57 protein-coding genes, 1 tRNA gene and 1 other RNA gene (1 of these 59 cut by a window edge) are annotated in these 54,527 nt (G+C 67.7%); 30 read left to right on the forward strand and 29 right to left on the reverse strand.

Annotated elements, in window-relative coordinates:
- Positions 1–514, reverse strand: a 514-nt coding sequence (locus RH90_RS08330; protein WP_010185070.1) for a c-type cytochrome, incomplete at its 3' end; no start/stop codon positions are given.
- A 134-nt stretch (positions 515–648) separates the two neighbouring features.
- Here RH90_RS08330 and RH90_RS08335 point away from each other — a divergent pair.
- Positions 649–1,554 carry a prephenate dehydratase gene (locus RH90_RS08335; protein ID WP_010185071.1) on the forward strand — a complete coding sequence of 302 codons (906 nt, stop codon included), beginning with the start codon at positions 649–651 and terminating at the stop codon, positions 1,552–1,554.
- 220 nt (positions 1,555–1,774) lie between these two features.
- On the opposite strand, the gene RH90_RS08340 is transcribed toward RH90_RS08335, so the two are convergent.
- The 5 genes from RH90_RS08340 to RH90_RS08360 form a co-directional block, all read right to left on the reverse strand.
- Positions 1,775–2,206, reverse strand: coding sequence for a hypothetical protein (locus RH90_RS08340; RefSeq protein ID WP_010185072.1), 432 nt, complete (start codon positions 2,204–2,206; stop codon positions 1,775–1,777).
- The gene (locus tag RH90_RS08345; RefSeq protein WP_010185073.1) at positions 2,206–2,865 is read right to left on the reverse strand and encodes a SatD family protein; all 660 of its coding nucleotides are present in this window, start codon (positions 2,863–2,865) and stop codon (positions 2,206–2,208) included. Before RH90_RS08345 ends, RH90_RS08340 begins: the two co-directional genes overlap by 1 nt.
- 121 nt (positions 2,866–2,986) lie before the next feature.
- A complete protein-coding gene (gene nudC / locus RH90_RS08350) occupies positions 2,987–3,853 on the reverse strand; it encodes an NAD(+) diphosphatase (RefSeq protein WP_010185074.1) in 867 nt (288 codons plus the stop codon).
- A gap of 13 nt (positions 3,854–3,866) precedes the next feature.
- Positions 3,867–5,225, reverse strand: coding sequence for a serine hydrolase domain-containing protein (locus RH90_RS08355; protein ID WP_010185076.1), 1,359 nt, complete (start codon positions 5,223–5,225; stop codon positions 3,867–3,869).
- Entirely contained in the window at positions 5,219–6,235 is a 1,017-nt protein-coding gene (locus RH90_RS08360) for an A/G-specific adenine glycosylase (protein WP_037493246.1), read from the reverse strand. The genes RH90_RS08355 and RH90_RS08360 overlap by 7 nt, the downstream gene beginning before the upstream one ends.
- Before the next feature lie 53 nt (positions 6,236–6,288).
- Between RH90_RS08360 and RH90_RS08365 the strand changes: the two genes are divergently transcribed.
- The 4 genes from RH90_RS08365 to RH90_RS08380 all read left to right on the forward strand — a co-directional run bounded on the left by RH90_RS08365 (position 6,289) and on the right by RH90_RS08380 (position 11,841).
- Positions 6,289–6,825 (forward strand): DUF721 domain-containing protein, encoded by a 537-nt coding sequence (locus RH90_RS08365; RefSeq protein ID WP_010185079.1) that lies wholly within the window; start codon positions 6,289–6,291, stop codon positions 6,823–6,825.
- The gene (locus tag RH90_RS08370) at positions 6,825–7,532 is read left to right on the forward strand and encodes a thioredoxin domain-containing protein (protein WP_232280331.1); all 708 of its coding nucleotides are present in this window, start codon (positions 6,825–6,827) and stop codon (positions 7,530–7,532) included. Before RH90_RS08365 ends, RH90_RS08370 begins: the two co-directional genes overlap by 1 nt.
- 23 nt (positions 7,533–7,555) lie before the next feature.
- Positions 7,556–8,302 carry a thioredoxin domain-containing protein gene (locus RH90_RS08375; protein WP_010185082.1) on the forward strand — a complete coding sequence of 249 codons (747 nt, stop codon included), beginning with the start codon at positions 7,556–7,558 and terminating at the stop codon, positions 8,300–8,302.
- Positions 8,303–8,439: 137 nt separating this feature from the next.
- The gene (locus RH90_RS08380) at positions 8,440–11,841 is read left to right on the forward strand and encodes a chromosome segregation SMC family protein (protein WP_010185083.1); all 3,402 of its coding nucleotides are present in this window, start codon (positions 8,440–8,442) and stop codon (positions 11,839–11,841) included.
- A 5-nt stretch (positions 11,842–11,846) separates the two neighbouring features.
- Here RH90_RS08380 and RH90_RS08385 read toward each other — a convergent pair whose 3' ends face one another.
- Positions 11,847–12,149 (reverse strand): hypothetical protein, encoded by a 303-nt coding sequence (locus RH90_RS08385; protein WP_010185084.1) that lies wholly within the window; start codon positions 12,147–12,149, stop codon positions 11,847–11,849.
- A gap of 146 nt (positions 12,150–12,295) precedes the next feature.
- Between RH90_RS08385 and RH90_RS08390 the strand changes: the two genes are divergently transcribed.
- From RH90_RS08390 to RH90_RS08400, 3 genes are read left to right on the forward strand one after another with little or no spacing between them, the layout of a single operon-like run.
- On the forward strand, positions 12,296–12,739 hold the full coding sequence (locus RH90_RS08390; RefSeq protein WP_157134557.1) for a hypothetical protein: 444 nt from the start codon (positions 12,296–12,298) through the stop codon (positions 12,737–12,739).
- Positions 12,740–12,755: 16 nt separating this feature from the next.
- Positions 12,756–14,006 carry a putative DNA modification/repair radical SAM protein gene (locus RH90_RS08395; protein ID WP_010185087.1) on the forward strand — a complete coding sequence of 417 codons (1,251 nt, stop codon included), beginning with the start codon at positions 12,756–12,758 and terminating at the stop codon, positions 14,004–14,006.
- A 10-nt stretch (positions 14,007–14,016) separates the two neighbouring features.
- Positions 14,017–15,411 carry a UdgX family uracil-DNA binding protein gene (locus RH90_RS08400; protein ID WP_010185089.1) on the forward strand — a complete coding sequence of 465 codons (1,395 nt, stop codon included), beginning with the start codon at positions 14,017–14,019 and terminating at the stop codon, positions 15,409–15,411.
- A gap of 9 nt (positions 15,412–15,420) precedes the next feature.
- Here the strand turns inward: RH90_RS08400 and dinB are convergent, their stop codons facing one another.
- The gene (gene dinB / locus RH90_RS08405) at positions 15,421–16,515 is read right to left on the reverse strand and encodes a DNA polymerase IV (RefSeq protein ID WP_010185090.1); all 1,095 of its coding nucleotides are present in this window, start codon (positions 16,513–16,515) and stop codon (positions 15,421–15,423) included.
- Positions 16,516–16,584: 69 nt separating this feature from the next.
- Positions 16,585–16,929: a transfer-messenger RNA gene (gene ssrA, locus RH90_RS22550) on the reverse strand.
- A gap of 94 nt (positions 16,930–17,023) precedes the next feature.
- Here ssrA and RH90_RS08410 point away from each other — a divergent pair.
- Positions 17,024–17,455: an RrF2 family transcriptional regulator gene (locus RH90_RS08410; protein WP_010185091.1), complete on the forward strand. Its 432-nt coding sequence runs from the start codon at positions 17,024–17,026 to the stop codon at positions 17,453–17,455.
- 179 nt (positions 17,456–17,634) lie between these two features.
- On the opposite strand, the gene mscL is transcribed toward RH90_RS08410, so the two are convergent.
- A complete protein-coding gene (mscL, locus tag RH90_RS08415) occupies positions 17,635–18,063 on the reverse strand; it encodes a large conductance mechanosensitive channel protein MscL (protein WP_029625153.1) in 429 nt (142 codons plus the stop codon).
- A gap of 84 nt (positions 18,064–18,147) precedes the next feature.
- Between mscL and RH90_RS08420 the strand changes: the two genes are divergently transcribed.
- From RH90_RS08420 to RH90_RS08435, 4 genes are read left to right on the forward strand one after another with little or no spacing between them, the layout of a single operon-like run.
- Positions 18,148–18,732 carry a LemA family protein gene (locus RH90_RS08420; protein WP_010185093.1) on the forward strand — a complete coding sequence of 195 codons (585 nt, stop codon included), beginning with the start codon at positions 18,148–18,150 and terminating at the stop codon, positions 18,730–18,732.
- Positions 18,733–18,766: 34 nt separating this feature from the next.
- Entirely contained in the window at positions 18,767–19,645 is an 879-nt protein-coding gene (locus RH90_RS08425) for a TPM domain-containing protein (RefSeq protein ID WP_010185094.1), read from the forward strand.
- The gene (locus tag RH90_RS08430) at positions 19,645–20,328 is read left to right on the forward strand and encodes a TPM domain-containing protein (protein ID WP_010185096.1); all 684 of its coding nucleotides are present in this window, start codon (positions 19,645–19,647) and stop codon (positions 20,326–20,328) included. Before RH90_RS08425 ends, RH90_RS08430 begins: the two co-directional genes overlap by 1 nt.
- The gene (locus tag RH90_RS08435) at positions 20,325–20,837 is read left to right on the forward strand and encodes an NUDIX hydrolase (protein ID WP_010185097.1); all 513 of its coding nucleotides are present in this window, start codon (positions 20,325–20,327) and stop codon (positions 20,835–20,837) included. The genes RH90_RS08430 and RH90_RS08435 overlap by 4 nt, the downstream gene beginning before the upstream one ends.
- Before the next feature lie 40 nt (positions 20,838–20,877).
- Here RH90_RS08435 and RH90_RS08440 read toward each other — a convergent pair whose 3' ends face one another.
- The 12 genes from RH90_RS08440 to RH90_RS08495 all read right to left on the reverse strand — a co-directional run bounded on the left by RH90_RS08440 (position 20,878) and on the right by RH90_RS08495 (position 32,975).
- Complete coding sequence (locus RH90_RS08440) at positions 20,878–23,712, reverse strand: M16 family metallopeptidase (RefSeq protein ID WP_010185098.1); 2,835 nt, start codon at positions 23,710–23,712, stop codon at positions 20,878–20,880.
- A gap of 207 nt (positions 23,713–23,919) precedes the next feature.
- Entirely contained in the window at positions 23,920–24,102 is a 183-nt protein-coding gene (locus tag RH90_RS08445; RefSeq protein WP_010185099.1) for a hypothetical protein, read from the reverse strand.
- A complete protein-coding gene (gene tgt / locus RH90_RS08450; protein WP_010185101.1) occupies positions 24,102–25,259 on the reverse strand; it encodes a tRNA guanosine(34) transglycosylase Tgt in 1,158 nt (385 codons plus the stop codon). Before tgt ends, RH90_RS08445 begins: the two co-directional genes overlap by 1 nt.
- Positions 25,260–25,371: 112 nt before the next feature.
- A complete protein-coding gene (locus RH90_RS08455; protein ID WP_029625155.1) occupies positions 25,372–26,055 on the reverse strand; it encodes a DUF1013 domain-containing protein in 684 nt (227 codons plus the stop codon).
- Between the two features lie 107 nt (positions 26,056–26,162).
- Positions 26,163–26,477, reverse strand: a complete 315-nt coding sequence (locus RH90_RS08460) for a type II toxin-antitoxin system RelE/ParE family toxin (protein ID WP_010185103.1) — start codon at positions 26,475–26,477, stop codon at positions 26,163–26,165.
- Positions 26,477–26,722 (reverse strand): type II toxin-antitoxin system ParD family antitoxin, encoded by a 246-nt coding sequence (locus RH90_RS08465; RefSeq protein WP_010185104.1) that lies wholly within the window; start codon positions 26,720–26,722, stop codon positions 26,477–26,479. The genes RH90_RS08460 and RH90_RS08465 overlap by 1 nt, the downstream gene beginning before the upstream one ends.
- A gap of 51 nt (positions 26,723–26,773) precedes the next feature.
- Positions 26,774–27,811, reverse strand: coding sequence for a glycosyltransferase family 4 protein (locus RH90_RS08470; RefSeq protein WP_010185105.1), 1,038 nt, complete (start codon positions 27,809–27,811; stop codon positions 26,774–26,776).
- A 5-nt stretch (positions 27,812–27,816) separates the two neighbouring features.
- Entirely contained in the window at positions 27,817–28,716 is a 900-nt protein-coding gene (locus RH90_RS08475) for a UDP-2,3-diacylglucosamine diphosphatase (protein WP_010185107.1), read from the reverse strand.
- A gap of 111 nt (positions 28,717–28,827) precedes the next feature.
- Positions 28,828–29,133: a GIY-YIG nuclease family protein gene (locus RH90_RS08480; protein WP_332306561.1), complete on the reverse strand. Its 306-nt coding sequence runs from the start codon at positions 29,131–29,133 to the stop codon at positions 28,828–28,830.
- A gap of 160 nt (positions 29,134–29,293) precedes the next feature.
- Positions 29,294–30,988, reverse strand: a complete 1,695-nt coding sequence (locus RH90_RS08485) for an AMP-binding protein (protein ID WP_010185109.1) — start codon at positions 30,986–30,988, stop codon at positions 29,294–29,296.
- A gap of 51 nt (positions 30,989–31,039) precedes the next feature.
- Positions 31,040–31,237, reverse strand: coding sequence for a hypothetical protein (locus RH90_RS08490; protein ID WP_010185110.1), 198 nt, complete (start codon positions 31,235–31,237; stop codon positions 31,040–31,042).
- A gap of 55 nt (positions 31,238–31,292) precedes the next feature.
- Positions 31,293–32,975 (reverse strand): GGDEF domain-containing protein, encoded by a 1,683-nt coding sequence (locus tag RH90_RS08495; protein WP_029625156.1) that lies wholly within the window; start codon positions 32,973–32,975, stop codon positions 31,293–31,295.
- A gap of 282 nt (positions 32,976–33,257) precedes the next feature.
- On the opposite strand from RH90_RS08495, the gene RH90_RS08500 reads away from it, so the two are divergent.
- Positions 33,258–33,563, forward strand: coding sequence for a UrcA family protein (locus tag RH90_RS08500; protein WP_081476904.1), 306 nt, complete (start codon positions 33,258–33,260; stop codon positions 33,561–33,563).
- Positions 33,564–33,657: 94 nt separating this feature from the next.
- Here RH90_RS08500 and clpA read toward each other — a convergent pair whose 3' ends face one another.
- The gene (gene clpA / locus RH90_RS08505; protein ID WP_010185114.1) at positions 33,658–35,988 is read right to left on the reverse strand and encodes an ATP-dependent Clp protease ATP-binding subunit ClpA; all 2,331 of its coding nucleotides are present in this window, start codon (positions 35,986–35,988) and stop codon (positions 33,658–33,660) included.
- Between the two features lie 141 nt (positions 35,989–36,129).
- Positions 36,130–36,327: a DUF1192 domain-containing protein gene (locus RH90_RS08510; RefSeq protein ID WP_010185115.1), complete on the reverse strand. Its 198-nt coding sequence runs from the start codon at positions 36,325–36,327 to the stop codon at positions 36,130–36,132.
- 68 nt (positions 36,328–36,395) lie between these two features.
- Between RH90_RS08510 and RH90_RS08515 the strand changes: the two genes are divergently transcribed.
- Positions 36,396–37,397: an NAD(P)H-quinone oxidoreductase gene (locus tag RH90_RS08515; protein ID WP_010185116.1), complete on the forward strand. Its 1,002-nt coding sequence runs from the start codon at positions 36,396–36,398 to the stop codon at positions 37,395–37,397.
- Between the two features lie 155 nt (positions 37,398–37,552).
- Here the strand turns inward: RH90_RS08515 and RH90_RS08520 are convergent, their stop codons facing one another.
- Positions 37,553–38,899 (reverse strand): NAD-dependent succinate-semialdehyde dehydrogenase, encoded by a 1,347-nt coding sequence (locus RH90_RS08520; RefSeq protein ID WP_010185118.1) that lies wholly within the window; start codon positions 38,897–38,899, stop codon positions 37,553–37,555.
- Between the two features lie 90 nt (positions 38,900–38,989).
- Between RH90_RS08520 and RH90_RS08525 the strand changes: the two genes are divergently transcribed.
- The 10 genes from RH90_RS08525 (at position 38,990) to RH90_RS08570 (ending at position 46,734) form a co-directional block, all read left to right on the forward strand.
- Positions 38,990–39,229: an exodeoxyribonuclease VII small subunit gene (locus RH90_RS08525; RefSeq protein ID WP_010185119.1), complete on the forward strand. Its 240-nt coding sequence runs from the start codon at positions 38,990–38,992 to the stop codon at positions 39,227–39,229.
- 4 nt (positions 39,230–39,233) lie between these two features.
- Positions 39,234–40,133, forward strand: coding sequence for a polyprenyl synthetase family protein (locus RH90_RS08530; protein ID WP_010185120.1), 900 nt, complete (start codon positions 39,234–39,236; stop codon positions 40,131–40,133).
- A 145-nt stretch (positions 40,134–40,278) separates the two neighbouring features.
- Entirely contained in the window at positions 40,279–40,788 is a 510-nt protein-coding gene (gene coaD, locus RH90_RS08535) for a pantetheine-phosphate adenylyltransferase (protein WP_010185121.1), read from the forward strand.
- 92 nt (positions 40,789–40,880) lie between these two features.
- Complete coding sequence (locus tag RH90_RS08540; RefSeq protein ID WP_010185122.1) at positions 40,881–41,645, forward strand: peptidylprolyl isomerase; 765 nt, start codon at positions 40,881–40,883, stop codon at positions 41,643–41,645.
- A 32-nt stretch (positions 41,646–41,677) separates the two neighbouring features.
- Positions 41,678–42,721, forward strand: a complete 1,044-nt coding sequence (gene queA / locus RH90_RS08545) for a tRNA preQ1(34) S-adenosylmethionine ribosyltransferase-isomerase QueA (protein ID WP_010185124.1) — start codon at positions 41,678–41,680, stop codon at positions 42,719–42,721.
- Entirely contained in the window at positions 42,718–43,185 is a 468-nt protein-coding gene (locus tag RH90_RS08550; protein ID WP_010185125.1) for a calcium-binding protein, read from the forward strand. Before queA ends, RH90_RS08550 begins: the two co-directional genes overlap by 4 nt.
- Before the next feature lie 9 nt (positions 43,186–43,194).
- Positions 43,195–43,851, forward strand: a complete 657-nt coding sequence (locus tag RH90_RS08555) for an HAD hydrolase-like protein (protein WP_010185126.1) — start codon at positions 43,195–43,197, stop codon at positions 43,849–43,851.
- 5 nt (positions 43,852–43,856) lie between these two features.
- Entirely contained in the window at positions 43,857–44,960 is a 1,104-nt protein-coding gene (locus RH90_RS08560) for an MBL fold metallo-hydrolase (RefSeq protein WP_010185128.1), read from the forward strand.
- A 218-nt stretch (positions 44,961–45,178) separates the two neighbouring features.
- Positions 45,179–46,051 (forward strand): dienelactone hydrolase family protein, encoded by an 873-nt coding sequence (locus tag RH90_RS08565; RefSeq protein ID WP_010185130.1) that lies wholly within the window; start codon positions 45,179–45,181, stop codon positions 46,049–46,051.
- Between the two features lie 62 nt (positions 46,052–46,113).
- On the forward strand, positions 46,114–46,734 hold the full coding sequence (locus RH90_RS08570) for a glutathione S-transferase N-terminal domain-containing protein (RefSeq protein WP_010185131.1): 621 nt from the start codon (positions 46,114–46,116) through the stop codon (positions 46,732–46,734).
- Positions 46,735–46,945: 211 nt separating this feature from the next.
- Here the strand turns inward: RH90_RS08570 and RH90_RS08575 are convergent, their stop codons facing one another.
- Both RH90_RS08575 and RH90_RS08580 read right to left on the reverse strand, forming a co-directional pair.
- On the reverse strand, positions 46,946–48,604 hold the full coding sequence (locus RH90_RS08575) for a DEAD/DEAH box helicase (protein WP_010185132.1): 1,659 nt from the start codon (positions 48,602–48,604) through the stop codon (positions 46,946–46,948).
- A gap of 99 nt (positions 48,605–48,703) precedes the next feature.
- Entirely contained in the window at positions 48,704–49,159 is a 456-nt protein-coding gene (locus RH90_RS08580; protein ID WP_029625158.1) for a hypothetical protein, read from the reverse strand.
- 80 nt (positions 49,160–49,239) lie between these two features.
- Here RH90_RS08580 and RH90_RS08585 point away from each other — a divergent pair, with 80 nt between their 5' ends.
- Genes RH90_RS08585 through RH90_RS08595 form a run of 3 tightly spaced genes read left to right on the forward strand, consistent with a single transcriptional unit; the run spans position 49,240 to position 52,108 of the window.
- A complete protein-coding gene (locus tag RH90_RS08585) occupies positions 49,240–50,703 on the forward strand; it encodes an FAD-binding oxidoreductase (RefSeq protein WP_037493254.1) in 1,464 nt (487 codons plus the stop codon).
- A 59-nt stretch (positions 50,704–50,762) separates the two neighbouring features.
- The gene (locus RH90_RS08590) at positions 50,763–51,533 is read left to right on the forward strand and encodes a SapC family protein (RefSeq protein ID WP_010185135.1); all 771 of its coding nucleotides are present in this window, start codon (positions 50,763–50,765) and stop codon (positions 51,531–51,533) included.
- Positions 51,533–52,108, forward strand: coding sequence for a cytochrome b (locus RH90_RS08595; protein WP_010185136.1), 576 nt, complete (start codon positions 51,533–51,535; stop codon positions 52,106–52,108). Before RH90_RS08590 ends, RH90_RS08595 begins: the two co-directional genes overlap by 1 nt.
- A gap of 169 nt (positions 52,109–52,277) precedes the next feature.
- On the opposite strand, the gene RH90_RS08600 is transcribed toward RH90_RS08595, so the two are convergent.
- A complete protein-coding gene (locus tag RH90_RS08600; protein WP_010185137.1) occupies positions 52,278–53,126 on the reverse strand; it encodes an N-formylglutamate amidohydrolase in 849 nt (282 codons plus the stop codon).
- 110 nt (positions 53,127–53,236) lie between these two features.
- Here RH90_RS08600 and cpdR point away from each other — a divergent pair, with 110 nt between their 5' ends.
- Both cpdR and RH90_RS08610 read left to right on the forward strand, forming a co-directional pair.
- Entirely contained in the window at positions 53,237–53,614 is a 378-nt protein-coding gene (gene cpdR, locus RH90_RS08605) for a cell cycle two-component system response regulator CpdR (RefSeq protein WP_029625161.1), read from the forward strand.
- 80 nt (positions 53,615–53,694) lie between these two features.
- A tRNA-Val gene (locus RH90_RS08610) sits at positions 53,695–53,769 on the forward strand.
- 16 nt (positions 53,770–53,785) lie between these two features.
- Here the strand turns inward: RH90_RS08610 and RH90_RS08615 are convergent.
- On the reverse strand, positions 53,786–54,527 hold the 3' portion of the coding sequence (locus RH90_RS08615; RefSeq protein ID WP_010185139.1) for an ABC transporter permease. It continues 395 nt past the right edge of the window; the window shows 742 of its 1,137 coding nt (coding positions 396–1,137); the start codon falls outside the window, past its right edge; the stop codon is at positions 53,786–53,788.

The following is a 54,527-nucleotide window of genomic DNA, read 5'->3' on the forward strand; positions in this document are numbered from 1 at the left end:
AGCCTTGCGTGTTGAGATATAGGATCACGTCGGCGCGATCCTTCGCGTCGGTCAGGCCGGCGAAGGTCATCTTCGTCCCCGCGGCATAGGCACGCGGGCTGGTCAGCCATGTGTTGAGCTGCTCGAAATCCCACTTCTTGCCAGCGCCCGCGGTCTTGAGCGCGTCGGAGAAGGCATAGCCCGCCTTGCCCTGGGCGATCGCCTCGCCGACGGTCGCGTAGAGGTTCGGACCGATGCCGTTGGCGCCGCCCTGCGCGACGGTGTGGCACGCGCCGCACTTCTTGAACACATCGGCGCCGTGCGTCGCGCTCGCGGTGGCGAGCAGCTCGGCGATCGGCTTGTCGGGCGTGGCGGGGCCGCCACCACCGGCGTCGTCGGCCGGTGCCTCGATCGGATAGCCTTCCTTCTTCGAGGTGATCGGCGCGACGATCATGTGGCCGGCAATACCGAGCGCGAGCGCAGCTCCGCAGCTGCCCAAGATCCAGCCCGCAATCGTGTTGGTCCGGTTGTCCATGCTCGTTTTTCCGCCTCTGCCGCAGGAGGGCCCCCCTGAAGGGCCACGTAGTTGGTTTGACCCATAGATTCGCGCGGGGCGCACCGCAAGCCAAGCTTGCCGCAAGGATGCAAGGCGGTTACCGCCCGGCACCCATGGAAAATTTCGCCGAACCCGCCCGCGCGCTCGTCGCCCAGATGACCCAGGCCGCCGCCGCCGCGCCCGACCGCGCGGTCGCCTTCCAGGGCGCGCCCGGCGCCAATTCGCATATCGCCGCAGTGGAGGCGTTCCCCGACGGGCTGCCCTTGCCGTGCTTCGACTTCGCCGACGCGATCGATGCCGTGCGCGACGGGCGGGCCGATTGCGCGATCATCCCGATCGAGAATTCGCTCCACGGCCGCGTCGCCGACATCCATTTCCTGCTCCCCGAATCGGGGCTGGTGATCACCGGCGAGCATTTCCTCGGCATCCGCTACGCGCTGATGGGGCAGGGGCCGCTGGCGGGCGTGCGCGAGGCGATGAGCCATCCGCAGGCGCTCGGCCAGTGCCGCCACTGGCTGCGCGAGCGTGGCATCGCGCCGGTTGCCTATCCCGACACTGCGGGCGCGGCGGCGGTGGTGGCCGAGCGCGGCGACCCGACGCTCGCGGCGCTCGCCCCGCCGGGGGCGGCGGCGCTGTACGGGCTCGCGACGCTCGCCAGCGACATCGCCGATGCCGATCACAATACGACGCGCTTCGTCGTGCTGGCGCGCGCGGGGCATCCGACGCCATGGGAAGTGAAGGGCGCCGAGGGCGCGTGGATGACGACCTTGATCTTCGAGGTGAAGAACGTCCCCGCGGCGCTCTACAAGGCGATGGGCGGCTTTGCGACCAACGGCGTCAACATGACCAAGCTCGAAAGCTATCAGCGCGGCGGGAGCTTCGCCGCGACCGAATTCTACGCCGATGTCGAGGGCCGGCCGGGCGAGCCGGGGCTCGATCATGCGCTGGCGGAACTGGGGTTCCATTCGAAATGGGTGCGCGTGCTGGGGACGTATCGGCGCGCGCGGGCGCGGGGGTGAGGGCGAAGCTGGCGCGCCGTTGAGCGACAGCGGTTGCTTGACTCGATTGACCCCTGGGCGTGGTGTTTGCAACCGCGATCGTTTCCGTTTTTGCGCTAATGCGTTCGCGCAGGTTCGACGATTTCAAAGAGCGAATTGGTACATAGCATGAACGCCCGTTGTAGGACAGAGTTGTCGCCAGTTGGCGGATACGCGATGCCTGCGTTCCCGCGGAGGGTCGTCACGTCTTTTGCTGTATTTCGTCCATGCCGAGCAAGACCGTTGCGCGATGTCGCAAATCAATACCCACGCTATGGTCATAGGATTGCCAAGCGCCGGCAACGAGCATGGCCCACAGAATGCTGAACAGCGATCCGACCAGGAAGTATTCGGCAAAGTCGCGCCTATCCAACTCCTTGAAGCGTGACACGGTTTTGAGCGCGACGACAGCGGCGAGGATTTCCCAACGCTGTAGAATGACCCCGATCGCAAGGATGATCCGTTCAAGCGTGCCGATCCACCGGCCGGCGTTGTGCGCTGGCGCGGCGTCGCTAGCCGTCGCGTCTTTGAGTCCCGTCAGACTGAAGATCTGGCGACAAAGAACATTGCCAAACCAGGTAAGGAGGAAATATCCCGCGATCGTGTATGCCAGCGCGTGAAGGGTCTGTTGCATCACGCGCCTCCAGACTTGCGATCCATGGCAGCAAGGGCTTCGCGAACAGCGTGCCATTGGGTCATGTAGAGATCAAGCTCGCCCGACCGCTGAACTTTGTAAACCGTATGCACGGATACGTTGCGCTGCGCGGCAATGTCCGTTGCGCTCAAACCCTCGAGGGCGGCCAGAACATCACTGCGCTGTGTTTCGGTCCAGCGCCGCTCGATGGCGGTCAGGCTTGCGCCAATCGCGTCGAGCAACCGCTCCAGGAGAGGATCCGTTGGAAAGGAAAAGCGGTAGAGCGACGACGACCGCTTGTCGTTGAGCTTGGCACGGGCCGCGCCGAGTCCCGGCCCCATCATGTTCCACGCCCGCTGGTCGTTAAGCGGTGTACGAAGCGAAACCGCACCGATTACGAACCGACATTCGATGCCATGGCCAAGCAGTTCGAGCCGCATTGTGCGCGCAGCGCAGACCGCGTCGAGGAATGATATCATCAATCCCTGGAATTCATCACCTAGCGTGATGGTGAGCGGTGATGCCAGGGCGGGCCTTCGCTCATCGTTTTGGCGATCGACGGCATTGTTGAAATGATCATGTAGCGCCTCGATGGCCTCGCTGCTTTCGCTGCGTACCAGATCGCCCATCAGGGCCGCATAGGCGTGATCATTTGCCATATTAGGGGCAATAATAGTTTTTACCCAAATATGGGTCAACGCGCAAATTAGCCCAAAAAAGGGTCACCAGTCTGGAGGCGGATCGACGTTACAACAGGCAATGAGGCCCCCCAGGCGGTGATTACCCCTCAGCCCAAGCCTTCAGCAGCGTATACGCGATCGCATAAGGCGGCGGCGGCAGGAACGGCCCGTCGCCCCCCGCCAGCACCGCGCGCACCACGTCGCGCGACACCCAGATCGCATCCTCGAGCTCGTTGGTGTCGAGCGTGATCGCGTCGTCCTCGGCGCTGCCGACACAGGCGATCATCAGCGAGGAGGGGAAGGGCCAGGGCTGGCTGGCGATGTAGCGCACGCCCGTCACGCGGACGCCCGCTTCCTCCATGATCTCGCGCGCGACGGCTTCTTCGATCGATTCGCCGGGTTCGAGGAACCCCGCCAGCGCCGAATAGCGGCCCGGCGGGAAGCTCGGCTGGCGGCCGAGCAAAGCGCGGCCGTCATGCTCGGCGATCATGATCACCACCGGGTCGACGCGCGGGAAGTGCTCGGCCTTGCAGTTCGGGCAGGCACGGCCCCAGCCGGCGCGGAACAGCGCGGTCTGCGTTCCGCAATTGGCGCAGAACTGGTGGCGGCTGTGCCAGTCGAGCACCGAGCGCGCCGCGGCATAGGTCGCCGCCTCGCCGGGCGCGAACTGGTCGAGCAGCGCGAACAGCCGCGGCGAGCGCCCGGCCGGCGCGCGCATCCCCGGCAAATACGCCGCGAAATGCGGGCGACGCGCCTCATCGAAGCCGAGCAGGATCAGCTCGGCCTCCTCTGGCGTCTCGGCGAGCGAGGACCAGCCGAGCCGGCCCTCGCCATCGAGCTCGGGCTCGAAGCGGTCGAGCCGCAGCACGCGCGCGCGCCAGTCGCTGCGCGCCGAGGCCAGCCCCGCGGGATCGTGGCGCAGCGCATCGGCGCGGTCGAGCAGACCGCCGGTAAAGCCTGGGGACATCACGCTCTATCGATCACTTTCGCAGGAGATAGGGGGCGAGGTCGGCATAGACCGCCTTGGTCGATTCGGCGCGCAGCGGCCATTTGTCGCCCGGCAGGTAATTGACCATGATCGTCGCGCGGACCTGGTTGACCGGATCGACCCAAGCGATCGTGCCCGCCGCCCCGCCCCAGCCATAGGTGCCGTTGGCCGGGCCGCCGGGTGCGTCGTTTAGGGTCACCGACCCGCCCGCGCCGAAGCCCTGCGGGTTGGTCGTCCCGCCGGTCGCCGAGACCGCGCCGGGATAGATCACGCCGGTCGGCAGCAGGTTCGACATGGCGAGCTTGGCGGTGGCGGGCTTGAGGATGCGGACACCGTCGAGGCTGCCGCCGTTCTGCAGCATGTGGAGGAAGCGGTCGTAATCGCCCGCCGAGGTGACGAGCCCGGCGCCGCCATAGGGGAAGCTCGGCTTCTGGAGATAGACCGAGGTCGCGCCGGGATCGAGCGGGACGCGATTGTTGCCGGCGATGAAATAGCCCGTCGCGAGGCGGCGCGCCTCCGAGGCGGGGACCTGGAAATAGCTCGAATTCATCTTGAGCGGGGTGAAGATGCGCTGCTGGAGGAAGCCGTCGAACGATTGGCCCGACGCGACCTCGATCACGCGGCCGAGCACGTCGAGGCCGATCGAATAGCTCCATTTGGTGCCGGGCTCGGCGATCAGCGGGAGCGTCGCGACCTTGTTGGCGAAGGCTTCGAGCGTCGCGGGGCGCTTCAGCCGAAGCTGCGCCTCGGTCTTGGCGTCGGAGGTGAAGGGGGTGATGCCGGCGTCTTCATACGCTTTCAGCAGCGGGCCCTTGGTGATGATCGTATAGCCGAGGCCGGCGGTGTGGGTGAGCAGGTTGCGGATCGTGATCGGCTTGGTCGCGGGGCGCGTCTCGAGCGAATCGGGGCTGATCTGGACGCGCATGGTCTTGAAGGCGGGGATGAAGTCGCTGACCGGCTGGTCGAGGCGCATCTTGCCCTCCTCGATCAGGATCATCGCGGCCATCGCGGTGATCGGCTTGGTCATCGAATAGACGCGCCACAGGCTGTCCTGATCGGTCGCGGGGGCGCCGGGTTCGTCGCCGAGCTTGCCCGCGGCGACGACCATCGCTGGCGCATCGCCGCGGCCGAATACGCCGACCACGCCGGGGAATTGGTTGGCTGCGACATCGCCGCTGAACAGCGCCTGCGTGCGGGGGAGGGTTCCGGCCGTGGCGGGGGCGGGGGCCGCTGTTGCGGCCGGGGCCGGACGGAGGACGGGTTGCGGCTGCGCCATCTGCTGCGCGATCGCCGTGCCACTTGCAGCGACGAGCAATCCTGCCGCCGCGAACTTGAACCGCAATGCTACCATGTTGCCCTCCTGATGGCGTCTGCCGCCTTGGCGAAGACCGTCGGCAGGCCCGCCGAGTCGATCTCGGTCGCGTCCCACCATTCGCCGTTCGCGGCATGCCCATCCACGCGCGCGACCGCAAGCGACAGTTCGAGCCGGAAATGGGTGAAGACATGCGCGACGGTTTGGGGGAGCAGCTGCCAATCGGCGGGGAGCGGCGGATCGGCGAGGCCGGGTGGCGTATCGGCCCACGGCCCGGTCGGCAGCGCGCGCATACCGCCGAGCAGGCCGCGCGGCGGGCGGCGGACGAGCAGGACCTTGCCGGCGTGCTCGGCCCAGAAGATCGTGCCGTGGCGCTGCGGCTTGGCGAGCTTGGCCGCCTTGATCGGGAAGCCCTCGGGGTTGCCGAGGCGGTAGGCCTCGCAGACGCTCGAGAGCGGGCAGGCGAGGCAGCGGGGTGCGCGCGGGGTGCAGACCGACGAGCCGAGGTCCATCATCGCCTGCGCGAAATCGCCCGAGCGGGTGTCAGGGGTGATCTCGTCGGTCGCCGCGCGCACCTCGGGCATCCCGCCGGGGAGCGGCCGTTCGATCGCGAACAGCCGCGCGACGACGCGCGCGACATTGGCGTCGACCACCACCGCGCGCTCGCCGAACGCGATCGCGGCGATCGCGGCGGCGGTGTAGGCACCGACACCGGGGAGCGCGCGCAGGCCGTCTTCGGTCGTCGGGAAATCGCCCAGTGCGACGACGGCGCGGGCGCAGGCGTGGAGGTTGCGGGCGCGGGCATAGTAACCGAGCCCCGCCCACGCCGCCATCAGATCGGCCTCGGGCGCGGCGGCGAGCGCCTCGACGCTCGGCCAGCGTGCGACGAACGCCTCGAACTTCGGGCGCACCGCGGCGACCGTGGTCTGCTGGAGCATGATCTCGGACAGCCACACGCGGTACGGATCGGGCGCCCCATTGGTCATTGGGCTCCCCGGCGCGGCGCGCCACGGTAGGGCGCGCGCGTGGCTATCGTACCAATCGAGCAGGAGTTTCGCTGGGACGGCGGAAGGACGCTTGGCGGACACGGCCCCGCTATGGCATGGACAACGCAATGAGCAAGCGCGCCACTCCTGCACCCGTCGCCGAACGCCCGCGCGGTGGCCGTGCGCGTTCGGTGGCCGAGCTGCTGCCCGATGCCGGGCGCGCCGCGTTTCGCCGCTTCGGCTTCGTGCAGAGCGCGGTGGTCAGCCGCTGGAGCGAGATCGTCGGGCCGCGTTACGCCGGCGTGTCGTCGCCCGAATCGATCAAATTCCCGCATGGCGAGCGCGTCGGCGGCACGCTCAACTTGGTCGTGCGCGGCGCGCATGCGACGATGATGCAGCATATCGCGCCCGAGATCATCGAGCGGGTCAATCGCTTCTTCGGCTATGCCGCGGTCGCCAAGGTGCAGTTCCGCCAGGGCGACGTCCCCGTGCCGCGCCCGCGCGCGGCCCCGCCGTCGTTGAAGCCCGTGCCGGTCGATCTCGGCGCGAGCCTCAGGACGATCGCCGATCCCGAATTGAAGGCGGTGCTCGAGGCTTTGGCGGCGGGCGTCGCGGCGACGCGCGGGGCGCCGAGCGTGGGTGGAGACGAATGATGCGGTTTGGTCTGGCGGCGCTGGTGTTGAGCGCCGCTCTGGTGTCTTCGGTGCAGGCCGCGCCGCCGAAAAAGGCGCCGGCGCACGCCGCGTGGCTGCAGACGGTCGTCGCGACCCCCGAGGGCGGCGTGCGGATCGGCAATCCGGCGGCGAAGGTCAAATTGATCGAGTTCGGCTCGCGCACCTGTCCGCATTGCGCGAAGTTCGATGCCGAGGGCTTCCCCGCGCTGAAAGCCAGCTACATCCCGAGCGGCCAGGTGAGCTACGAATTTCGCGATTTTCCGATCCATGGCGCGCTCGATCTCGGGCCAATCCTGCTCGGGCATTGCGTGCCCGTGCGCGCGTTCTTCCCGATCCTTGATGCGATGATGACCAACCAGCAGACGCTGGTCGGGCGCAGTGATCAGGTCCCCGACGCCAAGCAGAAGGAGCTGGCGGGCGCGACTCCCAACGCCGTCGCGACCTATCTCGCGCAGTTCTATGGCTATACCGATCTCGTCGTGAAGCACGGCCTGCCGCTCGCCAAGGCGAACGCTTGCCTTGCAGATCGCAAGAGCATCAACACGCTCGTCGCGCGTACCGATGCCGCCAACAAGGCCTACGCCGTGTCGAGCACGCCGACCTTCGTGCTCAACGGCGCGGCGCAGGCCAGCGTCAACGACTGGGCAGGGCTCGAACCGCTCGTCCGCGCCGCGCTTGCCAAATGATCTTTCTGCCTAGGAGCCTATCGATGACCCCTCGTATCCTGTTGTCGGCGGTTGCCGCGTTGTCGCTCGCCGCGTGCGGTGGAAGCGGCACCAGCGCGGACGGCAACGTCGCCGCCGCGGCGCCGGTTGCCGCCAAGCCCGCCCCCGCCGGGCAGAACTGGACCCAAGTCGTGTCGAAGACGCCCGAGGGCGGCTATCGCATGGGCAATCCCGATGCGGCGATCAAGCTGGTCGAATATGGCTCGCGCACCTGCCCGACCTGCGGCGCGTTCGGCCAGACCGGCCAGAAGCCGTTGACCGATAACTATGTCTCCACCGGCAAGGTGAGCTACGAGTTCCGCGACTATCTGGTCCACGGCCAGCCCGATTTCGCGCCGAGCCTGCTCGGCCGCTGCGTCGGCACCGCGACCTTCTTCCCGCTGCTCGAGGCGATGTACATGGCGCAGCCGCAGTTCGAGGCGAAGCTCGCCGACCAGGCCGCGACCAATGCGCTGCAGACGCAGCTCCAGGGCAAGACGCCGAACGAGGCCGCCGCCGCCTGGGGCGACTATCTCGGCTATGTCGAGTGGGTGAAGCAGCGCGGCATCCCCGAGGCCAAGGCGCGCGCGTGCATCGCCGACAAGGCGGCGCTCGACGAGATCATCGGCATGATGAACAAGGGCGAGGGCGCGAGCGTGACGGGCACGCCGACCTTCATCCTCAACGGCACGAAGGTCGACGGCGTGAGCTGGCCCGATGTCGAGGCGGCGCTAAAGCGCGCAGGCGCGTAACGTTGGCGGGCGTGGGGGCGCTCGGTGTAGACCTGAGCCCCTCCCCTTCAGGGGAGGGGTTGGGGTGGGGCCGTGACAGGCACCAACCGCAGTCACTTCCCCACCCCCAGACCCTCCCCTGAAGGGGAGGGGAGTATATGCAGATCAAGCGGCTCCGCCTTTCCGGCTTCAAAAGCTTCGTCGACGCGGCCGATCTGCGGATCGAGCCGGGGCTGACCGGCATCGTCGGCCCAAACGGCTGCGGCAAGTCGAACCTGCTCGAGGCGCTGCGCTGGACGATGGGCGAGACCTCGGCGCGGTCGCTGCGCGGCGCGGGGATGGACGACGTCATCTTCGCCGGCACCAACACGCGGCCCGCGCGGGACTTCGCCGAAGTGTCGATGCTGATCGAGGCAGAAGGCGAGGAAAGCGAAGTCGTCCGCCGGATCGAGCGCGGCGCGGGGTCGGCCTATCGGATCGACGGGCGCGACGTGCGCGCGAAGGACGTGGCGTTGCTGTTCGCCGACTCGGCGACCGGCGCGCATTCGCCTGCGCTCGTCAGCCAGGGGCGGATCGGCGCGATCATCGCCGCCAAGCCGCAGGAACGCCGCGCGATGCTCGAGGAAGCCGCGGGGATCGCCGGGCTCCACGTCCGCCGCAAGGATGCCGAGCAGAAGCTGCGCGCGACCGAAGCCAATCTCACCCGGCTCGACGAACTGATCGCCGAGCAGGACGGCCGCGCCAACGCGCTGCGGCGGCAGGCGCGGCAGGCCGAGCGCTACCGCGCGCTCTCCGACCAGATCCGCATCGCCGAGGCGCGGATGATCTTCGCGCGCTGGCGCGATGCGCAGACGGCGGCGGACGCGGCCAAGGCCGAGGCGGTCGCCTGCGAGACGGCCGTCGCCGCCGCCGCCGAGGCGCAGCGCGCCGCCGCTGCCGCTGCGCTCGCCGCGACCGAGGCGCTGGCGCAAGCGCGCGGCGCCGCGCAGGCGCTGCGCGAGGCGGCAAGCGAGGCAGGGCACCGACTTGGCGGCTTGCGCGGCGAACAGGCTGCGGCGGTGCGGCGGACGCAGGAACTGGCGGCGGCCCGCCTTCGCCTGGCCGACGACCGCGCGCGCGAGGGCTCGCTCGCGAGCGACGCCGCCGAGGCGATCGCGCGGCTGGCGGACGAGAGCAAGCGACTCGACCTGGCGCTGGCCGAAGCGATCGCGCGCCTCCCCGAACTCGAGACGCGGCTGAGCGAGGCTGAGCGCTCGGGCCGCGATGCCGAGGTCGCGCTCGCGCAGGCGCTCGCCGCACAGGCGACCGAGGCCGCCGACGCGCGCGTCGCCGAAGCCGCGTTGGCAGCAGCGCGCGTGCGTGCCGAGCGCAGCGCGCGCGATTTTGCACGCGTCACGGCGGAGGGCGCTGCGCTTGGCGATGCCGCGCCGCTGGCCGCGCAGCGCACCGATGCGGCGGCGGCGCGCGAGCAAGCGTTGCACGACGGCGAGGACGCGCGCGCCGCGCTGACTCGCGCCGATGCCGACGAACGCGGCAGCATCGCGCAGCGCGACGGCGCGCAGGCCGCGCGCGCGACGGCGCATGCCAATCTCGCCGCGCTCGACAGCGAAGCGACCGCCCTCACCAAGGCGACGCGCCGCGATGGCCGCGACCGGCTGCTCGACCGGGTCCAGCCCGAGCCAGGCTATGAGCGCGCACTCGCGGCGGCGCTGGGCGACGATCTCGAAGCCGGGCTCGATCCTGCGGGCGAGCGCCATTGGGCAGGCGCAGCCGTCGCGCCTGGCGACCCGCCGCCGCCGCCCGGGACGACGTCGCTCGGTCGCTTTGTCGCCGCGCCGCCCGCGCTCGCCCGGCGATTGGCGCAGGTCGTGGTGGCGGAAAGCGACGAGGGGGCCGCGCTCGCGGTCGGGCAGCGCCTCGTGACGCTCGGCGGGGTGCTGCGGCGGTGGGACGGCTATGTCGCCAAATCTGGCGGCGCGGCGGCGGCCGAGCGGCTCGAGCGGATCAACCGCCTGCGCGCGATCACGGCGCTGCGCCCTGCTGCTGCTTCGGCGGTCGAGGCCGCGGATGCCGAGCTAGCTCGGATCGCCACGACGATCGCCGACGCACGCGCCGCCGCGGTGGCGGCACGGCGTGCGCTCGAAAGCGCCGAGGCGCGCGCGCGCGAGGCGGCGCGCGCCGAGGACCGCGCGACCGCGGCGATCGAGCGGATCGAGGCGCAGCGCGCCGATCTCGCGGCGCGGCGTGAGCGGATCACCGCCGAGCATGACGAAGCCGGTGCCGAAGTCGCGCGCGCCGCCGCGGTGCAGGCGGCGCTTCCCGATGGTAGCGCGACGCGCGAGCGGGTCCGCACGCTCTCGGCCGAAGCCGAAGCGCGGCGCAGCGCGATCGCGACCGCCCGCGCCGATCGCGCCGGGCTCGACCGCGACGTCGCGGGCGCGCGCGAGCGATTGGCGGCGATGGCGGCCGAGGCCAAGGGCTGGCGCACGCGCGCCGGAGAGGCGGCACGGCGGATCGCCGAGATGGACAAGCGCGACACCGACCTCGCTAGCGAAGCCGAAGCCTTGATCGGGCGGCCCGAGGCGCTCGCCGCCGAAGTCACGGCGCTGGAGCGGTCGCACGCCGCGGCGCGCGCCGAAGCCGAGACCGCTGCCGTCGCGGAACGCGCGGCGGAAGCCACGCTGCGCGACCGCGAAGCGCGCGCGGGAACGGCGGCGGAAACGCTCGCGCAAGCACGCGAGGCGCGTGCCGGCGCGACCGCGCGCGCGGAAAACCAGGAGTTGCGCCGCGTCGAGATGAACCGGCTGGCGGGCGAGCGCTTTCAATGCCCGTCGGTGCTGCTCCCCGAACGCGTCGGGTTCGACGGCGCCACGGTGCGCAGCCCCGCGGAGGAGTCTGCGGCGCATGAGAAGCTGATGCTCGATCGCGATCGCATCGGCCCGGTCAATCTCGTCGCCGAGACCGAGCTCGCCGAACTCGAGGCGGCCAGTTCGGGCAATGCCGCCGAGCGTGAGGAACTGGGGCTGGCGGTCAACCGGCTGCGCGGCTCGATCGGCACGCTCAACCGCGAAGGGCGGCAGCGCCTGCTCGCAGCGTTCGAAGCGGTCGACGGGCATTTCCGCCGGCTGTTCACGACGCTGTTCAACGGCGGCAGCGCGCATCTCGAACTGATCGATTCGGACGATCCGCTCGAGGCGGGGCTGGAGATCATGGCGCAGCCGCCGGGCAAGAAGCTCCAGTCGCTGACGCTGCTATCGGGTGGGGAGCAGGCGCTGACCGCGGTCGCGCTGATCTTCGGTCTGTTCCTGACCAACCCCGCGCCGATCTGCGTGCTCGACGAGGTCGATGCGCCGCTCGACGACGCCAATATCGAGCGCTTCTGCGGGCTGCTCGATGCGATGACGCGCGAGACGCAGACGCGCTATCTGATCGTGACGCACAATGCCGTCACGATGAGCCGGATGCACCGGTTGTTCGGGGTGACGATGGTCGAGCAGGGCGTCAGCCGGCTCGTCTCGGTAGATCTCGGCGGCGCGGAAAGTCTCCTCGCCGCCGAGTAGTCCGATCAGCAGCCGTTGCGACGGTTCTGCGCAGCGTCGTGACGCTTGTCGAGATGCTTGCCGAGCAGCGCACCGCCGACGCCGCCGGCAACCGTGCCGAGCACGCCGCCGCCGAGTGCGTTACCGGCGAGCGCACCACCGGCACCGCCGACGAGCAGGCCGGTCGTGCCCGACGAGCGACGGCAGTTATAGTGGCGGCTCGACTTGCCGTAATAGTGACGGCGCGCCTCGGCCTTGTCGGTGGGAACGGCCATCGTCGCCGGAATGACGAGCGACGCGGCGGCAAGCGAAAGGAAGAGGTGACGCATGATTTATAAATCCCTTTGTCGTTAAGTCCGGGGGCGTAACGTTCGGCCTGTGCGGGGGGTTGCATCGCCGAACGAACAATGTGGTTTGCCCGCTGCGGGATGAACCTGGGTTGAGCGACAGGTTCGGCGAGGAGAAAGGAAAGCATATGGATGTTGCGACGCAAGACCTTTCGGTACGCCGGACACCGCCCGACCGGGCGATACCTACAACGGTGACGACGGGTTGGTGGGCGTGCGATCTTGTCACCGAGGCGTTGACGTGGAGCGACGGCGTGTACGACCTGTTCGATTTCCCGCGCGCAAGTGTTTTGGATCGCGCCGAAACCGCGGCGCGCTATACGCCGGTGTCGCGCATCGCGCTCGAATGCCTGCGGGTCGCCGCGATCCGCGACAAGACCGGTTTCACGCTCGACGCCGAGCTCGATCTCGGCACCGGGCGACGCTGGGTGCGGATCGTCGCGCAGGTCGAATGCGTCGACGGAAAGGCGATGCGGCTGTTCGGAACGAAGAGCGACGTGACGCATGAGAAGCTGGGGGGGCTGCGGTCGGACTTCCAACGGACGGCAATGGGTTGCGCGCGCAAAGTTTAGAACATATATCGAACACATGGCGCAACTCGACGTTCAGCAGAAACTCGCGATCCTCGCCGATGCCGCCAAATACGATGCCTCTTGCGCATCGTCCGGCTCGGTCAAGCGCACGTCGCGCGACGGCAAGGGGGTCGGCTCGACCGATCAGGGGATGGGCATCTGCCATGCCTATGCGCCCGACGGTCGCTGCATTTCGCTGCTGAAGATCCTGCTCACCAACAGCTGCATCTTCGACTGCCATTATTGCATCAACCGCAAGAGTTCGAACGTGCGGCGTGCGCGCTTCACCGCGGCGGAGGTGGTGCGGCTGACGCTGTCTTTCTATCGGCGCAATTATATCGAGGGGCTGTTCCTGTCGTCGGGGATCATCGGATCGTCGAACTATACGATGGAGCAGATGGTCGAGGTTGCGCGCAGTTTGCGCGAGGATCATGATTTTCGCGGCTATATCCACCTCAAGACGATCCCCGACGCCGATCCCGAGCTCGTTCACCAGGCCGGGCTCCACGCCGATCGCCTGTCGATCAACGTCGAACTGCCGACCGTCGCCGGCCTGACGCGGCTTGCGCCCGAGAAATCGGCAGCGCGGATCGAAGGTGCGATGGCCGACACCAAGACCGCGATCCTCGATACGAGCGACGCCAAGAAGCGTTTTAAGTCGGCGCCGCGCTTCGCGCCCGCGGGCCAGTCGACGCAGATGATCGTCGGGGCGGATGCCGCGACCGATGGCGACATCGTCGCCAAGGCGTCGACGTTGTACGACCGCTTCGGCCTGCGCCGCGTCTATTATTCGGCGTTCAGCCCGATCCCCGATGCGAGCGCGGTGCTTCCGCTTCAGCGGCCGCCGCTGATGCGCGAGCACCGGCTGTACCAGTCGGACTGGCTAATGCGCTTCTACGAATACACCCCGGCCGATGTTGTCGCGGCGGCCGATGCGACGACGGGGATGCTGCCGCTCGACATCGATCCTAAGCTCGCCTGGGCGCTCAAGTTTCGCGGGTCGTTCCCGGTCGACGTCAACCGCGCGCCGCGCGAAGCACTGCTGCGCGTGCCGGGGCTCGGGGTGAAGGCGGTGACCGCGATCCTTGCGGCGCGGCGCTGGCGGCGGCTGCATCTCGCCGATGTCGCGCGGCTGACCGTGTCGGTCGCCAAGGTGCGGCCGTTCCTGATCGCCGAGGATTGGCGCCCGGTCGCGCTCAGCGATCGCGCCGAATTGCGGCCCGTGGTTGCACCCAAGAAGCAGCAACTGGAGTTGTTCGCGGCATAAGGGGAGCTGAATGCACGCGATCACTCTTGCCGAACCCGACGATTTCGACGGCTGGCGCGACGCTGCGCGCAGCCTCGCCGCGGCGGGCGTGGCGCCCGAGGACGTCGTCTGGCAGGGGGCGGGCAGCCCGACCGATCTGTTCGCCGCGAGCGCCGACACGACGGTGCCGACCGGCCCGGCCTTCGCCGTGCCGCGCGCGTTCATGGAGCTCGCGAAAAAGGTCGTGCTCCACCGCGATCCCGAGCGCTTCGCCTTGCTCTACACGCTGCTCGCGCGGATTCGCGTCCAGCCGGGCGCGATCGAGGATCATGCCGATCCGCTGCTCCGCCGGCTCGAGCATCTCGCGCAGGAGGTGCGCAAGGACATTCACAAGATGCGCGCCTTCCTGCGCTTCCGCGAGGTCGAGGAGGGCGGCGTGGCGCGGTTCGTCGCGTGGTACGAGCCCGAGCATCACATCCTGCGCACCAATGCCGGCTTCTTCCTCGATCGCTTCGCGAGCATGCGCTGGTCGATCCTCACGCCCGAGCTGTCGATCCATTGGGACGGCGAGACGCTGAGCGAGGGGCCGGGCGCCGCCAAGTCGGATGCGCCCGAGGGCGACCCGATCGAGGAAGTGTGGAAGACCTATTACGCGTCGATCTTCAATCCGGCGCGCGTCAAGATCGGCGCGATGTTGAAGGAGATGCCGAAGAAATATTGGAAGAACATGCCCGAGACGGCGCTGGTGCCCGGGTTGATTGCTGGCGCGCAGGCGCGAGAGAGCGGGATGATGGCAGTAGCGCGGACCAAGCAGGCGAGCGAGGCGGGCGGCAATATCGCGGCGTCCTGGGCCGCCTTGCGCGACGAGGCGGCGGGCTGCACGCGCTGCCCGCTGTACAAACCCGCGACGCAGACGGTGTTCGGCGGGGGGCCGATCGACGCCAGCCTGATGTTCGTCGGCGAGCAGCCCGGCGACCAGGAGGATCTGGCAGGCAAGCCGTTCGTCGGGCCGGCGGGGCAGGTTTTCGAGAAGGCTTTGGCGGCGGCGGGGATCGAGCGCTCGGGCGTCTATGTCACCAATGCGGTCAAGCATTTCAAGTTCGAGCCGCGCGGCAAGCGCCGCATCCACGCCAAGCCCGACGCCGGCGAGATCGACGCGTGCCGCTGGTGGATCGAGCAGGAGCAGTTGCTGGTGCGCCCGCAGGTGACGGTCGCGCTTGGCGCGACGGCGGCGCGCAGCCTGTTCGGGCGCGTGGTGACGATCGGCAAGGAACGCGGGCGCGCGCTGACGCTGCCCGGCGGCGGCGAGGCGTGGATCACGGTGCATCCGAGCTATCTGCTCCGCATTCCCGATCGCGCACAGGCGGATGCGGAATATGCGCGCTTCGTCGAGGATCTGCAGCGCGTTGGGGAACGGGTGGCGTAACGGCGCCGTTCACAACGGCAGGGTCGCCTGCTCGGTGGCTTCCTCGCCATCGTGAATCCCGGACAGTGTCAGCCCCAGCAGTCGCACCCCGAGCGGCACCGGAAGCTGCGCGTCGAGCAACTCGCGCCCGCCCGTGACGAAGCTTTCGCGGTCGAACGCGCCGCGGCTGAGCGAGCGCGCGCGGGTGATCGTGCGGAAGTCCGAGAAGCGCAGCTTGAGCGTCATCGTCCGCCCGCGCACGCCGTGCCGCTCGATCCGCACCAGCGCCGCCTCGGCGACACGGTCGAGCGCGGCGTGGAGATCGGCGGGGGACGCGATGTCGGTCTCGAAGGTGCGCTCGGCGCCGACCGACTTGGTCGCGCGGTTGCTGCGCACCGGGCGATGGTCGATGCCGCGCGCTGCGCCGTAGAGATAGTCGGCATAGCTGCCGAAATGCGCGTGGAGGAAGGCGAGCGGCCGATCGCGCAGATCGGCGCCGGTTTCGATCCCCAGCGCGGCCATCCGCGTCGCCGTCACCGGGCCGACGCCGTGGAAGCGCTTGACCGGCAGGCTCGCGACGAACGCGCTCCCACGCGCCGGCGGGATGACGCAGATGCCGTCGGGCTTGTTCTGGTCCGAGGCGAGCTTGGCGATGAACTTGTTGTAGCTCACCCCTGCAGACGCAGTGAGCCGCGTCTCGGCCTTGATCCGCGCGCGGATCTGTTCGGCGATCGCCTTGGCCGAGCCGAGGCCGTGGCGGTCCTCGGTGACGTCGAGATACGCCTCGTCGAGCGAGAGCGGTTCGATCTGGTCGGTATAATCGGCGAAGATCGCGCGGATCTGCTGCGAGATCGCGCCATAGACGTCGAAGCGCGGCGGTACGAACACCAGGTCTGGGCAGCGCCGGAGCGCGGTGACCGACGGCATCGCCGAGCGGACTCCAAAAACGCGCGCCTCATAGCTCGCCGCCGCCACCACGCCGCGCGCGCGCGATCCGCCGACCGCGACGGGGCGGCCGCGCAAGCTCGGATCGTCGCGCTGTTCGACCGACGCATAGAAGGCATCCATGTCGATATGGATGATCTTGCGCTGCGGGGGCGCGGGTGTGTCGGCGGAGTCGGCCATGCTTCGCGTAACGCTACTCGCCGCAGGATAGGTGGGGAGCTTCTGTTGCTCGGTGCCCCCCGGACCGCCGGTGTCCGCTTCTGTTGCCCGGTGCGGCCCGGACCGCGCTCTTGTAGGTGTAACTTAGGCCGTTAAGCCTTAGTGTTACGCCGCAATTGCGAGTGCATGGTTATCGTTTGCACTTGTGGTTATGAGCCTTGAACAGGTTACTCAGCCTGGGCAAAAACAGCGCCTTTCAATACACGTCGATCCTAGTTCGACCCCGTCATACCCCCTCGGGAGAGAGGGGGTGTGGTGGAGTCGCCGGGTACTGCCCCCGGGTCCGCTGCATCTATTCTACGCCGCACTTTATCACCATAGCCGGGCAAGCCCGGCACGAGCGATATAGGCATGTTACAGCCGCGTGAAAAGGGGCGTCGAAACGCGCCGTTGCAACGCGATGAAAAGGCCCGGTTTGACACCTTCCGCCTTTCACTCGCCACAAATCGGGTGCATGGGTTGATGTATCATGTTGACGCAACGTTCCCGTTACGCGCTCCGCGCGATGATGTTCCTGGCCGAAGCCGCCGCCGGAAGCCCGCCGATCCCGATGAACCGCATCGCCGCCGCGGCGAACGTGCCGCGCAAGTTCCTCGAGCTGATCCTCGCCGATCTGCGCGAGGCGGGGTTCCTGCACAGCCACCGCGGCAAGATGGGCGGTTACTGCCTGTCGCGCCCGCCGCATCTGATCTCGCTCGGCGAGATCATCCGGGTGATCGAGGGGCCGCTCGCGCTCGTGCCGTGCGTCAGCCGGACGGCGTATCGCTCGTGCAAGGATTGCAAGGACGAAGCGAGTTGCGCGATCCGCCACGCGATGATGCGCGTGCGCGACGAGACCGCGCGGATTCTGGATGGCACCAGCCTCGCGGATGCGACGGCCGAGGAGTTGGTCGCGGCCTGACTTGCTCCCCTCCCCTTTAGGAGCGGCGGGTGAACAGCGCCCCGCGCTGTTCAGGTGATGCCGGGGGCATGACCGACCCGACGCTGGGCTTGGGGTGGGGAAGTGCCTCGCAGAGACCTGACCCGTGCTTAGACGTCCCCACCCCAACCCCTCCCCTGAAGGGGAGGGGCTATAGCGCATCACCGCCGGCGCAGCTCGTCGCGGATCTCGCGCAGCAGCGTGACATCGGTCGGCTCGACCGGCTCGGCGATCACCTCGGGCGCCTTGGGCATCAGCCGGTTCACCGCGCGCACGATCAGGAAGATGATGAAGGCGACGATCAGGAAGTTGACCGCCGCGGTGACGAACGCGCCATAGCCGAACAGCGGCACGCCCGCCTTCTTGAGCGCGGCATAATCGGACGATCCGGCGAGCCCCGGCGGCACCTTGCCCAGCGCGACGAAGTAGCTGGAAAAATCAAGTCCGCCGAAGATCTTGCCGATCACCGGCATGATCACGTCGTCGGTCAGCGAGGTCACGATCTTGCCGAACGCCGCGCCGATGATCACCGCGACGGCGAGATCGAGCACGTTCCCCCGCGCGATGAATGCCTTGAACTCCTTGAACATCGCGACGCTCCTTCCGATTTCGTTTCGCGCGGCCATCGTATCTGGCTATCATGGTCGCACAAGGTCTGAAGGGATCCAAACGACATGAAGTATCGCACTCCGCTTGCTCTCGTTGGCGCCGTCGCGCTCGCCGGCTGCGGCCTCAACAGCGTTCCGACTGCCGAGGAAAATGCCAAGGCCAAATGGGCCGATGTCGAGAATTACTATCAGCGTCGCGCCGACCTCATCCCCAACCTCGTCGCCACGGTGAAGGCCGCCGGCGCACAGGAGAAGTCAATCCTGGTCGAAGTGACGCAAGCGCGCGCCTCGGCGTCGCAGGTCAAGGTGTCGGGCGCCGATCTCTCCGATCCCGCCAAGGTCGCCAGTTACGAGAAGGCCCAGGCGGGGCTGACGCTGTCGCTGCAGCGCCTCCAGGAGGCCTATCCCGAGCTCAAGTCGCAGGGCAATTACGCCACGCTGATGACGCAGCTCGAGGGCACCGAGAACCGCATCTCGACCGCGCGCCACGATTATAACGACGCGGTGCAATCGTATAACACGACGATCCGCACCTTCCCCGACGCGATCGGCGCGAAGGTATTCTATGGCGCCAAGCCGCTGGTACCGTTCAAGGCGACGAGTGCGGGGGCGGAAGAAGCGCCTGCGGTCAATTTCGGCAACAGCAACTAAGAAAACCGGGCCGGCGGCCCCCCATTCGATCGGTATGCCGATGCGCCTGATTCAGGCACTGCTTGCGACGCTCGTCGCGCTGCTGCTGGGGTTCTCCCCGGCAGCGGCGCAGACCTATCCGAAGTTCACCGGGCTGGTGGTCGATGCCGCCAATGTCCTGCCCGCGGCGACCAAGGCCGATCTCGAGGCCAAGCTCGAAGCGCTGCAGAAGGACACCAAGCGGCAATTGGTCGTCGCGACGCTTCCAGACCTGCAGGGGCGCGAGCTGTCCGAATATGGCGTCGGGCTCGGACGTGCCTGGGGAATCGGCCTCAAGGACGTCGATAATGGCGCGATCCTGATGATCGCGCCGAACGAACCCGCCGGGCATCGCGGGCCGCGGCTCGAAGTCGGCTATGGGCTCGAGCCGTTCCTGACCGATGCCTTTTCGGGTGTGATGATCCGCGAGAAGATGCTGCCGCTGCTCAAGAAGCAGCCAAGCGACATTCCCGCTGCAATGGAGGCCGGCACCGACGCGGTCATCGCGCAGCTGCGCGCGTCGCCCGAGGAGCAGAAGGCCAACCTCGACAAGGCGGCGGCGTCGTTCGACGCCGTCCACAAGCGCAGCAGCGCACGTGGTGGCGGCATTCCGTTCGGGCTGATCTTCTGGGGGCTGGTGATCGGCTTCGTCATCCTGTCGAGCCTCCGCCGGCGAGGTGGCGGGCAGCAATATCATGACGGCGTCGGTTCGGCGGTGCTGTGGGGCGCGATGCTCGGCGGGCTCGGCGGCGGAGATTCGCGACGCGACTCCGGCGGCGGCTGGGGTAGTGGCGGCAGTGGCGGCGGCGGCTCCGACGGAAGCTGGGGCGGCGGTGGCTTTACCGGCGGCGGCGGCGGATCCTTTGGGGGCGGTGGCGCCTCGGGAGACTGGTGATGCCACGCACGGCCCATCTGACGGCGCAAGACCATGCGCTCGTGCTCGAGGCGGTGAAGCGCGCCGAAGCGGGCACCGACGGCGAAATCGTGACGATCGTCAGTGATCGCTCGGACGATTATCGCGATGCCGCGCTGCACTATGCGGTCGCGGCGATGCTGCTCGTCGTCGCACTGTTCGCAATCGATCCGGCGGCGATCGAACACTGGCTCGGGGGCTTGTCCGGGGAATGGGATGCGCCGGCCGATCCGCGCCTGTTGCTGTCGGCGCTGCTCGTGGTCGAGGCGATCGTCTTCCTGATCGTCCGCTATGCGCTCGCCCATGCCCCGTGGCGAATTGCGCTGGTGCCCAAGGCGACGCGCGCGCGTCGCGTGCGGCGGCGTGCGATCCAATATTTCAAAGTCGGCGCCGAACGGCGCACCGCGGCTCGCGTCGGCATCCTGCTCTATCTCTCGCGCGACGAGCGGATGGCGGAGATCGTCGCCGACGAGGCGATCCATCGCGCGGTCCCGGCCGAGCGCTGGGGCGCGGCGATGGCGGCGCTGGTCGCCGAATCGCGCGCCGGGCGACCTGCCGCGGGGATGGCGGCGGCGGTCGAGCGGATCGGCGCGATCCTTTCCGAAACCTTCCCCAAGACCGCCGACGATCGCAACGAGCTTCCCGACCGGCTGATCGAGGTATGAGTGCCGAGACGGTTTGGGACGGCAAGTACATCAAGGTGATCAAGGACGGGACGTGGGAATATGTCGCGCGCACGCGCGGCATCGGTGCCGCGGTGATCCTCGCGATCGATGAGGGCGCTGTGATCCTGGTCGAGCAATATCGCGTACCGCTGGGGAAACGCTGCCTCGAATTGCCGGCCGGACTGGTCGGCGACGAGACCGAAGGAGAGAGCGTCGAGGCCTCCGCCGGGCGCGAGCTCGAGGAAGAGACCGGCTATCGCGCGACGACGCTCGCCTCGATCGGCGTCTTCCATTCCTCCCCCGGCATGGTGTCGGAAGGCTTCACGCTCGTCCGCGCGACCGAGCTGACGCGGGTGGACGCCGGTGGCGGGATCGACGGCGAGGATATCACCGTCCACCGCGTTCCGCTCGAAGGAATCGCCGCGTTCGTCGCGGCCAAACGCGCCGCGGGCGTGGCGATCGACGTCAAGCTGTTGCTCCTGCTCGGGGGCGGCATTCTCGCCGGCTGAGCCCGAACGCGGTCGCGCTCAGGCTCGAGCGTAACCGCCCTCAGTGCAGTGCCGCGGTGTCGAGCTTGAGCGCGTCTGCGGTGATCACCTCGACGTTCGGATAGGCCTTGCGCAGCTCGGGCAGGAACAGTTTGGCGTCGCCCACCACGATGACGCTCGCCGCTGCCGGATCGAGCAGCTTCGCCGCCGCCGCCTGCACCGCCGCCGGATCAACCGCCGCGACGCGCTGCGTATACTGGCCGAGTTCGCTCAGCGGCAGGCCCTGCACGACATAGCCGCCGACGGTGCCTGCGATCCCGCCCGTCGTCTCCGTCGCACGCCCGAAATTCCCGACCAGCACCGCTTTTCGCGTATCGAGCTCGGCCGCGCTGACGGGCTCGGCGCCGAGCCGCTTCATCTCGGCGAGGATGATCGACACCGTCTCGGGTGCGCTCGGGTTCTTCGTCGAGGTGCGCGCGGCGATCGTGCCGGGTTCGCGGCCCGCCTGAATGCTGCTGCCCGCGCCATAGGCGAGGCCGCGCTTGATGCGGATCTCCTGGTTGAGCCGCGACGAGAAGCCGCCGCCGAGCACGGTATTGGCGACCGAGGCGGGATAATAGCGCGCATCGCTGCGCGCGATGCCGGGCCGCGCGACCACCACGCCCGCTTGCCCCGCGCCGGGCATGTCGACGACGATCACGCGCGGTGCCGGGTAGGCGGGCGGGGTCGTGCTGCGCGTCGGGGCCGAGCCGGGCACCGACCAGCTGGCGAAGCGCGTTTCCGCCAGTTGCTTCGCCTGTGCCGGGGCCACGTCGCCGACCAGCACCAGCGTGCTCTGTCGCGGTTTCCACGCCGCGGCATAGGCCGTGCGGATGTCCGCCGGGGTGATCGCCTTGAGCGAGCCCGGGGTGCCCGCGAGCGGATGGCCGTAATCGCTCGCCCCGAGCGCCGCGCGCGCGGCGACGAGGTTGGCGAGCTGGCTCGGATCCTTGATCGCAACCTGGACGCCGTCGATCGCTTGCGCCCGCGCGCGCTCGATCTCGTCCGGCGCGAAGACGGGGTTGCGCGCGACATCGGCGAGGATCGCGAGCGCGGGCGCAGCCTGATCGGACTTGACCGTCACCTCGACGCTCGAGCCGTCGAAGCTCGCATCGCTCGAGATCGAACCGCCGAGCGATTCGATCTGGCGCGCGATCTCGGTCGCCGAGCGGGTCGTGGTGCCCTTGGTCAGCAGGTCGGCGGTCAGGCTGCCCAATCCCGCGCGGTTCGCGGGGTCGAGCGCGCCGCCGCCGCGCGCGACCAGCAATGCGGTGAGCAGCGGCAAATCGTGCTTCTCGACGACGACGACGCGCATGCCGTTGGCGAGCGCGAATTCGTGGGTCACCGGTGCGGCGGCGGCGATCGCGGCGGCGGGTGGGGGCGGTGCGATCCGCTCGGCGGCGCTCGCGGGGGTTACCACCTCGACCTTGGCGGGGACGACGAGCGGCTTGACCACCACGGTATCGGCGACTTCGATCCGGTCGTTCTGCGGTGCCTTGGCGGTGGCGTCCTCGGGCAGATACTGGATCGTCGCCGAGCGCTGGTCGCGCAGATACGTGCTCGCGACACGCTGGACGTCGGCGGCGGTGACGCGGCCGATCGCGGCGAGTTGACGGTCGGCCGCGTGCGCGTCGCCGTCGATGATAACCGACGAGGCGATCGTGCGGCCCGCGCCTTCGGCGGTTTCGCGCGACTGGAGCGCGCTGGTCAGGATCTCGTTCTTGGCCTCTGCCAACTCCGCCGCGCTGACCGGCGTATCGCGCAGCCGTGCGACTTCGCGGCGCAGCGCGGTCTCGCCTTGCGCAGCGGTCTTGCCGCCGGCGAGGATCGCGAACACCGCGAGATTGCCCGGGCCCTGCTTCGAATCGAGCACGCTCTCGGCGCTCTGCGCGAGCTGGTCGCGATAGACGAGCGATTCGTACAGCCGCGAGCTCTCGCCTTGCGACAGCACCGCGTTGAGCACGGTCAGCGCGGGACCGTCGGGATGGTTGTCGGCGGGGATCGGATAGCTGATCATCACCGCGGGGAGCGGCGTATTGGCTTCGTGGACGACGTAATGCGTCGCCTTGGTGCGCTCGGGCTCGGTCACGGTGACGCGCGGGATCGGCGTGGTCGGGCGTTTGATCTTGGCGAAATACTGGTCGACCCAGCCGTCGAGCTGCGCGGGATCGAAATTGCCCGAGACGACGAGCACGGCATTGTCGGGCCGGTAATAGGTCGCGTGGAACGCGCGGACGTCGTCGATCTGCGCGCTCTCGAGATTGTCGAGGCTGCCGATCGTCCCGCGTGCATAGGGGTGGCGGGTGTAGGACACCGCCGGGAAATAGAGCGAGAACAGCTTGCCGTAGGGCCGCGCGTTGGTGTTCTGGCGCAGCTCTTCCTTCACCACGTCGCGCTCGGACGCGAAGCTCTTGGGCTCGACGACGAGCGCGGCCATGCGGTCGGCCTCGGCGAACAGCAGCCGCTGGAGGTGGTTGGCGGGGATCGTCTCGTGATATTCGGTGTAATCGTCGTTGGTCGAGGCGTTGTTGTTGCCGCCGACATCCTCGGTCAGCCGGTCGAACTGTTCGGACACGAGGTTGCGCGTCGCCTTGAACATCAGATGCTCGAACATGTGCGCGAAGCCCGAGCGGCCGGCGGGATCATCCTTCGAGCCGACGTCGTACCAGACCTGGACCGAGACGTTGGGCGTGGTCGTGTCGCGAATCGCGTAGACGCGCAGGCCATTGGCGAGCGTGCGTTCGGTGAAGGCGATCGGCTTGATCGCGGGGGCGGGTGCGGTCGGCGCTGGCTGCGCGGTGGCGGCGGTCAGCGGGAGCAGGGCGGCGCCCAGCAGGAGGGCGGCACGGGACAGCATGGGGGAGGCTCCGGATGGGGGGCGGTCAAGGCGCTACTGTGTCGCGCGGGCGGCCGCTGTGTCAATCGCGTGGGACACTGGCCGAGTTCCTCCCCTCCCTGGAAAGGAGGGGTAGGGGTGGGTCGGCCCGTTGGGTGAGGTTCGCCTGCTACGGAGAGCGACCCACCCCCAACCCCTCCCTTCCCGGGAGGGGAGTAGCCAAGCGTATTACTTCTTCTTCGGGCGATTCGCGTACATCAGCACCGCCGCCAGCGCCGCCGACCCGACCCCAACCCCGATCGCGATCGGCGTGACGGGCCAGTTGCCGTGCGGCTCGGCCTTGGCTTCGGCGGCATCGCGGACGCGCTTATGGTCGCGCGCGGCTTCTTCGATTTCGTTGATCTTTGACATTACACCCTCTCTGCGTGGCCATCATATGCCTGTCGGAACGCATCGGCGAAGGCTTTGAGCCGCCCCGCCGCGATTGCTGCCCGCAGGTCGGCCATCATCGCCTGATAAAACCACAGATTATGCTCGGTCATCAACATCGCACCGAGGATTTCTCCGGATCGGATGAGATGGTGCAGATAGGCGCGGCTGCCGCCGTGCTCGGGATGCGCGCAGGTCGGGCAGCCGCAGGTGGGGTCGAGCGGGCCCAGATCCTCGGCGAACTTGGCGTTGCGGATATTGATCGGGCCGTTGCGGGTGAAGGCCTGACCGGTGCGCCCCGAGCGCGTCGGCAGCACGCAATCGAACATGTCGATCCCGCGTTCGACCGCGCCGACGATGTCGGTCGGCTTGCCGACGCCCATCAGGTAACGCGGCTTGTCGATGGGGAGCTGGCCCGGCGCGAAGTCGAGGCAGCCGAACATCGCCTCCTGGCCCTCGCCGACCGCGAGCCCGCCGACCGCATAGCCGTCGAAGCCGATGTCGATCAGCGCCGCCGCACTGTCGCCGCGCAGCGTCTGGTCGAGTGCGCCCTGCTGGATGCCGAAGATCGCGGCGTTTTCGGCATGCGCGCCGCCGCTGTCGAAGGCGTCGCGCGAGCGCTTCGCCCAGCGCATCGAGCGCGCCATCGCCGCGGCCTGCACTTCGGGTGTCGAGGTCGTGGGCACGAGCTCGTCGAACGCCATCACGATGTCCGAGCCGAGCAGCCGCTGGATCTCGATCGAGCGTTCGGGGCTGAGCGTGTGACGCGAGCCGTCGAGGTGCGACTTGAAGGTCACGCCATTCTCGTCGCGCTTGGTCAGGTCGCTGAGGCTCATCACCTGATAGCCGCCGCTGTCGGTAAGAATCGGGCGGTCCCAGCCCATGAAGGCGTGCAGCCCGCCCAATCGTGCGACGCGCTCTGCGCCGGGGCGGAGCATCAGGTGATAGGTGTTGCCGAGCAGGATGTCGGCGCCGGTCGCGCGAACATCGGCAGGCTTGACGCCCTTCACCGTCGCTGCGGTGCCGACGGGCATGAACGCCGGCGTGCGGATCGTCCCGCGCCGCATCGCGATCTCGCCGGTCCGCGCCTTGCCGTCGGTCGCGTGGATGGTGAAGTCGAAGCGGGGGCGGGTGGTCATATGGCTTCCCCGACCCCTCCTGCCGTCATTCCCGCGAAAGCGGGAATCCCGCTTCTTCTCGGGGCCGGCGGCAGAAGCGGGACCCCCGCTTTCGCGGGGGTGACGGGATGGATCAGCGCTTGAACAGCGTCTCGGCGGTCGGCTCGGCGCGCGGGGCGGGGGCCTCGCCATTCTCGGCGGCTTCGGCATCGCGCGCGAGCTGGTCGCGCTGCGCACGCAGCTCGGTGATCAGCGCTTCGCGGTCACCCTCGAGGCGGGTGTCGACCGGCGCCTCGAGCCCGGCCGCCTTCGCCGCCTTGGCGACCGCGGCATCGAGCTCGCGCTGCGTCGTCAGGCCGAGCGTGACCGGATCCTTCGGCGTGATGTTGGCGATGTTCCAGTGGCTGCGGTCGCGGATCGCCGCGATCGTCGTTCGCGTCGTGCCGATCAGCAGGCCGATCGCGCCGTCGCTGATCTCGGGATGGTTGCGGATGATCCACGAAATGCCGTCGGGCTTGTCCGACCGCTTCGACACCGGCGTGTAGCGCGGGCCCTTGGTGCGGCGGACCTGCTCGGGGCCTTTCAGGATCTTGAGCGTGTAGTCGGGGTCGGCCTGGCCCTTGTCGATTTCGTCCTGCGTCAGCTCGTGCGCGCGGATCGGGTCGCGGCCGGTCAGCTTGGTCGCGGCGGTGTCGTCGGCGATCGCCTGGACCTCGAGGATGTGCAGGCCGCAGAATTCGGCGATCTGCTCGAAGCTGAGCGCGGTATTGTCGACGAGCCAGGCGGCGGTCGCGTGCGGCATGAGCGGCTGGGCCACGGGATACTCCTCAAAAACGGAAAGGGCCGCCCCTTTCGGAGCGGCCGCTTGTGCTGGCATGCAATGTAGAGCGAATGGCGGGGGAGGGCAAGCGCGGTTGCGGGGGGTCAGAGTTCGGGGTCGGGCTCTGCGAAATGCGCGAAGGTGTCTCGGCGCGCGTCCCGCACGTTGATGACTTCCAGCGCGTCCTCGGTGTAGCGGAAATAAATGATGTGGCGATGGTGCGGCGTACTGCGCAGCTCTGCGCCCAGCTCGGGCCGCGCAGTCCCGAGGGAACCGGGGAGTGCGGCGATCCGATCGCAATGCTTGCGCACTCCATCGATTACGCCGCGCGCGATGTCACCGCCGCTCTGGTCCGCGATGTACCGTGCGATGGCTTTAAGGTCGCGCTGCGCCGCCTGACTAATTTTGACGCGGCGCATCAGCCGCGCTCGCGCTCCCAAGCATCGAGATCTTCATGGAGCCTGCGGAAGACGTCGTCGGCGGAATGCCAGACATTCTCGGCGATCGATGCCTGCAGCGTCTCGCGCAAAGCTGCGATCTTCGCATCGCGCTCCTGGACCAGACGCAGGCCTTCGTTCACCACATCGACTGCGGACGCATAGCGGCCCTCGGCGACGCTTGCTTCGACGAAGCTTTCCCAATGCGGCCCAACGGGTACGTCCATCGTGCGACCTCCAACAGCAGCGCCGCAATTTACCGCATCGCCGCTAGTCGCTCAAGCCGCGATCGCCTCGGGATGCTCGACCGGCACGAGCGCACCGAGGAACTGGCGAGCGCTGGCTTCCCAGGTGAAGGTCTGCCCATAGGCGGCGCAGGCGGCGCGATCGCGAGTGAGCGCAGCGGCGATCGCGGTATCGAGACCCTCGTCCATCGCGCCGACCGCGGGCGTGAGTACGTCGACCGGCCCCGTTACCGGATAGGCGGCGACCGGCGTCCCGCTGGCGAGCGCCTCGATCATCACCAGGCCGAACGTATCGGTGCGGCTTGGGAAGACGAACACGTCGGCCGCGGCATAGGCGCCGGCAAGATCGGCGCCGAACAGCGGCCCCAGGAAATGCGCCTCGGGATAGCGCGCGGCGAGCGCGGCGCGCGCCGGGCCGTCGCCGACGATCACCTTGATGCCGGCATGCCTGGCGGTGAGGAAGGCCTCGATGTTCTTCTCCACCGCGACGCGACCGACATAAAGCTGGATCGGGCCGCCACCTCCCGCCTTCAGCGCCTCGATCGCCGGAAGCGGAGCGACTTGCGGTCCGAAGGTCGCGAGATCGACGCCGCGTCCCCAATGGCGGATCTTGGTCAGGTCATGCGACTTGAGCGTCGCGGCGATCGACGGGGTCGAGGCGAGGATCGACTGGGCGGGCCAGTGGAACCAGCGGATATAGCGCCACACCCATTCGGGGTTCACCCCTGTCCGCGCCGAGACGTAATCGGGGAACTGCGTATGATAGGCGGTGGTGAAGGGAAACCCGCGCGTCAGGCACCAGCGCCGCGCCGCCAGGCAGACCGGCCCCTCGGTCGCGAGATGGATCGCGTTGGGCGCGAAATCGGCAAGCATCTTGCCGACGCTCGCGGTGCTGGCGAAGGCGAGGCGGATCTCGGGATAGGTCGGGCAGGGCATCGAATAGAACAGATCGGGCGAGACGATCAGGACCTCATGTCCCTGGCGTTCGAGTTCGGCCCGCACCGCCTGCAGGGTGCGCACGACCCCGTTGACCTGCGGGCTCCATGCATCGGTGGCGATCGCGATGCGCACGCGGGTCAGGCCGCCAACTGCTCGATCTGCGCCGTCGGCCGGGACGTTTCCCGCGCGGCAATCTCGTCGGCCCAGTGCAGCAATTCCATTCTCCCGTCGAAATGCTCGACCAACGCCGTGCAGCCCTCCACCCAGTCGCCGTCGTTATAATAGGCGATACCATCGATATCACGAAACTCGGCGGTGTGGATATGGCCGCACACGACCCCGTCGACGCCGCGTGCGCCCGCCGCCTGTGCGACGATCTCTTCGTAATTGGAGATGAACTGCACCGCGTTCTTCACCTTGGCTTTCGCGTGCTTCGACAGCGACCAATAGGGCAGGTTGCAGAAGCGCCGATAGGCGTTCACCCAGCGGTTGAGCGCCATCATGAATTCATACGCCGCATCGCCGACATGCGCCAGCCAGCGGTGCGCGAGGGTGATCGCATCGAATTCGTCGCCATGCAGCACCAACAGCCGACGCCCGTCGGCGGTTTCATGCACCGCGTTGCGGCGGATCGCGATGCCGCCGAAATCGAGACCGCAGAACTGGCGGACGACCTCGTCGTGATTGCCGGGGATATAGACGACATGCGCACCACGCTTGGCGCGCTTGAGCAGGCGCCAGACGACATCGTTGTGCGCCGCGGGCCAGTAGAATTTCTTCTTGAGCCGCCAGCCGTCGATGATGTCGCCGACGAGGTAGAGCGTCTCGCTGTCGACATGGTCGAGAAAGTCGATCAGCAGGTCGGCATTGCAGCCGCGCGTGCCGAGATGGATGTCGGAGATCCAGATCGTGCGATACCGCCGCCGCTCGCTGATCGTGCGCTCGGGAATCGTCGGTTGCGAATGCGCGAAGTCGGCAAAGTCGGCGATCGTGCCGCCCGACAGGCCATCCATCGTGATCTTGGTGACAGCGTCCATCGTCGACTACCCCGAAGCCTTACTGGTCTTCCGGCTATGGCGAGAGTTTGTTACAATCGGAATCGTGGGGCTTCATGCAACTGTCATACGGCCCGGTGCTCCCCCCCCCCATCATCCCCGCGAAAGCGGGGATCCCGCTTCTTCTTCTGCTGCGCCGTTCAATGTCTCGAACAGGTCGAGCCAATTCGGATTGGCGACTTCGATCAGCTCGATCTTCCATGCGCGACGCCATTTCTTCATCGCCTTCTCGCGCGCGATGGCGTCGGCGATGTTTTCGGTAAAATCCGCGTAAACGAGGCGCGTGAGGTTGTGGCGGCGGCAGAAGTCAGAGCCAACCTTGGTTCGGTGCTGGAAACTGCGGGGGGCGATGTGGGACGTCACGCCGATATACGTCGTTCCACGGTAGCGGTTGGACACTGATGTAGACCCAACCCCCGCGCATCGTGCTTGCCCCTACCCAACGAGATACACCCCGCCCCCGTCACCCTCGCGAAAGCGAGGGTCCCGCTTCTTCTGCTTGGCGCGGGGCCAGACAGCGGGACCCCCGCTTTCGCGGGGGTGACGGGCAGGGCGGTGGTCATGCGCCGGGCGTCTCCGCCATCACCTCGGCGATCAGGTCCTTGCGGCTCAATTTGCCGATCATCGTCTTCGGCATCGTCAGGCGCACCACAACATCATCGACCCGCTCATGCCGACCGAGCTGCGGATTAAGCCAATCACGCAATTCCGCACTGCCCGCCGAAACCCCCTCGTTGAGCGTCACATAAGCGCGCGGCTGCTCGCCGCGGTACGGATCGGGCAGCCCGATCACCATCGCCTCCTTGACCGCGGGGTGATGGTGCAGGATTGCCTCGATCTGGCTCGGAAAGACCTTGAAGCCCGACACCGACAGCATGTCCTTCAACCGGTCGACGATCCGCACGAAACCGTCCTCGTCGATCGCGCCGACATCGCCGGTGCGCAGCCAGCGCCCCGCGTCGTTCGTCACGAACACTTCGCCATCGGCGTCGGGCCGGTTCCAATAGCCCTTCATGATCTGCGGGCCCAGCGCGACGATTTCGCCCGGCTCGCCGGGGGGCGGGGGCTGGGTCGGATCAGCCTTGTCGACGAGCCGCAGATGCGTCGCGGGGATCGGCTGGCCGATGCTGCCGGTCTTGCCGGGTAGCTCGTACGGATTGGCCGAGAGCACGCCCGAGCTTTCCGACAGGCCATAGCCCTCGACCACGGTCGCGCCGGTGACGCCCTCGAACTTCGCCTTCAATTCGGCGGCGAGCGGCGCGCCGCCCGAGATGCAGACGCGCAGCGACGCGAAATCCGTTTTGGCGATGTCGGGATGATCGAGCAGCGCCTGGTACATCGTCGGCACGCCGGGGAGCGCGGTCGCCTTGGTGCGCGTGATCGCGCCGAGCACCGCGCCCGCCTCGAAGCGCGGCAGCATGACGATGCAGCCGCCGTTGAGCACGGTGCGGTTGAGCACGCAGGTGTTGGCGAAGACATGGAACAGCGGCAGCACGCCGAGGATCCGGTCGGGTTCGCTCGGATGCGGGTCGATGCCCATCACCTGGCGGGCGTTGGCCGCAAGATTTTGATGCGTCAGCATCGCGCCCTTGGGGGTGCCGGTGGTGCCGCCGGTATATTGGATCAGCGCGACGTCAGTCAGCGGATCGATCGTCGCAGGCGCGTGCGTGCCGTCATTGGCGATCAGCTGCGAAAAGCTCAGGATTCGCGGATCGTGCGGGCGCGGGGTGACCTCCTTGCGCTTGAACAGGCGATAGAGAATCGATTTCGACGGTGGCAAAGCACCCGCAATCGAACCGACCACAAGCCGCTCAAGGCCGCTCGTCTCGAGCACCTTCAGCGCGGTCGGCAGCAAGGCGCTCGCAGAAAGCGTGAACAGCACGCGCGTGCCCGAATCCTCGACCTGATGCGTGAGTTCGGCGACTGTGTAGAGCGGCGAGAAATTGACGACCGTCGCGCCGAGCTTGAGAATGCCGTAATAGGCCGCGAGATAATGCGGCGCATTGGGCAGGAACAGCCCGATCCGGTCGCCCGGCCCATAGCCCAGCGCCTGCAGCCCCGCCGCGACGCGATTGGCACCGTCGAGCGTCTCGGCATAACTGTAATGCCGCCCGAGGAAATCGATCAGCGGCGCCTTGCCCGCACGCGCGGCGGCCTGATCGAACAGATCGACCATCGACAGCGGCGGATAGACGGTGTCCCAGGCGTTGGGATGACGATAGGATTGGCGCCAGACGGCTTCAGGATCGCTCATTGACATGCGTGTAAGCAAGCCGTCCGCCGCCCGCAAGCCGCTGGGCTCGGCTCAGGTCAAATGCTTGCCGGTCCAGGTGACGAGCACCGAAACGCCGACCAGGCCGAGATCGATCGCGGCCTTGACCTGATGCGGCGCAGGGTCGGTCGAATCGTGGGTAAGGATTTGAATATCGGCGTTCGGATGGCGCGCTGCGGCGATCAGCGCGAGCCCTGCAACGATGCCGACCATGATGCGACGGTTGCGCAAACGCTATCCCCTTGCGCGATGCGTATACGCGCAATAGCGATTCGCGGCAAGCCTCTCAGGCCGCAGCGCGGTCCGACAGCGAACGCATCCGCGCGCGATCGCGCCCGGCGCTCTTGGCGTCGAACAAGGCGCGATCGGCGGCGGCGTAGAGCGCCTTCCAGTCGACCTCGCGCTTGAGCGGGCCGATGCATTTGCCGATGCTGGCAGTGACGCTGACGTCGTACGGCATCCGCGCGGCGCGCAAGCGGTCGAGAATGTCGCGCGGCTCGACCGCCGCTTCGGCCGGGAGCACGATCGCGAATTCCTCGCCGCCGATCCGCGCGACGAGCGCGGCTTCGGGAACCGACAGCTGCAGCGTCCGCGCGACGGCGCGCAGCACTTCGTCGCCGCCATCATGGCCGATCGTCTCGTTGATCAGCTTGAAATGGTCGAGGTCGACGATCAGCAGCAGCTGCTCGCCCTCGCGCCCGATCGCCGCCGACAGGAAGGCGCGGCGATTGAGCAGCCCGGTCAGCGGATCGGTCTCGGCGAGCAGCAGCGCGGCGACTTCGCCCTCGCGCGCGGCGTCGCGCTCGCGGCTGAGCACGCGAACGCGATAGGCGATCGCCAGACTCGACAGCAACGCTTCGAGTGTCATCGTCACGGCCGTCGAATTGTCGAGCCAGAAATTCCAGTGGATCAGGCTGAGCCCGCTCGCCACGCGGAAGCAGGCGACCACGATCGGCGCCCCCCAGGTCAAGGCGAACAGCCACAGATAATTGCTCCGCGTCACCCAGGCGCGCCACAGCATCGGGATGACCACGAGCAAGAGCCCGGCAAAGGCGAGCGCATAGAGCCGGTCGAACAGCCGGACGTCGAGCGACCCGATCAGCGTATAAGCGAGAGTGGCGGCCAGCATCGCGCCGCTCGCGACGTTGAACAGCCGTGCCAGCCCTCCGGCGAAGACGCGCGGTTCGAAAAAGCTCCGCGCAAACGCGAGCGCCGCGACGGCCGACACTCCCAGCGTGAGATAATTGACGCGCATCCGATCGGTGTTGGCGATGGTCGGCCAGAGCCAGACAAGGGCGCCCGACGAGGACATGGCATAGCCCAGCAGCGCCAGCACCATCGCGCAATAGGCCAGTTGGAAGCGATGCCGCAGCGTCGCCCATAAGGCGAGATGATAGGTTATCAGCGCGATGCACAGCCCGCCGAACCCGCCGTAAAGCGCCGCCATCGTCAGGTTCGAGGTGACGCTCTGCGCCGGGGTGGCGATCCGCGGCTCGCGCAGGATGCCGCGCAGATTGGCGGCGTGCTCGACGCGCCACAGCAGCCGCACCAGCGGCGCGGCGCGCGCTTCCAGCGGCTGCGCGATGATCGCCCCCAGCGCGAGATGGCGTGACACGGCCTGCTGATCGAGCGCGACCGAGACGATCGCGCCATCGCCATAGAGCGCGTACAGCGCGACCCGCTCCTGCCACAGGCTCGGCCAGCGGATCTCGAGTGGACCATCGCGCCGCAGCCGCGCCGAGCGAACCCAGAAATCCCCGGCCCCGAACGCGGTCTGGTTCGTCGCACAGTCGAAGTGCGCGGGTTCGCGAAACAGCTCTTGTGGGGTCATGCCGCTCTCGGCGCGCGCGATGCAGGTTGCAACCGGTTCCCCGGCAAGGCCGGCCTGCGCGAATGCCGGGGTCGCAGGCAGGCCGAGGCACAGCATGGCCAGCAAGACCATGGAAAGGACGGAAAGCGTACGCGGCATAGCGCCTGCCTACTCCGGGATGACAAATAGATGGTTAAAAAGCAGCCAAATGCGGTGTCGTCCGATCGGACCGCCATTGAAACGACATGACGAAGACATGGCACGGTAATCTGTCACGATTAAGGGGGCGCGTCGGGCGGCGGTATTCGATCGGTACGGGAACAGATCTTCGCGCCTGACAAGAGGAGTACGATACGATCGAAGCCATCGACGTATCTTAAAATCGTCTTCAGGAGAACAGCAATATTTCGTTCTTTCCCACTTTTGACTGTATCGGCGTGTATGGCAATACTCGTATCCGTGCCTGTCCAGGCGCAAGGAAGCGACTCTTATCTTCGCGAAACGGTTTCCAGCACGGTGCAAATCGGCGATCTCGACCTCGCCACCGTCAAGGGACGCCACAAGCTTGATCGACGCGTTCGCGCCGCAGCGAGCACGATCTGCACCAGCAATGCGGCGCAGGATTTGCGGCGGCTCGCCGACGAATCGCGCTGCCGCCGCGAGGCGCTGCGCAGTGTCGAGACGCAGGTCGCCGTGGCGGTCGCTGCCGCCGCGCATCGCGACGCGGGGGCGATCGCGGCCCGCTGATGTTCGAGGCGAGCGGGGGCCTGCCGCAGCGGCCCATAAAAAAGCGCGGGGCCCGGACATTCCGGACCCCGCGCGCTTCATCGCCAAGCCAATCTTACTTCGCCGGAGTCTTGTCCGGATCGGTCCGCGTCGGCACGGCCTTCTTCTTGGGCTTCTTGGGCGGGGCCGAGGTGATCTCGAACGACAGCGCGTTGTCCTTCAGCTTGACCGTCACCTCGCCGCCATGGACCAGCTTGCCGAACAGCAATTCCTCGGCGAGCGGCTGCTTGATCTTCTCCTGGATCAGGCGGCCCATCGGCCTTGCACCGTAGAGCTTGTCATAGCCCTTGGTGGTCAGCCAGGTCTTCGATTCGTCGTCGAGCTTGATGTGCACGCTGCGGTCGGCGAGCTGGAGCTCGAGCTGCAGGATGAACTTGTCGACGACGCGCGCGACCACTTCGGTCGGCAGATAGCCGAACGGCACGATCGCATCGAGACGGTTGCGGAACTCAGGCGTGAACATCTTCTGCACCGCCTGCTCGTCCTCGCCCTCGCGGGTGAGGTTGCCGAAGCCGAGCGTCTCGCGCGCCATGTCGGAGGCGCCCGCATTGGTCGTCATGATCAGGATGACGTTGCGGAAATCGACCGTCTTGCCGTGCTGGTCGGTCAGCCGCCCATTGTCCATCACCTGCAGCAGGATGTTGAACAGATCGGGATGCGCCTTCTCGATTTCGTCGAGCAGCAGCACCGAATGCGGCTGCTGGTCGATCGCATCGGTGAGCAGGCCGCCCTGGTCGAACCCGACATAGCCCGGAGGGGCGCCGATCAGCCGCGAGACCGAATGGCGTTCCATATATTCGGACATGTCGAAGCGCTGGAGCGGAATGCCCATGATCTGGGCGAGCTGCTTGGCGACTTCGGTCTTGCCGACGCCGGTCGGGCCGGTGAACAGATAGTTGCCGATCGGCTTCTCGGGATCGCGCAGGCCGGCACGGCTGAGCTTGATCGCCGACGCCAGCTTCTCGATCGCGGCATTCTGCCCGAACACCACGCGCTTGAGATCGGTCTCGAGCGATTCGAGCGCCTTGGTGTCGTCGGTCGAAACCGACTTCGGCGGGATGCGCGCCATCGTCGCGATGACGGCCTCGATCTCACGCGAGGTGATCGTCTTCTTGCGCTTGGCGAGCGGCACCAGCATCTGCATCGCGCCGACTTCGTCGATCACGTCGATCGCCTTGTCGGGCAGCTTGCGGTCGTTGATGTAGCGCGCGCTGAGCTCCACCGCCGACTTGATCGCGTCGGGGGTGTATTTGACCTTGTGATGGTCCTCGAACGCCGAGCGGAGACCCGCCAGGATCTTGATCGTGTCCTCGATCGTCGGCTCGTTGACGTCGATCTTCTGGAAGCGCCGCAGCAGCGCGCGGTCCTTCTCGAAGTGGTTGCGGAACTCCTTGTAGGTGGTCGAACCGATGCAGCGGATCGTCCCGCCCGACAGCGCCGGCTTCAACAGGTTCGACGCATCCATCGCGCCGCCGCTGGTCGCGCCGGCACCGATCACGGTGTGGATCTCGTCGATGAACAGGATCGCATCGGGCATCTTCTCGAGCTCGGTGACGACCGCCTTGAGCCGCTCCTCGAAGTCACCGCGATAGCGCGTGCCGGCAAGCAGCGCGCCCATGTCGAGCGAATAGATCACCGCCGGGAGGAGCACCTCGGGCACGTTGCCCTCGACGATTTTCCGCGCGAGCCCTTCCGCGATCGCGGTCTTCCCGACGCCGGGATCGCCGACATAGAGCGGGTTGTTCTTCGAACGCCGGCAGAGAATCTGCACGGTGCGATCGACCTCGGGGCCACGCCCGATCAGCGGATCGACCTTGCCCTTCTTGGCCTTCTCGTTGAGGTCGACGCAGAACTGCTTCAGCGCGGACTCGCTCTTGCCCTTCTCGCCGGGCTTTTGCGGCTTTTCCTCTTCGACGCCCTTGGGAGTCGAAGCCTCAGGCGTCGCGCCGCCCTTGCCGACGCCGTGGCTGATGAAGCTCACCGCATCGAGCCGACTCATATCCTGCTGCTGCAGGAAATAGACGGCATAGCTCTCGCGTTCGCTGAACAGCGCGACGAGCACGTTGGCGCCGGTCACTTCGTCGCGGCCCGAGGACTGCACGTGGAGGATCGCGCGCTGGACGACGCGCTGGAAGCCGCTGGTCGGCGAGGGGTCGGTCGCCGCATCGACCTTCAAGGCTTCGAGTTCGGTATCGAGATAGTGTTTGACGGTGGCGGTCAGCTCGGCGGTATCGACGCCGCACGACTGCATCACCTTCGAGGCATGCTCGTCGTCGATCAGCGCGAGCAGCAGATGTTCAAGCGTCGCATATTCATGACGGCGCGACGACGCGGCTTCCAACGCCTTGTGCAGCGTGGTTTCAAGCGCGGAGGCAAAGGATGGCATTAGGTCTTCACTCCTTGCGGGCTGCGACGAAAGCGCAACCCTTTGCGCCTATGTCGGAAGGCGTATCCGCCACTGCAAGCACTTGAAAATCGTTCGGCGCCCGTCTTGCCATCTTATAGCGGATGGGAGGGCTGTCTGGCATCAAGACTTGAACAGATTATCGGCTTGAACGCGGTGGCTCGCAGCGTGTTCCATCTTGGCGGTGCTCCGCGCGATTTCGGCCTTCAACGCAGCGATCCGCGCTTCGAGTTCCGCGACCGACAGCGGGTCAAGGTCCTGCGCAAGCAGCGCCGCGAGCGGATCGCCCGCGCGTTTCGGGAGAATCTCGTCCAAGTCCATGGCGGGATCGTTGACCCGGCGGGCGGCCGTGTCAATAAGGCGCGCAGGTAAAACGGGGCATATGACCGATGGACGGAATTCCGGCGACGATGCGCGCGATCGACCCCGATGCGGCGGGGGGACCCGAGGTGCTGCGCGTGGTCGAACGCCCCGTCCCGATGCTGCGGCCCGACGAGGTGCTGATCCGGGTCGTCGCCGCGGGGGTCAACCGACCCGACGTGCTCCAGCGCAAGGGGGGCTACGCGCCGCCGCCGGGTGCGCCGTCGATCCCCGGGCTCGAGGTTTCGGGCACCGTCGTCGCGCAGGGTTTGGACGTCGATTTCGAGCTGATGGGCCAGCCGGTGTGCGCCTTGCTCGCCGGTGGGGGCTATGCGGAATATGTCGCGGTCGCGGCGGGGCAGGTGCTGCCGGTGCCGCACGCTCTGTCGATGACCGAGGCGGCGGCGTTGCCCGAGACGCTGTTCACGGTGTGGACCAATCTGTTCGAGCGCGGCTATGCGACCGAGGGCGACACGGTCTTGGTGCATGGGGGCACGAGCGGGATCGGCACGATGGCGATCGGGCTCGGGTCGATCTTCGGGCTCGAGGTGATCGTGACCGCCGGGTCTGACGACAAATGCGCGGCGGCGCTGAAACTCGGCGCGGCGCATGCAATCAACTACAAGACCGAGGATTTCGTCGAGCGCGTCGCCGCGATCACCGATGGCAAGGGCTGCGCGGTGGTGCTCGACATGGTCGGTGGGGACTATCTGCCGCGCAACCTCAAATGCCTGGCCGAGGATGGGCGCCACGTCTCGATCGCGGTGCAGGGCGGGCCGACCGCGACGATCCCGATCTTCGACATCATGCGCCGCCGCCTGACGCTGACCGGCTCGACGCTGCGGCCGCGTGATTCGGCGTTCAAGAGCCTGGTCGCGGATGAGCTGCATCGCACCGTGTGGCCGCATGTCGAGGCGGGGCGGCTGAAGCCCGTGCTGGATCGCAGCTTCCCGCTCGCCGAAGCCCCCGCCGCGCATGCGCGAATGGAGGCGGGGGATCATGTCGGGAAGATCGTGCTGACGATGGAGTGAGGCGTCTCCCTGCAAGGCATGCTGGCGGTTGAGCTGGGTGTCTCCCCTCCCTGAAAGGGAGGGGTTGGGGGTGGGTCGGCCCATGGCGAGCGTCACGCCCGACTACGGGCCGACCCACCCCTCGATCCCCTCCCTTTCAGGGTGGGGAGGAGACATCAGGCGAGGACGGTTTTCAAATTCATGAACTCGTGCAGTCCGTACGGCCCAAGCTCGCGCCCATGGCCCGATCGCTTGACCCCGCCGAACGGCGCTTCCGGTGCGCTCGCCAGCATTGTGTTGACCGCGATCATGCCCGCCTCGATATCGCGCTCGAAGCGTGCGCGCTCGGCCTCATCCTGCGTCCATACCGACGACCCGAGCCCGAACGGCACCGCGTTGGCAATGGTGATCGCTTCGTCGATGTCCGCCGCCTTGAACAGCATCGCGATCGGCCCGAACAGCTCTTCGTTCGCAACCTCGTGATTGATCGGCACATCGACAAGAATGCCGGCCGACATATAGGCGCCCTTGCCCGGAAGCGCCTCGCCGCCGAACAGCAGCTTGGCGCCCGCTTGCTCGAACAGCTTCAATTGCCCCAGCACGGTCGCGCGCTGCTCCTCGCTCGACAGCGGTCCCATGTCGCTCGCCGCATCCATCGGATCGCCCGCGACGACGGCCTGCATCCCCGCCGAGAATTTCTCCAGGAACGCGTCGTAGACATCGGCATGGACGATCATCCGCTTGGCGCAGATGCACGACTGGCCGGTGTTCTGCACGCGCGCGGTGACCGCGGCCTTGGCGGCGGCGTCGAGATCGGCCGAGGGCATGACGATGAACGGGTCCGACCCGCCGAGTTCGAGCACGACCTTCTTCAGCGCACGCCCCGCCGCCTCGGCGACCTTCATGCCAGCACCTTCGCTGCCCGTCAGCGTCACCGCGACGATCCGGTCGTCGGCGATCAGCGCTTCGACCTTGTCGGATTGGATCGCCAGGTTCTGGAACAGCCCGGCGGGCCCTCCCGCCGCAATCACCATCTCCTCGAGCGCCGCGCCGCAACCCTGCACGCTCGACGCATGCTTGAGCAGCCCGACATTGCCCGCCAGGATCGTCGGCGCCATGAAGCGCACCACCTGCCAATAGGGGAAATTCCACGGCATCACCGCGAGCACCGGACCCATCGGATGCCATGTCGCGGTCGCTCCGGGGAAGCTGCGCGGCTCGAGCATCGCGGCGCCCTCCTGCGCGTAATGGCGGAACGCCTGCGCGCATTTCTGCACCTCGGCGATCGCCGACTTGAGCGTCTTGCCCATTTCGCGCGTCGCGGTTTCGGCGAGACGCTGGGTGTTGGCGTCGAACTGCTCGGCGATTCGCTCGAGCAGGGCGGTGCGCGTCGCGAGATCGGTGACGCGCCATTCGCGGAACGTGGCGTGCGCGCGCTGTAGCTTGGTCTCGATTTCGGCGCCGGTCAGCTCGGCATAGGATTGGCCCGGCGCGCCGGTGGCGGGGTCGATGCTGGTGAACATGGGGGATTCCTCATTGGGGACGGACAACAAACGCAACCAAGGGCTCGCGTATCCTTGACCCCAGAAGCTCGCCTGCCGCATAGCTGCCAAATGGATACACCGATCGAAGAGTTGACGTTCGAAGCGGCGCTCAAGGAACTGGAGGGGATCGTGTCGAGGCTCGAGAGCGGCGATGCGCCGCTCGACCAGGCGATCGCGCTCTATGAGCGCGGCGATAAATTGCGGCGTCGCTGCGACGACCGGCTGACCGCGGCGCAGGCACGGATCGAAGCGATCCGCACCGACAGCGAGGGGCGTGCCGTCGGCACGCAGCCCTTTGCCGCAGGTTGATGGCATGAGCGCAACGTCCTTGTCGCTCAAGGCGGCCTTGTCCCAGGTCGGCGCCGACGTCGATCGTCGGCTCGACAAATTCCTTGCCATTCCCGATGATCCCCGCGCCGATCTGTATCGCGCGATGCGGCACGCCGCGATCGGCGGCGGCAAGCGCTTGCGCCCGCTGCTCGTGTTTGCGACCGCGCGGCTGTTCGCGGTCGATCGCGATTGCGCGGGGCGCGCGGCGACCGCGATCGAATGCATCCACGTCTATTCGCTGATCCACGACGATCTTCCCGCGATGGACGATGACGACATGCGCCGCGGCAAGCCGACCGTCCACAAGGCGTTCGACGAAGCGACCGCGATCCTCGCGGGTGACTGCCTGCATGCACTCGCGTTCGAGATTCTCGCCGATCCGCTGACGCATCCCGATCCGTTCGTGCGCAGCGAGCTGGTGCTTGATCTCGCGCGTTCGGCCGGTCCGTCGGGCATGGCGGGTGGACAGGCGATGGATCTGGAGGCCGAGAAATCGACCTTCGACCTGCCGACCGTCACGCGGCTCCAGGCGATGAAGACCGGTGCGCTGATCGCCTGCTCGGTCGAGGCGGGTGCGATCCTCGGCAAGGTGCCGCCCGAAGGCCGCGTGGGCCTGCGCGGCTATGCGCGCGACATGGGGCTCGCCTTCCAGATCGCCGACGACATCCTCGACGTCGAGGGGGACGAGGCTGCTGTCGGCAAGAAGCTCGGCAAGGATGAGGGCGCGGGGAAGGAGACCTTCCTGTCGCTGCTCGGGCTCGACCGGGCGCGTGCGCAGGCGCGGATGCTGGTCGATCAGGCGATCGAGCATCTCCAGCATTTCGGCCCCGAAGCCGATCTGCTCCGCGACATCGCGCGCTTCACGCTGGAGCGCGATCGTTGAGCACGGCCCCGTCACCCGGGCGAAAGCTGGGTGACCTCTGTCCGTCACCCCAGCGCACGCTGGGGTCTCCCCGGGGCCGGGGGTGCACACCGCATCACGAGATGCCAGCTTTCGCTGGCATGACGGTAGTGGCGGACGGCGCGCGATGACCGAGCGCATCGGCGTCTATCCCGGCACGTTCGACCCCGTCACGCTGGGGCATATGGACATTATCCGGCGCGGCGCGACCCTGGTCGACCGGCTCGTCATCGGTGTCACCACCAATGCCTCCAAGTCGCCGATGTTCAGCCTCGAGGAACGCCTCGCGATGATCGAGCGCGAGATCGCGGGGATCGCGGGCGTCAGCGTCGTCGCGTTCGATTCGCTGCTGATGGATTTCGCCGAGGCGCAAGGCGCGAGCACGATCCTGCGCGGCGTGCGCGGCGTCACCGATTTCGAATACGAATATCAGCTGACCGGCATGAACCGCGCTCTCAACGACCGCGTCGAGACGGTGTTCCTGATGGCCGACGTCGCGCTCCAGCCGATCGCGAGCCGGCTGGTCAAGGAAATCGCGTTCTATGGCGGGCCGATTCATCGCTTCGTCACGCCGCGCGTGGCGCAAGACGTCGCCGACCGCGTCGCGCGGATCGGGCGGAAAGGCACGCGGCCCTAATTCGGTCGCCTTTGCGCGGCAACGTTCAGTTTGGCGCAAAGCGGTAGATGGTCTAAGCGCGGCTTCATTCCGAGATATTTCGCGGGGAAATAATGCGTTTCGTTGCCAGCCTGTTTGTCCTCCTCCTGGCGTTCCTCGCCGGCCCCGCCCTCGCCAACAAGAAGAAGGACGAGGCCAAGTCCGCGGTCGTAACGACGGCGGGCCGGCCGCCGATCCCGTCGGCAAGCGATCCCGAGAATCTGCTCTATCTCGATCTGTCGACCGGCGGCCGCGTGATCATCTGGCTGCGCCCCGACGCCGCGCCGAAGATGGTCGAGCGCGTCAAGACGCTCACCCGCCAGCATTTCTATGACGGGCTGCTGTTCCACCGCGTGATCGAAGGCTTCATGGCGCAGACCGGCGACCCCAAGGGCGACGGCACCGGCGGCTCGACGCTCCCCAACGTCCCCGCCGAATTCAACTGGCTGCCGCATGTGCGCGGCGCTGTGTCGGCGGCGCGCGAGGGCTCGGCCGAGGGCGCGACCGTCGAGCAGGTGACCAAGGCGGAGAACAGCGCGAACAGCCAGTTCTTCATCGTCTTCAACCCCAACATGAAGCTCGACAAGAAATACACGATCTTCGGTCGCGTGATCTCGGGAATGGACTATGTCGATGCGATCGCACGCGGCGAGCCGCCGACGCATCCGTCGCGCATCCTCCACGCCTATGTCGCCGCCGACAGCCCTCCCGCCTATGTCCCCGCACCGCCGGCGCCCGAGCCGACGCTCGCGCCCGCGACGCTCGCGCCGAGCAAGCCGGCGATGAAGCCGATGCTCAAGGCCAAGCCCGCCGCCGCGCCGAAGAAGAAGGCCGCGTAAGGCAAGACTTCGCGGCGGGGAGCACGCGGTAAATGAACGTCGACCTGTTCGACTTTGTCCTGCCGCCCGAGCGGATCGCGCTGCGCCCGGCAGCCCCGCGCGATTCGGCGCGGCTGCTCGTGGTCGATGGCGCTGCGCTGCACGACCGCAGCGTCGGCGATCTGCCGGGCGGCCTGCGTACGGGCGATCTGCTCGTCTTCAACGATACGCGGGTCATCCCGGCGCAGCTCGAGGGGACGCGCGGCGATTCGCGCATCGGCGCGACGCTGCACAAGCGCGAAGGGCCGCGCCGCTGGCGCGCCTTCGTCCGCAACGCGCGCCGCCTGCGCGATGGCGATGCGATCGATTTCGGCAGCGGCGTGACCGCGACCGCGCATGACCGCGGCGAGGACGGCAGCTTCGCGCTCGAATTCCAGGGCGACGAGCCGGTCGAGCTGCTGCTCGAGCGCGCCGGGCGGATGCCGCTGCCGCCCTATATTGCCGCCCGCCGCCCCGCCGACGCGCAGGATGCCGACGATTACCAGACGATGTTCGCGGCCGAAAAAGGGGCGGTCGCGGCGCCCACCGCGGCGCTGCACTTCACGCCCGAGCTGATGGCGCGCTTCGCCGCCGCCGGGGTCGAGCACGCGACACTGACGCTGCATGTCGGCGCGGGCACCTTCCTGCCGGTCAAGGCGAGCGACACCGCCGATCACAAGATGCACGCCGAATGGGGCCGGATCGACGCGGCGACCGCCGACCGACTCAACGCGGTCCGTGCCGCCGGAGGCCGGGTGATCGCGGTCGGCACGACCAGCCTGCGCCTGATCGAAAGCGCGACCGGCGAGGACGGCGTGATCCGGCCGTTCGAGGGCGACACCGCGATCTTCATCACCCCGGGCTATCGCTTCCGCGGCATCGACGGGCTCGTCACCAATTTCCATCTGCCGCGTTCGACACTGTTCATGCTGGTCAGTGCTCTGATGGGCACCGATACGATGCAGGCCGCCTATGCGCACGCCATTGCAGACGGATACCGATTTTACAGCTACGGTGACGCCAGTCTGCTGCTGCCGGACAGGGGGGTGCGTGCATGAGTCCGATTCTGCTGCTCGCGCTCGCCGCGCAGGTGCCGCTGCCCGTTGCGCCAGTGCCGCCGCGTCAGCCCGGCGCGACGATCGTCGCCGAGCCCGCCGCCATGTTCATCGCGGCGTGCGACGCCAATGGGGACGCCCGCACGACGCGCGCCGAACTGACCGCCTGCGTCGCGCGCAGTTTTCCCGACGCCGCGCCGCAGTCCGGATCGACCGGCTATATCGGCTATAGCGATTGGGCGCAGAAGTGGCTTGGTGACCGAAACGCGCTGCCGAGCCCGTATCAGGTCGATGCCGACACCGACAATCGCATCACGCTCGCCGAGCTCCAGGCGCAGTTCGGGGTGCTGTTCGACCGGTTCGATCTCGACAAGGACGGCATGGTCACCCGCGCCGAACTGGTGACGATCCGCAGCGCCGCCGTCCTGCAGGATGGCGACGGCGGCAAACGCCGCGGCCGGCGTTGAGAGCGCCCGATGTCGCCGCGCTATCGTCTCGTAATCTTCGATTTCGACGGGACGCTGGCCGATAGCGGCGACTGGTTCCTGTCGATCGCCGACCACCTCGCCGAGCGCTTCAAGTTCCGCAAAGTCCCCGCGGGCGAGGTCGAATCGCTGCGCGGCAAGACCTCGAGCGAAGTGATCCGCCATCTCGGCATCCCGCGCTGGAAGCTTCCCGCGATCGGGCGCTACACGCATGATCTGCTCGCGCAGCAGACCGATCGGATCGCCTTGTTCGACGGCGTCACCCGGCTGCTCGAGCAATTGGCGGCGAGCGGGGTGCGGATCGCGCTCGTCACCTCGAATGCCGAGGACAATGCGCGCGCGATCCTCGGGCCCGCCAACGCCGCGCTGATCGAGCGCTTCGAATGCGGCGCGTCGCTGTTCGGCAAGGCGCGGCGCTATCGCCGCGTGCTGCGCAAATGCGACATCGCGCAGCACGAAGCGATTTCGATCGGCGACGAGACGCGCGATGTGGTTGCTGCAAAGAAGGTCGGGATCTGTTCGGGCGCGGTGCTGTGGGGCTATGCCAATCGTGACGTGCTCGCGCGGCTCGAGCCCGATCTGCTGTTCGACACGCCCGATCAGGTGCGGCGGCATCTGCTCGGCGAGGATGCGGTGCCCGCCGAATAGCGGAAATGCGTGACTCGGGCGCCACCCACCCGCTACCCAACGGCATGTCCACCGCAATCGCCGCCGCTTTCGCCCCGACCAGCCACAAGGGCCTGACCTATCCCTTCGGCAGCGCCGAACCCCCGGCGCACGATGTGATGAGCGTCGCGCCCGGGGTGCGCTGGGTGCGGCTGCATGTTCCCGGGCCGTTGAAGCACGTCAATTGCTGGCTGCTCGACGACGACGGCGGCGTCGCGCTGGTCGATACCGGCATGAACACGACCGAGGCGCGCGACGCCTGGAAGGCGCTGTGGAAGGGGCCGCTCGCGGGCGTACGGGTGACGCGGATGATCGGCACGCATTTCCATCCCGATCATATCGGGCTCGCTGGCTGGATGTGCGCACACCATGAATGCCCGCTGGTGATGACGCGTGGCGAGTGGCTTACCGCGCGGATGCTGATCGCAGACGCGCGCGATGCGGTGCCCGACGAGATGCTCGCCTTCTGGCGCGGCGCGGGGTGGGATGAGATGCAGATCGGGCACGCCAGCGAGCGCGGTTGGGCGGGATTCCGCCGGATCGTCACGCCGCTGCCGCTTGGCTATACCCGGATCAAGCACGGCGACACGCTGCGCGTCGGCACGGTCGAGTGGCATGTCGTCGTCGGCTCGGGCCACAGCCCCGAACATGCTTGCCTCTATGATCCGATCGGCAAGGTGCTGATCGCGGGCGACCAGGTGCTGCCACGGATCAGCCCCAACATCTCGCTCGGCGTGACCGAGCCCGCTGCCGATCCACTCGGCGAATGGTTCGAGTCGATCGCGCGGCTCAAGCACTTGCCCGACGATCTGCTCGTGCTGCCGGGGCATGGCGACCCGTTTACCGGGCTCCACGCCCGGCTCGATGCGATGGACCGCGAACATCGCGAGCGGCTCGACGAACTCGAAGTGTTCCTCGCCGAGCCGAAGCGCGCGATCGACTGTTTCGGGCGGCTGTTCCGCCGCGCGATCGGGCCCGACATGCTCGGCATGGCGACGGGCGAGGCGCTCGCGCATGTGCGGCGGCTCGCGGTCGAGGGGCGGGCGGTGCGGACGGTCGAGGACGGCGTCTGGTGGTGGCGCGTCCCCTGATCCTCCCCGGCACGGGGAGGGGGACCGTGAGCATTCAGCGAACGGTGGAGGGGGCGCGCCGCGAGCGGGACATTCGTGGCGCGCCCCTCCACCCCTCGGCTGAAGAAGCCGAGCGGTCCCCCTCCCCGTGCCGGGGAGGATCGGCAGGATATCGGTTGCGAATTATATCCTTATGATGCGGCAAACGCCCAAACGGCGAATCGCAAGGAGAGAGACCGATGTGTGACGATTTCACCGCAGCCGAAAACGAAGCGCATCTCGCAGACCCCGCGCTCACGCGCCGCGGCTTTGCCACGATCGCCGGGGCCGCGGGGCTCGCGATGCTGCTCCCCGCGCCCGCCAATGCTGCAAGGATCGCCGGCCGCGACGTCGTGATCGACACGCCCGACGGCAAGGCCGACGCCTATTTCGTCGCGCCCGCCACCGGTAAGGCACCCGGCGTGCTCGTGTGGCCCGACATTATGGGGCTGCGCCCGGCGTTCCGGCAGATGGCCGACCGGCTCGCGCAGTCGGGCTATGCCGTGCTCGTCGTCAATCAATTCTACCGCTCGGTGAAGTCGCCGATCATCGCGCCGGGTGAGGATTTCGGGCAACCCGCGGTGCGCGCCAAGATCATGCCCTATGTTCAGGCGCTCAGCACTGACGGCACGACGCGCGATGCGCTCGCCTTCACCGCCTGGCTCGACACGCAAACGCAGGTCGACCGCGCCAAGGGGCTCGCCACCACCGGCTATTGCATGGGCGGCCCGATGGTGATGCGCACCGCCGCCGCCAACCCGGCGCGGGTCCGCGCCGGTGCGACCTTCCACGGCGGCGGGCTTGCCACCGACAAGCCCGACAGCCCGCATTTGCTAATCTCCAAGATGAAGGCGAGCTACCTCATCGCGATCGCCGCGAACGACGACGCGCGCGATCCCGCCGCGAAGGACACGCTGCGCACCGCCTTCGCCGCGGCAAAGCTCCCTGCCGAGATCGAGGTCTATGCCGGCACGATGCACGGTTGGACCCCGCCCGACAGCAAGGTCTACAATGCGATGCAGGCCGACAAGGCATGGGCGCGGATGCTCGCGCTGTTCGCCAAATCGCTTTGAAGATTGACGTTGCGCTTTCGTAATGTTCTTCTAACGTTCTGTCAAAGCGATTCGGGGGAACGATGATGACATTGACCTTCTACACCCATCCGATGTCCCGCGGGCGGATTGCCCGCTGGATGCTCGAGGAGGTCGGCGCGCCGTATGAGACGGTCGTGCTCGATTATGCGAGCACGATGAAGGCCGATTCGTATCTAGCGATCAACCCGATGGGGAAGGTGCCGGCGATCGTCCATGACGGGCATGTCGTGACCGAGGGCGCGGCGATCTGCGCCTATCTTGCCGATGCCTTTCCCGAGGCGGGGCTCGCCCCGCCGCTCGGCGAGCGCGCGGATTACTATCGCTGGTTGTTCTTCGCGGCGGGACCAGTCGAGCATGCCGTGACCAACCGATCGCTCGGCGTGACGCCGACCAGCGATCAGCAGCGGATGGCGGGCTATGGCCATCTTGATCTGGTCGTCGATGTGCTTGAGCAAGCGGTGTCGTCGCATCCCTATATCGCGGGTGCGGCGTTCAGCGCGGCGGATGTCTACGCGGGGTCGCAGGTCGCGTGGGGTTTGATGTTCGGCTCGCTGCCGAAGCGCCCGGCGTTCGAGGCCTATCTCGGCCGCATCCTCAGCCGTCCCGCGTACAAGCGCGCAGGCGAAATCGACGACGCGCTGGCCGCGCAGGCCGCGGCGTAACGCAAATCCTCCCTCGCGCAGCGGGGGAGGGGGACCCTGAGCATTCAGCGAAGGGTGGAGGGGGCCTCTCCGCGAGTGGTCCGCTTGCGGCCCCCTCCACCACCAGCCTGAAGAAGGCTGGCGGTCCCCCTCCCCCGGTTCCCGGGGGAGGATTTAAGAGGGACGCACTCGGCACGTTCCAAGCCAGTGGCTTATCGCGTGACCGGCAGGCTCATTCGGTCAGCGTCAGCTTCGCGAGCAGGAACGCCGGCATCGGGCCGTTCCAGCCGCCGTCGTCGACCGCATCGATCGGCTCGATCTGGTTGACCACCTCGGCGCGCGGTGCGTCGCTCTCGCGCCCGGTGCGCGTGTCCCGCGGCGAACGCGCGTCGCGGGCTGGGCGAGCCTCACGGGCGGGACGCTCCTCGCGAGGGGCGCGTTCTTCGCGGGCGGCGCGCTCTTCACGGGCGGGACGCTCCTCGCGAGGGGCGCGCTCTTCACGGCCGGGACGCTCGTCGCGAGCAGCCCGCTCTTCGCGAGCCGGAAGCTCTTCACGAGCCGGCCGCTCTTCACGAGCGGACCGCTCGGCGCGTGGCGCACGCTCTGCGCGGGGCGCGCGGGCCGGGCGTTCGGCTGCGACCGGTGCGGCGGTTTCGGCTTCTGCCTCGACCGGCGCGATGTCGGCCTTGCTAGCCGCCTTCGGCCGACGGCGCCCCTTCGGGGCCGCGGTGGCGGCGCGGGGTGCTTCGGCTTCGTCGGATGCGACGACCGGCGCCTCGCCCGCTTCATAGCGCTCGATCTTCAAACCGGTCAGCTTCTCGATATTCTGGATGTTCTCGACATCGTCGGGCGTCGCGAAGGTGAAGGCGATCCCCGTCGCCCCCGCGCGCCCGGTGCGGCCGATACGGTGGACATAATCGTCGGGGTGCCACGGCGCATCGAAGTTGAAGACATGGCTCACGCCCTTCACGTCGATCCCGCGCGCCGCCACGTCGGAGGCGACCAGGATGCTGGCCTCGCCCTTCTTGAAGCGGTCGAGCTCGGCGATGCGCTGCGATTGCTCCATGTCGCCATGGATCTCGCTCGATGCGAACCCCGCGCGCTGGAGCGCCTTGTTGAGCTCGCGCACCGTCGTCTTGCGGTTCGAGAAGATGATCCCGGTCTTGACGTCTTCCTGGCGCAGCAGCTCGATCAGCTTGTCGCGCTTCTTGGCGGCGGTCACATGCACCAGCCACTGCTTGATGTTGATGTTGGCGGTGGCGGGCCGCGCGACCTCGATCGTCTTGGGATTGGCGAGGAACTTGTCGGCGAGCTTCTTGATCGGCGGCGGCATCGTCGCCGAGAAGAGCAGCGTCTGCCGCGTCTTGGGCAGCTTGGTGCAGATTTCCTCGATGTCGGGGATGAACCCCATGTCGAGCATCCGGTCGGCCTCGTCGATCACCAGCATCGAACAGCCGGTCAGCAGGATCTTGCCGCGCCCGAACAGGTCCATCAGCCGGCCCGGCGTGGCGATCAGCACATCGACGCCCTTTTCCAAGGCCGCGGTCTGGTCGCCCATCGACACGCCGCCGATCAGCAGCGCCATCGAGAGCTTGTGATACTTGCCGTATTTCTCGAAATTCTCGGCGACCTGCGCGGCGAGTTCGCGCGTCGGCTCGAGGATCAGCGTGCGCGGCATCCGCGCGCGCGACCGGCCCTCGCCGAGGATGTCGATCATCGGCAGCACGAAGGCCGCGGTCTTGCCCGTGCCGGTCTGCGCGACGGCGACCAAGTCCTTGCCCATCAGGATCGAGGGGATCGCGCTCGCCTGGATCGGAGTCGGTTCGGTATAGCCCGACTCGTTGACGGCGCGCTGGAGTTCGTCGGAAAGGCCGAGATCGGCAAAAGTCATGCGGTGTCCGGAAAAAGCGCCGGGGCGAAAGCGCCCACGAACAGGGCAAAGCGCTTGCGGATTAGGGCGCGAATGTCAAGAAAAAGGGCGAAATAGCGGCTAGCGTTTGGCAACGAGCCGCCGAAACCGGTCGATTCGGCACGCACTGCCCGAGCGTGCGCGGATCGAATCGCGGTCGGCGCAGACCAGCCCGTCCGAGGTGCCCTTGACGTACAGACCCGAATAGAAATCGAGCGCCGGGCAGTCGTCGTCGAATTCGGCGCGCAGCCGCGTTCCGTCGACGACGAGCAGATCGACGCTATCGGCACCGGTGATCACCGCGCCTTCGAGCGCGGCCATCGGCACGCATTTCGGGCCCTTTTTGGTCGTCCAGCGCTGCTCTGCAAAGTCCGCGCGTTCTTCTGCGCGCCGCCCGAAGACGCGTGGGATCCGGATCACGATCCGCTGGTGGATCGAGAGTTGCGCCAGTTCGACACGATCGAACGGGCCCATCTCGGCAGAAGCGGCCGGGGCAAGCGCAAGCAGCAAGGCAGACGGTAGGACCAGATTCGGCATGGGATACGGACGGATTACCAAAGAGGCTTGAACAACGGATGAATTGGCGGCGGGCGAACGGCGATGATACAGGCGCGGATATGACCACAGTACAGCCGACTCCGCGCCAGACCAGCCTGATCGACGCGGTGCGCGCCGCGCTCGGCGCCGCGGCAGTGACGACCGACCCAGGCGACATCGCGCCGTGGCTCGACGATTGGCGCGGGCGCTATCACGGGCGCAGCCCGGCGATCCTCTCGCCCGACAGCACCGCAGCGGTCGCGACGGTGATGCGGCTCGCCGGCGAGCACGGCGTCCCGCTCGTCCCCCAAGGCGGCAATACCTCGATGGTCGGCGGTGCGACGCCGCCCGCCGACGGATCGGCGCTGATCGTCTCGTTGCGCCGGATGAACCGGATCCGCGCGATTGATCCCGCTGCCGGACTGGCGGTCGCTGAAGCCGGTGTGATCCTCGCCAATCTCCACGCCGTCGCAGAGGCACAGGGGATGCGCTTCCCGCTGACGCTCGGCGCGCGCGGCAGCGCGACGATCGGCGGGCTCGCCTCGACCAATGCCGGTGGCACGCAAGTGCTCCGTTTCGGGGCGATGCGCGGGCTGGTGGCAGGCGTCGAGGCGGTGCTGCCGAATGGCGAGATCCATGACGGGCTCGCCGCGCTGAAGAAGGACAATCGCGGCTATGATCTCGATCATCTGCTGATCGGCGCCGAGGGGACGCTCGGCATCCTCACCGCGGTGACGCTGCGGCTCTATCCGGCGATCGCACAGCGCGCGGTGGCGTGGGTCGGCCTGGCGGATCCCGAGACTGCGCTCGCGCTGCTGCGCCGACTCGAGCGGCAGACCGACACGATCGAGAGTTTCGAGATCGTCTCGGGCGATTCGCTCGCGCAGGTGCTCAAGCATATCCCCGGCACGCGCGCGCCGCTGACGAGCTCCCATCGCTGGCACGTGCTGATCGAGGCGGTGGCGACCGATCCCGCCGCCGAGCCACCCGGTGCCTTTCTCGAACGCCTGCTCGCTCCCGCGCTCGCCGAGGGTCAGGCGGCCGATGCGACGATCGCAGCGTCCGAGGCACAAGCCGAAGCCTTCTGGCGAATCCGCGATTCGCTCTCCGAGGCCGAGCGCGCGAGCGGCCCAGCGATGCAGCACGACATCTCGGTCCCGGTTGCGAGCATGCCGCGTTTCATGGTCGAGGCCGCCGCTGCCGCCGAGGCGCGCTTTCCCGGCAGCCACGCCACCGCGTTCGGCCATCTCGGCGACGGCAACGTCCATTTCCACGTCCGCGCGCCCGCCGGGGCCGACCCGGCGCGCTGGTATGCCGAGGAAGCGCCGGTCGTGACGCGCTTCGTCCATGATCTCGTCGTCGCGGCGGGCGGCTCGATCTCGGCCGAACACGGCATCGGCCAGATGAAGCGCGCGGAGCTCGCTCGCCTGTCGTCGCCCGCGCGGATGGCGGCGCTCCGCGCGATCAAAAACGGGCTCGATCCGCAGGGTTTGATGAACCCCGACAAATTGCTCGGCCTTGCGGAAAATCCTCCCGCACCATAGAGCCAGCGGCCATCCGGCGTAGCAAACCGCAGCGCTTTGACGTTCGATGGAGAATCCCGATGGCCAGCGCGCCGCAATCGCTTCCGCTCTTCTACAACGCGCTCGAGCCGCTTTCGAGCGAGACGCATGCCGCCTTCAAGATGCGCATGCTCGACCGCGCGACCTTCCTGGTCGGCCAGCACGCGATTCCCGTCACCGTCGACGAGTTCGTCATGGCGCAGCGCAGCCTGCCGATCGTCTTCACCAGCGGCGACGATGCGATCCCGATCGCGCTGATGGGGCTCAACGAGGGCGTCAACGTCTTCATCGGCGACGACGGCAAGCTGACCGAGGACACGGTCTATGTCCCGGCCTATGTCCGCCGCTATCCCTTCATGCTCGCGCGGCTCCGCCCCGACGCCGAGGAGCTGTCGCTCTGCTTCGACCCGACCGGCGAGGCGATCGGCGCGTTCGACGACGGCGAGGCGCTGTTCGCGGGCGGCCAGCCGACCGAGGTCGTGCAGAACATCCTGAGCTTCAACGAGCAGTTCGAACAGGCCGGAGCGCGCACCGCCAATTTCATGGCCGAGCTGCGCGAAATGGGCCTGCTGATGGAAGGCGAAGTCACGCTGCAGGTCGAGGGCAACGAGCAGCCGTTCATCTATCGCGGCTTCCAGATGGTCAACGAAGAGAAGCTCAACGATCTGCGCGGCGACCAGCTGCGCAAGATCCAGAAGTCGGGCCTGCTCCCGCTGATCTACGCGCATCTCTTCTCGCTCTCGACGCTGCCGCAGATCTTCGACCGCCAGGTCAAGCTCGGCAAGGCACCGGTGCCGCAGCTCATCAACTGATGGCCCGCAGCGCGATCGTCCGGATCGATCGCTATTCGCGCGGCGCGATCTGGTTTCACTGGGTCATCGCCGCGTTGGTAATGGTCAATCTGGCGATCGGGCTGCTGCACGACTCGCTGCTCGAGGGCGTGGCGGGGGCGATCCCGTTGCACAAGTCGATCGGGCTCAGCGTGCTGAGCCTGACGCTCGGGCGGATCGGCTGGCGGCTGACGCATCGCCCGCCGCGGCTCCCGGTCGATCTGGCGGCGTGGGAGCGCGCCGCCGCCCGCGCGAGCCATGTCGCTTTCTACGCGCTGTTGCTCGTGCTGCCGCTCTCGGGCTGGGCGATGGGCTCGGCCGGGCGCGAGGCGCGCTATCCGACGCGCTGGTTCGGCCTGTTCGACGTGCCGCATCTGCCGGTTTCGGCGCATACCGCCATGCTCGGCGATGGGGCGCATACGGTGCTGGGCTATGCGATGGCGGTGCTCGTCGCGCTGCACGTGGCCGCCGCGCTGCGGCATCATTTGGTGCTGCGCGATGCGGTGCTGGGGCGGATGCTGCCGGGCCTGCCACGACGGGACCGCGCAGAATTTTGACGAAGTGTTGCCGCCGCATTTTTTGCCCTTGAAGGCCGAAAAGCGCTCTCCTATATCCCTCGTACGCGGACCCGTGTTCCCCCCTTTCGCGGGACCGCGCGGCGCCCTTTCAGGGCGCCTCCTCCCTGAACCTTGGCCACCGCGTGCTGCATTGCACGCGGTGGTTTTTTTATTCGGCCGCAAGCGCGCGGCCCGCGGACGCCTCGTCGGCAAGCGTGTCGATGATCCGCCGCAACAGACGCGCGACCGCGGGCAGCCCATCGCCCGGCGCGTCGCCGGCAGGATCGAGATACAGCGTCCGGTCGAATTCGATCTGGATCGCATGGATTCCGGCGCCGGGGCGCGCTTGCGTGTCGAGGATATGCCCGCCGGCATAGGGCGCGTTGCGCGCGACCGTGACCCCCGCGGTCCGGATCACGGTTTCGACCGCCGCGACATAGCCCGCCCCGGCGCTGCGACCGAAGCGATCGCCCAGCACGATCGACGGCTGGCCCGCGCCGAGCGTCGGCATCGAATGCACATCGAGCAGCACAGCGCAGCCGAATCGCGCGCGCGCCGCGGCGAGCGTCATGTGCAGCGCGGCGTGATAGGGCCGATGATCGTCGCGGATTCGCGCGGCGACGTCATACGCGTCGAGCCGCCGTCGCCACAGCTCGCCGGCGCCCGCGACGCGGCGCGGGATCAGCCCGAGCCCGCCGCGCAGCTTGGCCGTGGCGAGCGGCTGCGCGGTCCACGACGCGCCTTCGTCGATCACCGGGTCGCGCTCCTGCTCGGAGCGGTTGAGATCGATCCACGCGCGCGCACGGCGTTGAACGAGCATCGTTTCGCTGCGGTGTGCAGCCAGGGCGACGGCATCGATATGGCGATCCTCGAGCACCGTCACCGCGCTCATCGGGACGCGCAGCGCGGCGTGCAGCGCGACCGGATAGTCGCGCCCGGCATGCGGGACCGAGAGGACGACCGGGCTCGCGGGCGGATCGTCGCCATAGCGCTCGAACGAGGGTGGGGGGGAAGCCATTGTGCCAAACTGTACCATGACGCGCGGCGATCCGGCTGGAAAATGTTAAGGGCTGTGCGCATAGGATGTCGCCGAACCAGAGCGGCGTGGCCGCGGGACGGGATTTGGACATGATACGCATTCTGCTCGCCGAGGACGATCGCGTGATGCGCGACTATCTGACGCGTGCGCTCGAACGCTCGGGCTATGCGGTTGCCGCGGTCGATCGCGGCACCGCGGCGATCCCCTTGCTCGAGAGCCAGCATTTCGACTTGCTGCTGACCGACATCGTCATGCCCGAGATGGACGGGATCGAGCTGGCGCAAAAGGCGGGCGAGCTCGTGCCCGATTTGCGCGTGATGTTCATCACGGGTTTTGCAGCGGTTACGCTCAAGGCGGGCAAGAGCGTGCCGCAGGCACGGGTGTTGTCCAAGCCGTTCCATCTGCGCGATCTGGTGATGGAGGTCGACCGGATGTTCGAACTCGAACGGATGAGCGACAATATCTGATTTTCCTTGAGAGGGGTGCTTGCGCAGCGGCAAAGGCTTCGCTACAGCCCGCCCCTCGCTAGGCACTGCCGCAGCGACGTGGGCGTGTAGCTCAGTGGTAGAGCACTGTGTTGACATCGCAGGGGTCGCAAGTTCAATCCTTGCCACGCCCACCATTCAAGCCCAGCCCGCTCACCGAGTTGGCTGGGCTTTTTGCTTCGTCCGTGCCTGTGCCGGGCCGAGCCCCGCGATCCGCCACCACGCGAGCCCGCCATAGCCCAGCGCCAGCGCGGCGAGGACGCCGAGCTCGCCGCGCACGTCGGACAGCGTCGCGCCCATCTGGTTGAGCGGCACGAAGGTGTGGACGCCGGCGGTCGACGGGATCAGCTGTGCGATCGCCTGGAGAAAGCGCGGCATCTGGTCGAGCGGCCATGCCGTGCCAGTCAGGAAAAAGAACGGCACCGAGGTCGGGCCGAGGATCACCATCGCGCGCTCGCCATGGTCGAAAAAGCTGCCGATCCACAGCCCCGCGCCCGCCACGGCGGCCGAGAACAGGGGGACCGCCGCCAGCATCCCCGCCATGTTCTGCTCGAGCGGCACGCCCTGTAGCCAGAACATCAGCCCGAACAGCAACAGGCAGCTGAGGATCCCCATCGACGTGAACGCCGCCCAGCTCCCCAGGAATTGGGCATGGCCCATCCGCCAGTTCCCCGCGCGTCGTCGCATGCCGATGAAGATCGCCACGCCGAACAGCAGCGTCTGCTGGACGATGATCACCGCGACCGCGGGGAAGACATAGCCTTTGTAGCCGCCGGTCGGATTGAACAGCGCAACGCGCACGATGGTGACCGGCGGACCGGCGCGCACGACCTGGCCACCGTGGACCAGCCGCTCGGTGGCCAGGTCGCGCAGCACGGCGGCAACGGCAGCGCCG

This window comes from Sphingomonas sp. PAMC 26605, from assembly GCF_000241485.1.
GTDB lineage: Bacteria > Pseudomonadota > Alphaproteobacteria > Sphingomonadales > Sphingomonadaceae > Sphingomonas.

What these genes read in the sequence shown, in the direction of transcription:
- RH90_RS08485 (WP_010185109.1), bottom strand. Translation starts at nt 30,988, where the DNA reads ATGAGCGATCCTGAAGCCGTCTGGCGCCAATCCTATCGTCATCCCAAC.
- clpA (WP_010185114.1), bottom strand. Translation starts at nt 35,988, where the DNA reads ATGCCATCCTTTGCCTCCGCGCTTGAAACCACGCTGCACAAGGCGTTG.
- RH90_RS08410 (WP_010185091.1), top strand. Translation starts at nt 17,024, where the DNA reads ATGTTGACGCAACGTTCCCGTTACGCGCTCCGCGCGATGATGTTCCTG.
- RH90_RS08380 (WP_010185083.1), top strand. Translation starts at nt 8,440, where the DNA reads ATGCAGATCAAGCGGCTCCGCCTTTCCGGCTTCAAAAGCTTCGTCGAC.
- RH90_RS08340 (WP_010185072.1), bottom strand. Translation starts at nt 2,206, where the DNA reads ATGCAACAGACCCTTCACGCGCTGGCATACACGATCGCGGGATATTTC.
- RH90_RS08540 (WP_010185122.1), top strand. Translation starts at nt 40,881, where the DNA reads ATGCGTTTCGTTGCCAGCCTGTTTGTCCTCCTCCTGGCGTTCCTCGCC.
- RH90_RS08335 (WP_010185071.1), top strand. Translation starts at nt 649, where the DNA reads ATGGAAAATTTCGCCGAACCCGCCCGCGCGCTCGTCGCCCAGATGACC.
- RH90_RS08365 (WP_010185079.1), top strand. Translation starts at nt 6,289, where the DNA reads ATGGACAACGCAATGAGCAAGCGCGCCACTCCTGCACCCGTCGCCGAA.
- nudC (WP_010185074.1), bottom strand. Translation starts at nt 3,853, where the DNA reads ATGTCCCCAGGCTTTACCGGCGGTCTGCTCGACCGCGCCGATGCGCTG.
- RH90_RS08565 (WP_010185130.1), top strand. Translation starts at nt 45,179, where the DNA reads ATGTGTGACGATTTCACCGCAGCCGAAAACGAAGCGCATCTCGCAGAC.
- RH90_RS08590 (WP_010185135.1), top strand. Translation starts at nt 50,763, where the DNA reads ATGGCCAGCGCGCCGCAATCGCTTCCGCTCTTCTACAACGCGCTCGAG.
- RH90_RS08585 (WP_037493254.1), top strand. Translation starts at nt 49,240, where the DNA reads ATGACCACAGTACAGCCGACTCCGCGCCAGACCAGCCTGATCGACGCG.
- RH90_RS08435 (WP_010185097.1), top strand. Translation starts at nt 20,325, where the DNA reads ATGAGTGCCGAGACGGTTTGGGACGGCAAGTACATCAAGGTGATCAAG.
- RH90_RS08550 (WP_010185125.1), top strand. Translation starts at nt 42,718, where the DNA reads ATGAGTCCGATTCTGCTGCTCGCGCTCGCCGCGCAGGTGCCGCTGCCC.
- mscL (WP_029625153.1), bottom strand. Translation starts at nt 18,063, where the DNA reads ATGTTCAAGGAGTTCAAGGCATTCATCGCGCGGGGGAACGTGCTCGAT.
- RH90_RS08510 (WP_010185115.1), bottom strand. Translation starts at nt 36,327, where the DNA reads ATGGACTTGGACGAGATTCTCCCGAAACGCGCGGGCGATCCGCTCGCG.
- RH90_RS08515 (WP_010185116.1), top strand. Translation starts at nt 36,396, where the DNA reads ATGGACGGAATTCCGGCGACGATGCGCGCGATCGACCCCGATGCGGCG.
- coaD (WP_010185121.1), top strand. Translation starts at nt 40,279, where the DNA reads ATGACCGAGCGCATCGGCGTCTATCCCGGCACGTTCGACCCCGTCACG.
- RH90_RS08395 (WP_010185087.1), top strand. Translation starts at nt 12,756, where the DNA reads ATGGCGCAACTCGACGTTCAGCAGAAACTCGCGATCCTCGCCGATGCC.
- RH90_RS08580 (WP_029625158.1), bottom strand. Translation starts at nt 49,159, where the DNA reads ATGCCGAATCTGGTCCTACCGTCTGCCTTGCTGCTTGCGCTTGCCCCG.
- RH90_RS08525 (WP_010185119.1), top strand. Translation starts at nt 38,990, where the DNA reads ATGGATACACCGATCGAAGAGTTGACGTTCGAAGCGGCGCTCAAGGAA.
- RH90_RS08375 (WP_010185082.1), top strand. Translation starts at nt 7,556, where the DNA reads ATGACCCCTCGTATCCTGTTGTCGGCGGTTGCCGCGTTGTCGCTCGCC.
- cpdR (WP_029625161.1), top strand. Translation starts at nt 53,237, where the DNA reads ATGATACGCATTCTGCTCGCCGAGGACGATCGCGTGATGCGCGACTAT.
- RH90_RS08475 (WP_010185107.1), bottom strand. Translation starts at nt 28,716, where the DNA reads ATGGACGCTGTCACCAAGATCACGATGGATGGCCTGTCGGGCGGCACG.
- RH90_RS08595 (WP_010185136.1), top strand. Translation starts at nt 51,533, where the DNA reads ATGGCCCGCAGCGCGATCGTCCGGATCGATCGCTATTCGCGCGGCGCG.
- RH90_RS08495 (WP_029625156.1), bottom strand. Translation starts at nt 32,975, where the DNA reads ATGCCGCGTACGCTTTCCGTCCTTTCCATGGTCTTGCTGGCCATGCTG.
- RH90_RS08445 (WP_010185099.1), bottom strand. Translation starts at nt 24,102, where the DNA reads ATGTCAAAGATCAACGAAATCGAAGAAGCCGCGCGCGACCATAAGCGC.
- RH90_RS08355 (WP_010185076.1), bottom strand. Translation starts at nt 5,225, where the DNA reads ATGGTAGCATTGCGGTTCAAGTTCGCGGCGGCAGGATTGCTCGTCGCT.
- RH90_RS08520 (WP_010185118.1), bottom strand. Translation starts at nt 38,899, where the DNA reads ATGTTCACCAGCATCGACCCCGCCACCGGCGCGCCGGGCCAATCCTAT.
- RH90_RS08555 (WP_010185126.1), top strand. Translation starts at nt 43,195, where the DNA reads ATGTCGCCGCGCTATCGTCTCGTAATCTTCGATTTCGACGGGACGCTG.
- RH90_RS08530 (WP_010185120.1), top strand. Translation starts at nt 39,234, where the DNA reads ATGAGCGCAACGTCCTTGTCGCTCAAGGCGGCCTTGTCCCAGGTCGGC.
- dinB (WP_010185090.1), bottom strand. Translation starts at nt 16,515, where the DNA reads ATGGCCGACTCCGCCGACACACCCGCGCCCCCGCAGCGCAAGATCATC.
- RH90_RS08465 (WP_010185104.1), bottom strand. Translation starts at nt 26,722, where the DNA reads ATGGACGTACCCGTTGGGCCGCATTGGGAAAGCTTCGTCGAAGCAAGC.
- RH90_RS08400 (WP_010185089.1), top strand. Translation starts at nt 14,017, where the DNA reads ATGCACGCGATCACTCTTGCCGAACCCGACGATTTCGACGGCTGGCGC.
- RH90_RS08370 (WP_232280331.1), top strand. Translation starts at nt 6,825, where the DNA reads ATGCGGTTTGGTCTGGCGGCGCTGGTGTTGAGCGCCGCTCTGGTGTCT.
- RH90_RS08425 (WP_010185094.1), top strand. Translation starts at nt 18,767, where the DNA reads ATGCCGATGCGCCTGATTCAGGCACTGCTTGCGACGCTCGTCGCGCTG.
- RH90_RS08560 (WP_010185128.1), top strand. Translation starts at nt 43,857, where the DNA reads ATGCGTGACTCGGGCGCCACCCACCCGCTACCCAACGGCATGTCCACC.
- RH90_RS08600 (WP_010185137.1), bottom strand. Translation starts at nt 53,126, where the DNA reads ATGGCTTCCCCCCCACCCTCGTTCGAGCGCTATGGCGACGATCCGCCC.
- RH90_RS08500 (WP_081476904.1), top strand. Translation starts at nt 33,258, where the DNA reads ATGGCAATACTCGTATCCGTGCCTGTCCAGGCGCAAGGAAGCGACTCT.
- RH90_RS08345 (WP_010185073.1), bottom strand. Translation starts at nt 2,865, where the DNA reads ATGGCAAATGATCACGCCTATGCGGCCCTGATGGGCGATCTGGTACGC.
- RH90_RS08570 (WP_010185131.1), top strand. Translation starts at nt 46,114, where the DNA reads ATGATGACATTGACCTTCTACACCCATCCGATGTCCCGCGGGCGGATT.
- RH90_RS08420 (WP_010185093.1), top strand. Translation starts at nt 18,148, where the DNA reads ATGAAGTATCGCACTCCGCTTGCTCTCGTTGGCGCCGTCGCGCTCGCC.
- RH90_RS08390 (WP_157134557.1), top strand. Translation starts at nt 12,296, where the DNA reads ATGGATGTTGCGACGCAAGACCTTTCGGTACGCCGGACACCGCCCGAC.
- queA (WP_010185124.1), top strand. Translation starts at nt 41,678, where the DNA reads ATGAACGTCGACCTGTTCGACTTTGTCCTGCCGCCCGAGCGGATCGCG.
- tgt (WP_010185101.1), bottom strand. Translation starts at nt 25,259, where the DNA reads ATGACCACCCGCCCCCGCTTCGACTTCACCATCCACGCGACCGACGGC.
- RH90_RS08575 (WP_010185132.1), bottom strand. Translation starts at nt 48,604, where the DNA reads ATGACTTTTGCCGATCTCGGCCTTTCCGACGAACTCCAGCGCGCCGTC.
- RH90_RS08430 (WP_010185096.1), top strand. Translation starts at nt 19,645, where the DNA reads ATGCCACGCACGGCCCATCTGACGGCGCAAGACCATGCGCTCGTGCTC.
- RH90_RS08385 (WP_010185084.1), bottom strand. Translation starts at nt 12,149, where the DNA reads ATGCGTCACCTCTTCCTTTCGCTTGCCGCCGCGTCGCTCGTCATTCCG.
- RH90_RS08440 (WP_010185098.1), bottom strand. Translation starts at nt 23,712, where the DNA reads ATGCTGTCCCGTGCCGCCCTCCTGCTGGGCGCCGCCCTGCTCCCGCTG.
- RH90_RS08460 (WP_010185103.1), bottom strand. Translation starts at nt 26,477, where the DNA reads ATGCGCCGCGTCAAAATTAGTCAGGCGGCGCAGCGCGACCTTAAAGCC.